The 55,534-nt window shown below is 59.5% G+C and carries 60 protein-coding genes and 4 tRNA genes (1 of these 64 cut by a window edge); 62 read left to right on the forward strand and 2 right to left on the reverse strand.

From position 1 onward, the window contains the following. The first annotated feature begins 365 nt into the window (after window positions 1-365). From birA to bfr, 50 genes are all read left to right on the forward strand, one after another. Window positions 366-1,325, forward strand: coding sequence for a bifunctional biotin--[acetyl-CoA-carboxylase] ligase/biotin operon repressor BirA (gene birA / locus CAG00_RS22305; protein WP_025337485.1), 960 nt, complete (start codon window positions 366-368; stop codon window positions 1,323-1,325). Then, on the forward strand, window positions 1,315-2,064 hold the full coding sequence (locus tag CAG00_RS22310) for a pantothenate kinase (protein WP_085665363.1): 750 nt from the start codon (window positions 1,315-1,317) through the stop codon (window positions 2,062-2,064). Before birA ends, CAG00_RS22310 begins: the two co-directional genes overlap by 11 nt. Window positions 2,065-2,071: 7 nt before the next feature. After that, window positions 2,072-2,497: a hypothetical protein gene (locus CAG00_RS22315; RefSeq protein ID WP_085665364.1), complete on the forward strand. Its 426-nt coding sequence runs from the start codon at window positions 2,072-2,074 to the stop codon at window positions 2,495-2,497. A gap of 152 nt (window positions 2,498-2,649) precedes the next feature. After that, a tRNA-Tyr gene (locus tag CAG00_RS22320) sits at window positions 2,650-2,733 on the forward strand. Between the two features lie 24 nt (window positions 2,734-2,757). After that, a tRNA-Gly gene (locus CAG00_RS22325) sits at window positions 2,758-2,831 on the forward strand. Window positions 2,832-2,860: 29 nt separating this feature from the next. Then, window positions 2,861-2,936 (forward strand) — tRNA-Thr (locus CAG00_RS22330). A gap of 78 nt (window positions 2,937-3,014) precedes the next feature. Further along, entirely contained in the window at window positions 3,015-4,208 is a 1,194-nt protein-coding gene (tuf, locus tag CAG00_RS22335; protein WP_013970626.1) for an elongation factor Tu, read from the forward strand. A 54-nt stretch (window positions 4,209-4,262) separates the two neighbouring features. Next, window positions 4,263-4,338, forward strand: a tRNA-Trp gene (locus CAG00_RS22340). 44 nt (window positions 4,339-4,382) lie between these two features. Further along, a complete protein-coding gene (gene secE / locus CAG00_RS22345) occupies window positions 4,383-4,751 on the forward strand; it encodes a preprotein translocase subunit SecE (protein ID WP_003257081.1) in 369 nt (122 codons plus the stop codon). A 9-nt stretch (window positions 4,752-4,760) separates the two neighbouring features. Beyond that, window positions 4,761-5,294 (forward strand): transcription termination/antitermination protein NusG, encoded by a 534-nt coding sequence (nusG, locus tag CAG00_RS22350; protein ID WP_003255501.1) that lies wholly within the window; start codon window positions 4,761-4,763, stop codon window positions 5,292-5,294. A gap of 119 nt (window positions 5,295-5,413) precedes the next feature. Beyond that, window positions 5,414-5,845 carry a 50S ribosomal protein L11 gene (gene rplK, locus CAG00_RS22355; RefSeq protein WP_003255500.1) on the forward strand — a complete coding sequence of 144 codons (432 nt, stop codon included), beginning with the start codon at window positions 5,414-5,416 and terminating at the stop codon, window positions 5,843-5,845. Next, window positions 5,845-6,540 (forward strand): 50S ribosomal protein L1, encoded by a 696-nt coding sequence (gene rplA / locus CAG00_RS22360; RefSeq protein ID WP_013970629.1) that lies wholly within the window; start codon window positions 5,845-5,847, stop codon window positions 6,538-6,540. The genes rplK and rplA overlap by 1 nt, the downstream gene beginning before the upstream one ends. 197 nt (window positions 6,541-6,737) lie before the next feature. Further along, entirely contained in the window at window positions 6,738-7,238 is a 501-nt protein-coding gene (gene rplJ / locus CAG00_RS22365) for a 50S ribosomal protein L10 (protein ID WP_003257082.1), read from the forward strand. A gap of 78 nt (window positions 7,239-7,316) precedes the next feature. Then, complete coding sequence (rplL, locus tag CAG00_RS22370) at window positions 7,317-7,688, forward strand: 50S ribosomal protein L7/L12 (protein WP_013970630.1); 372 nt, start codon at window positions 7,317-7,319, stop codon at window positions 7,686-7,688. 220 nt (window positions 7,689-7,908) lie between these two features. Further along, complete coding sequence (gene rpoB / locus CAG00_RS22375; RefSeq protein WP_013970631.1) at window positions 7,909-11,982, forward strand: DNA-directed RNA polymerase subunit beta; 4,074 nt, start codon at window positions 7,909-7,911, stop codon at window positions 11,980-11,982. 64 nt (window positions 11,983-12,046) lie between these two features. Further along, window positions 12,047-16,246, forward strand: a complete 4,200-nt coding sequence (rpoC, locus tag CAG00_RS22380) for a DNA-directed RNA polymerase subunit beta' (RefSeq protein WP_075044428.1) — start codon at window positions 12,047-12,049, stop codon at window positions 16,244-16,246. Window positions 16,247-16,457: 211 nt separating this feature from the next. Further along, window positions 16,458-16,829, forward strand: coding sequence for a 30S ribosomal protein S12 (rpsL, locus tag CAG00_RS22385; protein WP_003255492.1), 372 nt, complete (start codon window positions 16,458-16,460; stop codon window positions 16,827-16,829). Between the two features lie 106 nt (window positions 16,830-16,935). Then, window positions 16,936-17,406, forward strand: coding sequence for a 30S ribosomal protein S7 (gene rpsG / locus CAG00_RS22390; protein ID WP_003246741.1), 471 nt, complete (start codon window positions 16,936-16,938; stop codon window positions 17,404-17,406). A gap of 30 nt (window positions 17,407-17,436) precedes the next feature. After that, window positions 17,437-19,584, forward strand: coding sequence for an elongation factor G (gene fusA / locus CAG00_RS22395; RefSeq protein WP_025337489.1), 2,148 nt, complete (start codon window positions 17,437-17,439; stop codon window positions 19,582-19,584). A gap of 27 nt (window positions 19,585-19,611) precedes the next feature. Next, the gene (gene tuf / locus CAG00_RS22400) at window positions 19,612-20,805 is read left to right on the forward strand and encodes an elongation factor Tu (protein ID WP_013970626.1); all 1,194 of its coding nucleotides are present in this window, start codon (window positions 19,612-19,614) and stop codon (window positions 20,803-20,805) included. Between the two features lie 141 nt (window positions 20,806-20,946). Continuing rightward, window positions 20,947-21,258: a 30S ribosomal protein S10 gene (gene rpsJ, locus CAG00_RS22405; RefSeq protein WP_003186070.1), complete on the forward strand. Its 312-nt coding sequence runs from the start codon at window positions 20,947-20,949 to the stop codon at window positions 21,256-21,258. Between the two features lie 80 nt (window positions 21,259-21,338). Next, entirely contained in the window at window positions 21,339-21,974 is a 636-nt protein-coding gene (gene rplC, locus CAG00_RS22410; protein WP_003257089.1) for a 50S ribosomal protein L3, read from the forward strand. A 12-nt stretch (window positions 21,975-21,986) separates the two neighbouring features. Beyond that, window positions 21,987-22,589 carry a 50S ribosomal protein L4 gene (gene rplD / locus CAG00_RS22415; protein ID WP_008089819.1) on the forward strand — a complete coding sequence of 201 codons (603 nt, stop codon included), beginning with the start codon at window positions 21,987-21,989 and terminating at the stop codon, window positions 22,587-22,589. After that, window positions 22,586-22,885, forward strand: coding sequence for a 50S ribosomal protein L23 (rplW, locus tag CAG00_RS22420; protein ID WP_003255484.1), 300 nt, complete (start codon window positions 22,586-22,588; stop codon window positions 22,883-22,885). The genes rplD and rplW overlap by 4 nt, the downstream gene beginning before the upstream one ends. A 14-nt stretch (window positions 22,886-22,899) precedes the next feature. After that, window positions 22,900-23,724 (forward strand): 50S ribosomal protein L2, encoded by an 825-nt coding sequence (rplB, locus tag CAG00_RS22425; protein ID WP_015268750.1) that lies wholly within the window; start codon window positions 22,900-22,902, stop codon window positions 23,722-23,724. A gap of 16 nt (window positions 23,725-23,740) precedes the next feature. Continuing rightward, complete coding sequence (gene rpsS / locus CAG00_RS22430) at window positions 23,741-24,016, forward strand: 30S ribosomal protein S19 (protein ID WP_003255482.1); 276 nt, start codon at window positions 23,741-23,743, stop codon at window positions 24,014-24,016. An 11-nt stretch (window positions 24,017-24,027) separates the two neighbouring features. Further along, a complete protein-coding gene (gene rplV / locus CAG00_RS22435; RefSeq protein ID WP_003103908.1) occupies window positions 24,028-24,360 on the forward strand; it encodes a 50S ribosomal protein L22 in 333 nt (110 codons plus the stop codon). A gap of 13 nt (window positions 24,361-24,373) precedes the next feature. Continuing rightward, window positions 24,374-25,060 carry a 30S ribosomal protein S3 gene (gene rpsC / locus CAG00_RS22440; RefSeq protein WP_003255481.1) on the forward strand — a complete coding sequence of 229 codons (687 nt, stop codon included), beginning with the start codon at window positions 24,374-24,376 and terminating at the stop codon, window positions 25,058-25,060. A 12-nt stretch (window positions 25,061-25,072) separates the two neighbouring features. Continuing rightward, entirely contained in the window at window positions 25,073-25,486 is a 414-nt protein-coding gene (gene rplP / locus CAG00_RS22445; protein ID WP_003255479.1) for a 50S ribosomal protein L16, read from the forward strand. Continuing rightward, window positions 25,486-25,677 carry a 50S ribosomal protein L29 gene (rpmC, locus tag CAG00_RS22450; protein WP_002555481.1) on the forward strand — a complete coding sequence of 64 codons (192 nt, stop codon included), beginning with the start codon at window positions 25,486-25,488 and terminating at the stop codon, window positions 25,675-25,677. Before rplP ends, rpmC begins: the two co-directional genes overlap by 1 nt. Before the next feature lie 2 nt (window positions 25,678-25,679). Then, window positions 25,680-25,946 (forward strand): 30S ribosomal protein S17, encoded by a 267-nt coding sequence (rpsQ, locus tag CAG00_RS22455; RefSeq protein ID WP_003255478.1) that lies wholly within the window; start codon window positions 25,680-25,682, stop codon window positions 25,944-25,946. Window positions 25,947-25,969: 23 nt separating this feature from the next. Continuing rightward, window positions 25,970-26,338, forward strand: coding sequence for a 50S ribosomal protein L14 (rplN, locus tag CAG00_RS22460; protein WP_002555479.1), 369 nt, complete (start codon window positions 25,970-25,972; stop codon window positions 26,336-26,338). An 11-nt stretch (window positions 26,339-26,349) separates the two neighbouring features. Next, a complete protein-coding gene (gene rplX / locus CAG00_RS22465) occupies window positions 26,350-26,664 on the forward strand; it encodes a 50S ribosomal protein L24 (protein ID WP_016715319.1) in 315 nt (104 codons plus the stop codon). Between the two features lie 20 nt (window positions 26,665-26,684). Next, window positions 26,685-27,224, forward strand: a complete 540-nt coding sequence (rplE, locus tag CAG00_RS22470; RefSeq protein WP_003257095.1) for a 50S ribosomal protein L5 — start codon at window positions 26,685-26,687, stop codon at window positions 27,222-27,224. Window positions 27,225-27,237: 13 nt separating this feature from the next. After that, window positions 27,238-27,543, forward strand: coding sequence for a 30S ribosomal protein S14 (rpsN, locus tag CAG00_RS22475; protein WP_013970638.1), 306 nt, complete (start codon window positions 27,238-27,240; stop codon window positions 27,541-27,543). Between the two features lie 209 nt (window positions 27,544-27,752). After that, window positions 27,753-28,145 carry a 30S ribosomal protein S8 gene (rpsH, locus tag CAG00_RS22480; RefSeq protein ID WP_009681971.1) on the forward strand — a complete coding sequence of 131 codons (393 nt, stop codon included), beginning with the start codon at window positions 27,753-27,755 and terminating at the stop codon, window positions 28,143-28,145. Between the two features lie 12 nt (window positions 28,146-28,157). After that, complete coding sequence (gene rplF, locus CAG00_RS22485; protein ID WP_009681972.1) at window positions 28,158-28,691, forward strand: 50S ribosomal protein L6; 534 nt, start codon at window positions 28,158-28,160, stop codon at window positions 28,689-28,691. A gap of 10 nt (window positions 28,692-28,701) precedes the next feature. After that, complete coding sequence (rplR, locus tag CAG00_RS22490) at window positions 28,702-29,052, forward strand: 50S ribosomal protein L18 (protein WP_009397496.1); 351 nt, start codon at window positions 28,702-28,704, stop codon at window positions 29,050-29,052. A gap of 3 nt (window positions 29,053-29,055) precedes the next feature. After that, window positions 29,056-29,556, forward strand: a complete 501-nt coding sequence (rpsE, locus tag CAG00_RS22495; RefSeq protein WP_003255465.1) for a 30S ribosomal protein S5 — start codon at window positions 29,056-29,058, stop codon at window positions 29,554-29,556. Window positions 29,557-29,558: 2 nt separating this feature from the next. Then, window positions 29,559-29,735, forward strand: a complete 177-nt coding sequence (rpmD, locus tag CAG00_RS22500; RefSeq protein ID WP_003255463.1) for a 50S ribosomal protein L30 — start codon at window positions 29,559-29,561, stop codon at window positions 29,733-29,735. A gap of 3 nt (window positions 29,736-29,738) precedes the next feature. Next, window positions 29,739-30,173, forward strand: coding sequence for a 50S ribosomal protein L15 (gene rplO, locus CAG00_RS22505; RefSeq protein WP_003257107.1), 435 nt, complete (start codon window positions 29,739-29,741; stop codon window positions 30,171-30,173). After that, a complete protein-coding gene (gene secY / locus CAG00_RS22510; protein WP_003257108.1) occupies window positions 30,174-31,505 on the forward strand; it encodes a preprotein translocase subunit SecY in 1,332 nt (443 codons plus the stop codon). Window positions 31,506-31,533: 28 nt separating this feature from the next. After that, window positions 31,534-31,650 carry a 50S ribosomal protein L36 gene (rpmJ, locus tag CAG00_RS22515; protein ID WP_002555468.1) on the forward strand — a complete coding sequence of 39 codons (117 nt, stop codon included), beginning with the start codon at window positions 31,534-31,536 and terminating at the stop codon, window positions 31,648-31,650. A gap of 131 nt (window positions 31,651-31,781) precedes the next feature. Beyond that, entirely contained in the window at window positions 31,782-32,138 is a 357-nt protein-coding gene (rpsM, locus tag CAG00_RS22520; protein WP_003257112.1) for a 30S ribosomal protein S13, read from the forward strand. Window positions 32,139-32,156: 18 nt separating this feature from the next. Beyond that, window positions 32,157-32,546, forward strand: coding sequence for a 30S ribosomal protein S11 (gene rpsK, locus CAG00_RS22525; RefSeq protein ID WP_003255454.1), 390 nt, complete (start codon window positions 32,157-32,159; stop codon window positions 32,544-32,546). A 15-nt stretch (window positions 32,547-32,561) separates the two neighbouring features. Then, window positions 32,562-33,182, forward strand: a complete 621-nt coding sequence (gene rpsD, locus CAG00_RS22530) for a 30S ribosomal protein S4 (RefSeq protein ID WP_003257114.1) — start codon at window positions 32,562-32,564, stop codon at window positions 33,180-33,182. 22 nt (window positions 33,183-33,204) lie between these two features. Beyond that, the gene (gene rpoA / locus CAG00_RS22535; protein WP_003255452.1) at window positions 33,205-34,206 is read left to right on the forward strand and encodes a DNA-directed RNA polymerase subunit alpha; all 1,002 of its coding nucleotides are present in this window, start codon (window positions 33,205-33,207) and stop codon (window positions 34,204-34,206) included. A 42-nt stretch (window positions 34,207-34,248) separates the two neighbouring features. After that, on the forward strand, window positions 34,249-34,635 hold the full coding sequence (gene rplQ, locus CAG00_RS22540; RefSeq protein WP_003255451.1) for a 50S ribosomal protein L17: 387 nt from the start codon (window positions 34,249-34,251) through the stop codon (window positions 34,633-34,635). A 172-nt stretch (window positions 34,636-34,807) separates the two neighbouring features. Continuing rightward, window positions 34,808-36,247 (forward strand): catalase, encoded by a 1,440-nt coding sequence (locus tag CAG00_RS22545; RefSeq protein ID WP_085665365.1) that lies wholly within the window; start codon window positions 34,808-34,810, stop codon window positions 36,245-36,247. Window positions 36,248-36,410: 163 nt separating this feature from the next. Beyond that, window positions 36,411-36,875: a bacterioferritin gene (gene bfr, locus CAG00_RS22550; protein ID WP_003257116.1), complete on the forward strand. Its 465-nt coding sequence runs from the start codon at window positions 36,411-36,413 to the stop codon at window positions 36,873-36,875. A gap of 116 nt (window positions 36,876-36,991) precedes the next feature. Here the strand turns inward: bfr and uvrA are convergent, their stop codons facing one another. Then, window positions 36,992-39,826 carry an excinuclease ABC subunit UvrA gene (gene uvrA, locus CAG00_RS22555; protein ID WP_075044431.1) on the reverse strand — a complete coding sequence of 945 codons (2,835 nt, stop codon included), beginning with the start codon at window positions 39,824-39,826 and terminating at the stop codon, window positions 36,992-36,994. A gap of 129 nt (window positions 39,827-39,955) precedes the next feature. Here uvrA and CAG00_RS22560 point away from each other — a divergent pair, with 129 nt between their 5' ends. From CAG00_RS22560 to CAG00_RS22570, 3 genes are all read left to right on the forward strand, one after another. Continuing rightward, window positions 39,956-41,350 (forward strand): MFS transporter, encoded by a 1,395-nt coding sequence (locus CAG00_RS22560; protein ID WP_025337493.1) that lies wholly within the window; start codon window positions 39,956-39,958, stop codon window positions 41,348-41,350. A gap of 9 nt (window positions 41,351-41,359) precedes the next feature. Beyond that, window positions 41,360-41,917 (forward strand): single-stranded DNA-binding protein, encoded by a 558-nt coding sequence (locus CAG00_RS22565; RefSeq protein ID WP_085665366.1) that lies wholly within the window; start codon window positions 41,360-41,362, stop codon window positions 41,915-41,917. Between the two features lie 310 nt (window positions 41,918-42,227). Then, window positions 42,228-42,686, forward strand: a complete 459-nt coding sequence (locus CAG00_RS22570) for a hypothetical protein (RefSeq protein WP_170929319.1) — start codon at window positions 42,228-42,230, stop codon at window positions 42,684-42,686. A gap of 232 nt (window positions 42,687-42,918) precedes the next feature. Here CAG00_RS22570 and CAG00_RS22575 read toward each other — a convergent pair whose 3' ends face one another. Then, the gene (locus tag CAG00_RS22575) at window positions 42,919-44,319 is read right to left on the reverse strand and encodes a PLP-dependent aminotransferase family protein (RefSeq protein ID WP_085665367.1); all 1,401 of its coding nucleotides are present in this window, start codon (window positions 44,317-44,319) and stop codon (window positions 42,919-42,921) included. 443 nt (window positions 44,320-44,762) lie between these two features. Here CAG00_RS22575 and CAG00_RS22580 point away from each other — a divergent pair, with 443 nt between their 5' ends. From CAG00_RS22580 to selB, 9 genes are all read left to right on the forward strand, one after another. Next, window positions 44,763-45,788, forward strand: coding sequence for a TauD/TfdA family dioxygenase (locus CAG00_RS22580; RefSeq protein ID WP_085665368.1), 1,026 nt, complete (start codon window positions 44,763-44,765; stop codon window positions 45,786-45,788). 31 nt (window positions 45,789-45,819) lie between these two features. Next, window positions 45,820-46,605, forward strand: coding sequence for a TSUP family transporter (locus tag CAG00_RS22585; protein ID WP_046615926.1), 786 nt, complete (start codon window positions 45,820-45,822; stop codon window positions 46,603-46,605). Window positions 46,606-46,626: 21 nt separating this feature from the next. After that, window positions 46,627-47,388 carry an SDR family NAD(P)-dependent oxidoreductase gene (locus CAG00_RS22590; protein WP_085665369.1) on the forward strand — a complete coding sequence of 254 codons (762 nt, stop codon included), beginning with the start codon at window positions 46,627-46,629 and terminating at the stop codon, window positions 47,386-47,388. Window positions 47,389-47,654: 266 nt separating this feature from the next. Next, complete coding sequence (gene fdnG / locus CAG00_RS22600; RefSeq protein ID WP_137162867.1) at window positions 47,655-50,723, forward strand: formate dehydrogenase-N subunit alpha; 3,069 nt, start codon at window positions 47,655-47,657, stop codon at window positions 50,721-50,723. After that, window positions 50,723-51,673: a formate dehydrogenase subunit beta gene (gene fdxH / locus CAG00_RS22605; RefSeq protein WP_085665370.1), complete on the forward strand. Its 951-nt coding sequence runs from the start codon at window positions 50,723-50,725 to the stop codon at window positions 51,671-51,673. The genes fdnG and fdxH overlap by 1 nt, the downstream gene beginning before the upstream one ends. After that, on the forward strand, window positions 51,670-52,326 hold the full coding sequence (locus tag CAG00_RS22610; protein WP_075044437.1) for a formate dehydrogenase subunit gamma: 657 nt from the start codon (window positions 51,670-51,672) through the stop codon (window positions 52,324-52,326). The genes fdxH and CAG00_RS22610 overlap by 4 nt, the downstream gene beginning before the upstream one ends. Before the next feature lie 4 nt (window positions 52,327-52,330). Then, window positions 52,331-53,251, forward strand: coding sequence for a formate dehydrogenase accessory protein FdhE (fdhE, locus tag CAG00_RS22615; RefSeq protein WP_085665371.1), 921 nt, complete (start codon window positions 52,331-52,333; stop codon window positions 53,249-53,251). Between the two features lie 159 nt (window positions 53,252-53,410). Next, window positions 53,411-54,838, forward strand: a complete 1,428-nt coding sequence (selA, locus tag CAG00_RS22620; protein WP_085665372.1) for an L-seryl-tRNA(Sec) selenium transferase — start codon at window positions 53,411-53,413, stop codon at window positions 54,836-54,838. After that, window positions 54,835-55,534 carry the start of a selenocysteine-specific translation elongation factor gene (gene selB, locus CAG00_RS22625; RefSeq protein ID WP_075044440.1) on the forward strand. 1,223 nt of this gene lie beyond the right edge of the window, so only the first 700 of its 1,923 coding nucleotides appear in the window; it begins with the start codon at window positions 54,835-54,837; the stop codon falls past the right edge of the window. Before selA ends, selB begins: the two co-directional genes overlap by 4 nt.

A 55,534-nucleotide genomic window follows, 5' to 3' on the forward strand; every position in this document is an offset into this window, starting at 1 on the left:
ACTCAGCAGTGAAACGATGCATCGCCGATGGTAGTGTGGGGTTTCCCCATGTGAGAGTAGGTCATCGTCAAGATTCATTTCGCAAAACCCCTATCTGCGTATGCAGGTAGGGGTTTTGTCTTTCTGGCAAAAAAAATCCCAGGCCTGCACAACCCGCCTCTGTGGGAGCGGGTTCACCCGCAAACACCGGCATAGCCGGTGCCATCCACCGCGTCGCCCGCTTCGCGGCTAAAGCCGCTCCCACAGGTATGGCGCGGGTCCAGGGTATGCTGTGGAAGTGGCCTTCACCCCGCCGGCAGCCCTTTTCCTATGCAAGCCAACAGCCCATAGCTATCATGCCTGCCTTATTCCAAGTCGAGACTGGCATGCTGAAGTTGTTGAATCTCCTCAAGGATGGTCGGTTCCATTCCGGAGAAGCTCTGGGGTCGGCCCTCGGGGTAAGTCGCAGCGCCGTTTGGAAGCAGCTGCAGCACCTGGAGAGCGAACTGAACCTCACCATTCACAAGGTTCGTGGTCGCGGCTATCAGTTGGCGGCGCCACTGGCTTTGCTCGATGCACAAGCGATTGCCGGGTTTGCCGAAGGCGAGCAGTGGCCCGTTTTCATCCACGAAACCATCGACTCGACAAATGCCGAAGGCCTGCGGCTCGCCGGGGAAGGGCAGAACGCTCCATTCCTGGTCCTGGCCGAGCGCCAGAGCGCCGGCCGTGGTCGTCGCGGTCGGCAGTGGGTCAGCCCGTTTGCCGAAAACCTCTATTACAGCCTGGTACTCCGTGTGGATGGCGGCATGCGCCAGCTCGAGGGCTTGAGCCTGGTGGTGGGGTTGGCGGTAATGCGTACCCTGCAGGCGTTTGGGGTTAAGGATGTGGGGCTCAAATGGCCCAACGATGTCCTCGTTCGCGGGCAGAAGATCACCGGTATCCTCCTGGAGTTGGTGGGTGACCCGGCAGATGTCTGTCATGTGGTGCTGGGTATCGGCATCAATGTGAACATGCAGGTCAACGATCAGGTCGACCAGGTGTGGACCTCGATGCGCCGCGAAGTAGGGGCGGCAGTCGACCGTAACCGGCTGGTAGCGTTGCTCAGTCAGCAATTGCAGCACGAATTGGCACGGCATCGTCGCTACGGGTTTGCCGCATTCCAGGAAGAATGGGAGCAGGCGCACCTCTGGCAGGGGCGCAATGTTTCTCTGGTTGCCGGTAGCACGCGTATTGATGGCGTGGTTCTTGGCGTCGACGGGCAGGGCGGCTTGCGCCTTGAGGTGGACGGGGTGGAAAAGAGCTTCAGTGGTGGTGAGCTCAGTTTGAGGTTGCGTGATGATTCTTGAGCTCGATTGCGGTAACAGCTTCATCAAGTGGCGGGTAATCCACGTCGCTGATGCAGCTATTGAAAGCGGCGGTATCGTCGACTCCGATCAGGCGCTGGTGGCCGAAGTGGCTGCACTGGCTTCGGTACGTCTGACCGGCTGCCGTATTGTCAGTGTGCGCAGTGAGGAAGAAACCGATGCGCTTTGCGCGGTGGTTGCCCAGGCATTTGCCGTGCAAGCGCGCGTGGCGCACCCGGCTCAGGAAATGGCGGGTGTGCGCAATGGCTATGACGACCACCAGCGCCTGGGCATGGACCGTTGGTTGGCGGCGCTGGGAGCATTTCACCTGGCCAAGGGCGCTTGCCTGGTCATTGACCTGGGCACCGCTGCCAAAGCGGATTTCGTTGCGGCGGACGGTGAGCACCTGGGTGGCTACATCTGCCCGGGTATGCCATTGATGCGTAGCCAGTTGCGTACTCACACCCGGCGTATCCGTTATGACGATGCCTCGGCCGAGCGTGCATTGGCCAGCCTGGCGCCAGGTCGCTCGACGGTCGAGGCGGTCGAGCGCGGTTGCGTGTTGATGCTCCAGGGTTTTGCGCGTACCCAGCTCGAGCAGGCGCGTGCGTTGTGGGGGGACGATTTCACGGTGTTCCTCACAGGTGGCGATGCGCCGCTGGTTAGGGAGGCCGTGCCCCAGGCGCGTGTCGTGCCTGACCTGGTTTTCGTAGGCCTGGCTATGGCCTGCCCATTGGATTGAGGTGCCTATGCGTTGGTTGTTTCTGCTGTTACTGGTGCTCAACGTCTTCTATTACGTGTGGCACCAGCAGGAAGCCCCGCTGAAGGTCAAGGAAGTCGCGCCCCTATCGCTGTACAAGGGGAATCAGCAAGAAATCCGCCTGTTGCGCGAAACGGGGATGTCGGCGCCACCCAAGCGCCGGGATGAGTGCCTGGTGGTCGGTGGCGTGATGGGGCAGGGCCAGCTCGATGCACTGCGTCAGCGCCTGTTGAGCCTGGATATTGCCACGCTGCCGGTGGTGGGGCAGCTGCCAGGGGCGGATGGTCGTTGGCTCAAGGTTGCCCCGGAAAGCGAGCGTTTGCTGGACCAAACCGTGCTCGCGACTCTTTCCAACGATTTCAAAGACTTAAAACACAAAATTATTTTCTGCCAGGGTATTGCAACTGGCGAATAGCTTGATAGAATGGCGCCCGCTTCACAGGGAACACCACTCAGGTGGCAGAACTGGAAGCGGTGTCAAAGCAGCTAAGTTTCAGATTTGATTGAAAAAATTTGAAAAAACGCTTGACACTAGGGCGGCAGACAAATAGAATGCCGGCCACATCTGGAGGGATTCCCGAGCGGTCAAAGGGGACGGACTGTAAATCCGTTGCGAGAGCTTCGAAGGTTCGAATCCTTCTCCCTCCACCAGTTTTAGCGAGAGCCGCAAGCTCCGCGGGTATAGTTTAGTGGTAGAACCTCAGCCTTCCAAGCTGATGATGCGGGTTCGATTCCCGCTACCCGCTCCAAGTTTGCTGGATTTTGCACAAAGTGTTTCGCTCTTGTAGCTCAGTTGGTAGAGCACACCCTTGGTAAGGGTGAGGTCAGCGGTTCAAGTCCGCTCAAGAGCTCCATATAAACAAGGCAGATATGAAAATATCTGCCTTTGTTTTATCAGCGCAAGACTATTTCTTCTGCGGAGGATTGTATCGATGGCTAAGGAAAAGTTTGATCGTTCCCTTCCCCACGTTAACGTCGGCACTATCGGCCACGTTGACCACGGTAAGACCACTCTGACCGCAGCTCTGACTCGCGTCTGCTCCGAAGTTTTCGGTTCGGCAGTCGTTGAGTTCGACAAGATCGACTCGGCTCCGGAAGAAAAAGCGCGCGGTATCACCATCAACACCGCTCACGTCGAGTACAACTCGAACATTCGTCACTACGCTCACGTTGACTGCCCAGGTCACGCTGACTACGTGAAGAACATGATCACCGGTGCTGCCCAGATGGACGGCGCGATCCTGGTTTGCTCGGCCGCCGATGGTCCGATGCCACAAACCCGTGAGCACATCCTGCTGTCCCGTCAGGTAGGCGTTCCTTACATTGTGGTCTTCCTGAACAAGGCTGACCTGGTAGACGACGCCGAGCTGCTGGAACTGGTCGAGATGGAAGTTCGCGACCTGCTGTCCACCTACGACTTCCCAGGCGACGACACCCCGATCATCATCGGTTCGGCTCGTATGGCCCTGGAAGGCAAAGACGACAACGAAATGGGTACTACCGCTGTCAAGAAGCTGGTAGAAACTCTGGATGCCTACATCCCTGAGCCAGTTCGTGCCGTTGACCAGCCGTTCCTGATGCCGATCGAAGACGTATTCTCGATCTCGGGTCGTGGTACCGTTGTTACCGGTCGTATCGAGCGTGGTATCGTCCGCGTTCAGGATCCGCTGGAAATCGTTGGTCTGCGTGACACCACCACCACCACCTGCACCGGTGTTGAGATGTTCCGCAAGCTGCTGGACGAAGGTCGTGCTGGCGAGAACTGCGGCGTTCTGCTGCGTGGTACCAAGCGTGACGACGTTGAGCGTGGCCAGGTTCTGGTCAAGCCAGGTTCGGTCAAGCCGCACACCAAGTTCACCGCAGAAGTCTACGTTCTGTCGAAGGAAGAAGGCGGTCGTCACACTCCGTTCTTCAAAGGCTACCGTCCTCAGTTCTACTTCCGTACCACTGACGTGACCGGTAACTGCGAACTGCCGGAAGGCGTTGAAATGGTAATGCCAGGTGACAACATTCAGATGACTGTTACCCTGATCAAGACCATCGCAATGGAAGACGGTCTGCGCTTCGCTATCCGTGAAGGCGGTCGTACCGTCGGCGCCGGCGTCGTAGCAAAAATTATTGAATAAGTAGTTGATTTACTTGATCAGGCCGGTATAATGGCCGGCCTGATACAGCGTTACAGGTCAGTAGCTCAATTGGCAGAGCGACGGTCTCCAAAACCGTAGGTTGGGGGTTCGATTCCCTCCTGACCTGCCATTTCACCTCGGTGTGATGGCTTTCTTCTCACAGGATCCTCCTCGATGACTCCCAAAACTGAAGCCCAAGAATCGCGTTTTGATCTGTTCAAGTGGCTGGCTGTAGTGGCTTTGGTGGTTGTCGGTGTAGTGGGTAACCAGTATTACTCCGCCTCCCCGATCCTGTATCGCGTCCTCGCACTTCTCGTCCTGGCTGCTGTCGCGGGCTTTGTAGCTCTGCAGACTGCGAAGGGCAAGTCGTTCTTTGCGCTGGCGAAGGAAGCTCGTACCGAGATTCGTAAAGTCGTGTGGCCGACCCGCCAGGAAACCACCCAGACCACGCTGATTGTCGTGGCTGTCGTGCTGGTTATGGCACTGCTGCTGTGGGGTCTTGATTCCCTGCTCGGCTGGGCGGTCTCCTTGATCGTTGGCTAAAGGTGTCCCGTGGCTAAGCGTTGGTATGTTGTGCATGCTTACTCGGGTTACGAGAAGCATGTAATGCGCTCCCTGATCGAGCGCGTCAAGCTGGCTGGCATGGAAGACGGTTTCGGCGAGATCCTGGTCCCGACCGAAGAAGTCGTCGAAATGCGCAACGGCCAAAAGCGCAAGAGTGAGCGTAAATTCTTCCCTGGCTATGTACTGGTCCAGATGGAGATGAACGAAGGGACTTGGCACTTGGTCAAGGACACCCCTCGTGTGATGGGCTTTATTGGTGGCACCGCAGACAAGCCTGCGCCGATCACCGATAAAGAAGCAGAGGCTATCCTGCGTCGCGTTGCCGACGGTAGCGACAAGCCGAAGCCGAAGACGCTGTTCGAGCCGGGTGAAGTGGTTCGAGTCATTGACGGTCCGTTCGCTGACTTCAATGGTAGTGTCGAAGAGGTTAACTACGAAAAGAGTCGCCTGCAGGTAGCGGTGCTCATTTTCGGTCGCTCTACTCCGGTGGAGCTCGAGTTCAGCCAGGTCGAAAAGGTCTAGGCGGACGAAGCATCCCATACCCCGCAGCCCTGTGTGCTGCGGGGTTTTGTCGTCACTGGGATAAAACGCAAGTCATCCGGGGAGCCAGCAGGCGTTCGTACCCGATTTTGGAGTAGCTCATGGCTAAGAAGATTCAGGCTTACATCAAGCTGCAAGTTAAGGCCGGCCAGGCCAACCCAAGCCCACCCGTTGGTCCAGCACTGGGTCAACACGGTGTGAACATCATGGAATTCTGCAAGGCCTTCAACGCCCGTACCCAGGGTCAAGAAGCCGGCCTGCCGACTCCTGTGATCATCACTGTCTACAGCGACCGTAGCTTCACCTTCGAGACCAAGAGCACCCCTGCCTCGGTTCTGCTGAAGAAAGCTGCTGGCCTGACCAGTGGTTCGGCTCGCCCGAACACCGTTAAAGTCGGTACCGTTACCCGTGCTCAGCTGGAAGACATCGCCAAAGCTAAACAGGCTGATCTGACTGCCGCTGACCTGGACGCTGCTGTACGCACCATCGCTGGCTCTGCCCGCAGCATGGGCCTGAACGTGGAGGGTGTGTAATGGCTAAGCTGACCAAACGCCAAAAGGCAATCGCCGAGAAAATCGAAGCAGGCAAGGCCTACAACTTCGAAGAAGCGGCCACTCTGCTGGCTTCGCTGCCGGCTGCCAAGTTCGTAGAATCCTACGACATCGCCGTTAACCTCGGTGTTGACCCGCGTAAATCCGACCAGGTCGTACGCAGCGCTACCGTGCTGCCGCACGGCACTGGCAAGACCGTTCGCGTTGCTGTCTTCACCCAGGGTCCAGCTGCTGAAGCCGCTCTGGCTGCCGGCGCTGACCGCGTAGGTATGGACGATCTGGCTGCCGAAATGAAAGGCGGCGACCTGAACTATGACGTCGTTATCGCATCGCCTGATGCCATGCGCGTTGTAGGTCAGCTGGGTCAGGTTCTGGGCCCTCGCGGTCTGATGCCTAACCCGAAAGTTGGTACCGTGACCCCAGACGTAGCCGGCGCCGTCAAGAACGCCAAGGCTGGTCAGGTTCGCTACCGTACCGACAAGAACGGTATCATCCACACCTCCGTTGGCAAGGTCGGCTTCGAAGCCGGCAAGCTGAAGGAAAACGTTGAAGCCCTGATCGCTGATCTGAAGCGTATCAAGCCAGCTTCCTCGAAAGGTATCTACGTCAAGCGCGTTACCCTGAGCACCACCATGGGCCCAGGTCTGGTCATCGATCAGAGCTCGCTGAACGTGTAAGAACATGGTGGCGCGACCTGTCGCGCCACCAGCAAAAATTGGGGTCCCTGCCTGGCGGGGGCTATCCAAGACCGTAGGCGGCGCAAGCCTTAAAACACCAGCCCACGCAGATGGTGCTCCCGATTCGTTACCGAATCAGACACCAAAACGACATCCGGCTCCGGCCAGATGAAACGGTAAAAACCAGGAGTAAACCCGTGGCAATTAAACTCGAAGACAAGAAGGCCATCGTCGCTGAAGTCAACGAGGCTGCCAAAGTCGCTCTGTCCGCTGTCGTGGCTGATGCCCGTGGTGTGACTGTAGGCGCAATGACCGGACTCCGTAAAGAGGCCCGCGAAGCTGGCGTTTACGTACGTGTCGTACGTAACACCCTGCTGAAGCGCGCTGTTGAAGGCACCGAATTCTCGATCCTCAACGACGCGTTCAAAGGCCCGACCCTGATTGCTTTCTCCAACGAACACCCGGGCGCTGCTGCTCGTCTGTTCAAAGAGTTCGCCAAGGGTCAGGACAAGTTCGAGATCAAGGCAGCTGCGTTTGACGGCAAGTTCCTTGCCGCTAACCAGATCGACGTGCTGGCAACCCTGCCAACTCGCGACGAGGCTATCGCACAGCTGATGAGCGTAATCCAAGGTGCAACCAGCAAGCTGGCTCGTACCCTGGCAGCTCTGCGCGACCAGAAAGAAGCTGCTGCTGCCTAAGGCACGCGCAACTCTTTCAAAATCATACGTTTAATTTGATGGCTGCGTAGGCTGTCACCCCAATACAGGATTGAAGTCATGTCTCTGACTAACGAGCAAATCATCGAAGCAATCGGCCAGAAAACTGTTCTGGAAATTGTTGAACTGATCAAAGCGATGGAAGAAACCTTCGGCGTTACCGCTGCTGCCGCTGTTGCCGCTGGCCCAGCCGCTGGCGCTGCTGCCGCTGTTGAAGAACAGACCGAGTTCAACGTCGTTCTGACCGAAGCTGGCGACAAGAAAGTAAACGTGATCAAGGCCGTTCGTGAACTGACCGGTCTGGGCCTGAAAGAAGCCAAAGAGAAAGTCGACGGCGCTCCTCAGGTTATCGCTGAAGGCGTTTCGAAAGAAGCCGCTGAAGACGCGAAGAAGAAGCTGGAAGAAGCTGGCGCTAAAGTCGAGCTGAAGTAATCTCGACCTTGCGACTCCAGTCCGAGCGTTGAGCGAAGGGCTGATGGCTGGTGGCTTATGCCACCGGCCTTTTTCCGTTATTGGTGGCCGGTCAGGCCGGCCCCGATAACAAGCTGCAAGACACCCATGTGGGTGGCGCAAACCAAGGGGTTTGCACGATTTTCTGGCTGCTCCCGCCGGGAGAAGCCAAACAAGCAGGTGACCAAGCTGGGGAACGCTGATGGCTTACTCATACACTGAGAAAAAACGTATCCGCAAGGACTTTAGCAAGTTGCCGGACGTCATGGATGTGCCTTACCTCCTGGCCATCCAGCTGGATTCGTATCGCGAATTCCTGCAAGCGGGAGCATCCAAGGATCAGTTCCGCGACGTCGGCCTGCACGCGGCCTTCAAATCGGTATTCCCGATCATCAGCTACTCCGGCAATGCTGCCCTGGAGTACGTAGGCTATCGCCTGGGCGAACCCGCCTTCGATGTGAAGGAATGTGTCCTGCGTGGCGTGACCTTCGCGGTCCCACTGCGGGTCAAAGTGCGCCTGATCATCTTCGACAAGGAATCGTCGAACAAAGCGATCAAGGACATCAAAGAGCAAGAAGTCTACATGGGTGAAATTCCCCTGATGACTGAGAACGGTACCTTCGTTATCAACGGTACCGAGCGTGTGATCGTTTCCCAGCTGCACCGTTCGCCTGGTGTGTTCTTCGACCACGACCGTGGCAAGACTCACAGCTCCGGCAAGCTGCTGTACTCCGCTCGCATCATCCCTTACCGCGGCTCCTGGCTGGACTTCGAGTTCGACCCGAAGGACTGCGTGTTCGTACGTATCGACCGTCGCCGCAAACTGCCGGCCTCGGTGCTGCTGCGTGCCCTGGGTTACAGCACTGAAGAAGTGCTGAACACCTTCTACACCACCAACGTGTTCCACATTTCCGGCGAGAAGCTCAGCCTGGAACTGGTACCTCAGCGTCTGCGTGGTGAGGTTGCAGTCATGGATATCCATGACGAAACCGGCAAAGTCATCGTCGAGCAGGGCCGCCGTATTACCGCGCGCCACATCAACCAGCTCGAGAAGGCCGGCGTCAAGCAGCTGGACGTTCCTATGGAATACGTCCTGGGCCGCACTACCGCCAAGGCCATCGTGCATCCGGCTACCGGCGAGATCCTGGCCGAATGCAACACCGAGATGACCACCGAACTGCTGATCAAGGTCGCCAAGGCACAGGTTGTCCGTATCGAGACCCTGTACACCAACGACATTGATTGCGGTCCGTTCATCTCCGATACCCTGAAGATCGACACCACCAGCAACCAGCTGGAAGCCCTGGTCGAGATCTACCGCATGATGCGTCCTGGCGAGCCGCCAACCAAGGATGCTGCCGAGACCCTGTTCAACAACCTGTTCTTCAGCGCCGAGCGTTACGACCTGTCCGCCGTTGGCCGCATGAAGTTCAACCGTCGTATCGGTCGTACCGAGATCGAAGGTTCGGGCGTGCTGAGCAAGGAAGATATCGTCGAGGTTCTGAAGACCCTGGTCGACATCCGTAACGGCAAAGGCATCGTCGACGACATCGACCACCTGGGTAACCGTCGCGTACGTTGCGTCGGCGAGATGGCCGAGAACCAGTTCCGCGTTGGCCTGGTGCGTGTCGAGCGCGCGGTCAAGGAACGCCTGTCGATGGCGGAAAGCGAAGGCCTGATGCCGCAAGACCTGATCAACGCCAAGCCGGTTGCGGCGGCGGTGAAAGAGTTCTTCGGCTCCAGCCAGCTGTCCCAGTTCATGGACCAGAACAACCCGCTCTCCGAGATTACCCACAAGCGCCGCGTCTCCGCACTCGGCCCAGGTGGTCTGACCCGTGAGCGTGCCGGCTTCGAAGTCCGTGACGTACACCCGACCCACTACGGCCGTGTGTGCCCGATCGAGACCCCTGAAGGTCCGAACATCGGTCTGATCAACTCCCTGGCTGCCTATGCCCGCACCAACCAGTACGGCTTCCTGGAAAGCCCGTACCGCGTGGTGAAGGAAGGCGTGGTCAGCGACGACATCGTGTTCCTGTCGGCCATTGAAGAGGCGGATCACGTCATCGCCCAGGCTTCGGCCGCGATGAACGAGAAGAAGCAGCTGATCGATGAGCTGGTAGCTGTTCGTCACCTGAACGAATTCACCGTCAAGGCGCCGGAAGACGTCACCCTGATGGACGTTTCGCCGAAGCAGGTTGTTTCCGTCGCTGCGTCGCTGATTCCGTTCCTCGAGCACGACGACGCCAACCGTGCATTGATGGGTTCGAACATGCAGCGTCAGGCTGTGCCGACCCTGCGCGCCGACAAGCCGCTGGTAGGTACCGGCATGGAGCGCAACGTTGCCCGTGACTCCGGTGTCTGCGTGGTTGCTCGCCGCGGTGGCGTGATCGACTCGGTCGACGCCAGCCGTATCGTTGTTCGCGTTGCTGACGACGAAGTTGAAACCGGCGAAGCAGGTGTGGATATCTACAACCTGACCAAGTACACCCGTTCGAACCAGAACACCTGCATCAACCAGCGTCCGCTGGTGAGCAAAGGTGACAAGGTTCAGCGTGGCGACATCATGGCCGACGGCCCGTCCACTGACATGGGTGAACTGGCACTGGGTCAGAACATGCGCATCGCGTTCATGGCGTGGAACGGCTTCAACTTCGAAGACTCCATCTGCCTGTCCGAGCGTGTGGTCCAGGAAGACCGCTTCACCACCATCCACATCCAGGAACTGACCTGTGTGGCGCGTGACACCAAGCTTGGCCCAGAGGAAATCACTGCGGACATCCCGAACGTGGGTGAAGCCGCACTGAACAAGCTGGACGAAGCCGGTATCGTCTACGTGGGTGCCGAAGTCGGCGCTGGCGACATCCTGGTCGGCAAGGTAACGCCAAAAGGCGAAACCCAGCTGACTCCGGAAGAAAAACTGCTGCGCGCAATCTTCGGTGAGAAGGCCAGCGACGTTAAGGACACCTCCCTGCGCGTGCCAACCGGCACCAAGGGTACCGTCATCGACGTACAGGTCTTCACCCGTGATGGCGTCGAGCGTGACAGCCGCGCCCTGGCCATCGAGAAGATGCAGCTGGACGAGATCCGCAAGGACCTCAACGAAGAGTTCCGCATCGTCGAAGGTGCAACCTTCGAGCGTCTGCGTTCTGCCCTGAACGGCCAGGTGGTCGACGGTGGCGCGGGCCTGAAGAAAGGTACCGTGATCACTGACGAAGTACTGGACGGTCTGGAGCACGGCCAGTGGTTCAAACTGCGCATGGCCGAAGATGCACTGAACGAGCAGCTGGAAAAGGCTCAGCAGTACATCGTCGATCGTCGCCGTCTGCTGGACGACAAGTTCGAAGACAAGAAGCGCAAGCTGCAGCAGGGTGATGACCTGGCACCGGGCGTACTGAAGATCGTCAAGGTTTACCTGGCAATCCGTCGTCGCATCCAGCCGGGTGACAAGATGGCCGGTCGTCACGGTAACAAGGGTGTCGTCTCGGTAATCATGCCGGTCGAAGACATGCCGCACGACGCCAACGGTACTCCGGTCGATGTCGTACTGAACCCGCTGGGTGTACCTTCGCGTATGAACGTCGGTCAGATCCTCGAAACCCACCTGGGCCTGGCGGCCAAGGGGCTGGGCGAGAAGATCGACCGCATGATCGAAGAGCAGCGCAAGGCCGCTGAGCTGCGCGTGTTCCTGACCGAGGTCTACAACGAGATCGGCGGTCGTCAGGAAAACCTGGACGAGTTCACCGACGAAGAGATCCTGGCCCTGGCCCACAACCTGAAGAAGGGCGTGCCAATGGCTACCCCGGTCTTCGACGGTGCCAAGGAGCGCGAGATCAAGGCCATGCTGAAGCTGGCCGACCTGCCAGAGAGCGGCCAGATGGTGCTGTTCGATGGCCGTACCGGCAACAAGTTCGAGCGTCCTGTGACCGTTGGTTACATGTACATGCTCAAGCTGAACCACTTGGTGGACGACAAGATGCACGCGCGTTCCACTGGTTCCTACAGCCTGGTTACCCAGCAGCCGCTGGGTGGTAAGGCGCAGTTCGGTGGTCAGCGTTTCGGGGAGATGGAAGTGTGGGCGCTGGAAGCATACGGCGCGGCATACACCCTGCAAGAAATGCTCACAGTGAAGTCGGACGACGTGAACGGCCGTACCAAGATGTACAAGAACATCGTGGATGGCGATCACCGTATGGAGCCGGGCATGCCCGAGTCCTTCAACGTGTTGATCAAAGAGATCCGTTCGCTCGGTATCGATATCGATCTGGAAACCGAATAACACGTGACGCGAAGGGGAGTGGGGCAGGTAATGCCCGCTCCCTGCTCCGCCAGGAGGAAAGGCCTTGAAAGACCTACTGAATTTGCTGAAAAACCAGGGTCAAGTCGAAGAGTTCGACGCCATCCGCATCGGTCTGGCGTCGCCTGAAATGATCCGTTCGTGGTCGTTCGGTGAAGTTAAGAAGCCGGAAACCATCAACTACCGTACGTTCAAGCCTGAGCGTGACGGCCTGTTCTGCGCCAAGATCTTTGGCCCAGTCAAGGACTACGAGTGCCTGTGCGGCAAGTACAAGCGCCTCAAGCACCGCGGCGTGATCTGCGAGAAGTGCGGCGTTGAAGTTGCCCTGGCAAAAGTTCGTCGTGAGCGCATGGCGCACATCGAACTGGCCTCGCCGGTTGCCCACATCTGGTTCCTGAAGTCGCTGCCGTCCCGTATCGGCCTGCTGATGGACATGACCCTGCGTGACATCGAGCGCGTGCTCTACTTCGAGAGCTACGTCGTTATCGACCCGGGCATGACCACCCTGGAAAAAGGCCAGCTGCTGAACGACGAGCAGTACTTCGAAGCGCTGGAAGAGTTCGGTGATGACTTCGACGCCCGCATGGGTGCCGAGGCTGTCCGCGAGCTGCTGCACGCTATCGACCTGGAGCACGAGATCGGTCGCCTGCGCGAAGAGATTCCGCAGACCAACTCGGAAACCAAGATCAAGAAGCTGTCCAAGCGCCTGAAGCTGATGGAAGCGTTCCAGGGTTCGGGCAACCTGCCTGAGTGGATGGTCCTGACCGTCCTGCCAGTGCTGCCGCCGGACCTGCGTCCGCTGGTACCGCTGGATGGCGGCCGCTTCGCGACCTCCGACCTGAACGACCTGTATCGTCGGGTGATCAACCGTAACAACCGTCTGAAGCGCCTGCTGGATCTGTCGGCGCCGGACATCATCGTGCGCAACGAAAAGCGCATGCTGCAGGAAGCGGTCGACGCCCTGCTGGACAACGGCCGTCGCGGTCGCGCCATCACTGGCTCGAACAAGCGTCCGCTGAAGTCCCTGGCCGACATGATCAAAGGTAAGCAAGGTCGCTTCCGTCAGAACCTGCTCGGTAAGCGTGTGGACTACTCTGGCCGTTCGGTAATTACCGTAGGCCCGACCCTGCGTCTGCACCAGTGCGGTCTGCCGAAGAAGATGGCCCTCGAGCTGTTCAAGCCGTTCATTTTCGGCAAGCTGGAAATGCGTGGTCTGGCGACCACCATCAAGGCTGCCAAGAAGATGGTCGAGCGCGAGCTGCCAGAGGTGTGGGACGTACTCGCCGAGGTGATCCGCGAACACCCCGTGCTGCTCAACCGTGCACCGACCCTGCACCGTCTGGGTATCCAGGCATTTGAACCGGTTCTGATCGAAGGTAAGGCTATCCAGCTGCACCCGCTGGTCTGCGCCGCGTACAACGCCGACTTCGACGGTGACCAGATGGCCGTTCACGTGCCGCTGACCCTGGAAGCACAGCTCGAAGCGCGCGCGCTGATGATGTCGACCAACAACATCCTGTCGCCAGCCAACGGTGAGCCAATCATCGTTCCGTCGCAGGACGTGGTACTGGGTCTGTACTACATGACCCGTGAGGCCATCAACGCCAAGGGCGAAGGTCGCGTGTTCGCCGACCTGCAGGAAGTCGACCGCGTATTCCGCGCCGGCGAGGCTGCCCTGCACGCGAAAATCAAGGTTCGTATCAACGAAACCGTGAAAGAGCGTGACGGTTCCGTGGTCAAGAACACCCGCATCGTCGACACCACCGTCGGCCGTGCGCTGCTGTTCCAGGTTGTACCGGCAGGCCTGCCGTACGACGTGGTCAACCAGCCGATGAAGAAGAAGGCGATCTCCAAGCTGATCAACCAGTGCTACCGCGTGGTTGGTCTGAAAGAGACCGTAATCTTCGCTGACCAGTTGATGTACACCGGTTTCGCGTACTCGACCATTTCCGGCGTTTCGATCGGTGTTAACGACTTCGTTATCCCGGACGAGAAAGCTCGCATCATCGGTACCGCTACCGACGAAGTGAAGGAAATCGAGAGCCAGTACGCCTCCGGCCTGGTAACCCAGGGCGAGAAGTACAACAAGGTCATCGACTTGTGGTCGAAGGCGAACGACGAAGTGTCCAAGGCGATGATGGCCAACCTCTCGAAAGAGAAGGTCATTGACCGCGAAGGCAAGGAAGTCGAGCAAGAGTCCTTCAACTCGATGTACATGATGGCTGACTCCGGTGCGCGGGGTTCCGCAGCCCAGATCCGTCAGCTGGCCGGTATGCGTGGCCTGATGGCCAAGCCGGACGGCTCCATCATCGAGACGCCGATCACGGCGAACTTCCGTGAAGGTCTGAGCGTTCTGCAGTACTTCATTTCGACCCACGGTGCTCGTAAGGGTCTGGCGGATACCGCACTGAAGACTGCGAACTCCGGTTACCTGACTCGTCGTCTGGTAGACGTTGCCCAGGATCTGGTGGTTACCGAGATCGACTGCGGTACCGACCAGGGTCTGCTGATGACTCCGCACATCGAAGGCGGCGACGTTGTAGAGCCGCTGGGTGAGCGTGTACTGGGTCGTGTCATCGCCCGTGACGTGTTCAAGCCAGGCACCGAGGACGTCATCGTTCCGGCCGGTACCCTGGTCGACGAGAAGTGGGTCGAGTTCATCGAGCTGAACAGCATCGACGAAGTGATCGTGCGTTCGCCGATCAACTGCGAAACCCGCTACGGCATTTGCGCCAAGTGCTACGGCCGTGACCTGGCTCGCGGTCACCAGGTGAACATCGGTGAAGCTGTCGGCGTTATCGCCGCCCAGTCGATCGGTGAGCCGGGTACCCAGCTGACCATGCGTACGTTCCACATCGGTGGTGCTGCAAGCCGTACTTCGGCTGCCGACAGCGTCCAGGTGAAGAACGGCGGTATGGTGCGTCTGCACAACCTCAAGCAGGTTGAGCGTGCCGATGGCAACCTGGTTGCCGTATCGCGTTCGGGTGAGTTGGCCATCGCCGACGAATTTGGCCGCGAGCGTGAGCGTTACAAGCTGCCTTACGGTGCGGTGATTTCGGTCAAGGAAGGTGACAAGGTCGAAGCTGGCGCCATCGTCGCCAAGTGGGACCCGCACACCCACCCGATCGTTACCGAGCTGAAAGGTACCGTGACCTTCGTGGGCATGGAAGAAAACATCACCATCAAGCGTCAGACCGATGAGCTGACCGGCTTGACCAACATTGAAGTACTGGACGTCAAGGATCGCCCTGCCGCAGGCAAGGAAATCCGTCCGGCAATCAAGATGGTCGACGCCGCTGGCAAGGACCTGTACCTGCCAGGTACCGACGTACCTGCCCAGTACTTCCTGCCGGCTAACGCCCTCGTCGGCGTGGCTGACGGTGCTCAGATCGGTGTTGGTGACGTTATCGCGCGTATCCCGCAAGAAACGTCTAAGACCCGTGACATCACCGGTGGTCTGCCGCGTGTTGCCGACCTGTTCGAAGCGCGCCGTCCGAAAGAGGCCTCGATTCTGGCTGAAGTCAGCGGCACCATCGCGTTCGGCAAGGAGACCAAAGGCAAGCGTCGTCTGGTCATCACCCCGACCGACGGTAGCGATCCGTACGAAGAGCTGATTCCGAAGTGGCGCCACCTGAACGTCTTCGAAGGCGAACAGGTAAACCGCGGCGAAGTTATCTCCGACGGCCCGAGCGATCCGCACGACATCCTGCGTCTGCTGGGTGTGAGCGCGCTGGCGAAGTACATCGTCAACGAGATCCAGGACGTTTATCGTCTGCAAGGCGTTAAGATCAACGACAAGCACATCGAGACCATCCTGCGTCAGATGCTGCGCAAGGTCGAGATCTCCGAGTCGGGCGATTCCAGCTTCATCAAGGGCGACCAGATGGAACTGACCCAGGTACTGGTAGAGAACGAGCGTCTCGCCGCCGAGGACAAGTTCATCTCCAAGTTCACCCGCGTGCTGCTGGGTATCACCAAGGCGTCGCTGTCGACCGAGTCGTTCATCTCCGCGGCTTCCTTCCAGGAAACCACCCGCGTACTGACCGAAGCGGCGGTAACCGGCAAGCGCGACTACCTGCGCGGCCTGAAAGAGAACGTGGTCGTGGGTCGTCTGATCCCGGCCGGTACTGGTCTGGCCTACCACAGCGAGCGCAAGCGTCGCCGTGATGCCGACAAGCCGCTGCGTGTGAGCGCCAGTGAGGTGGAAGCCGCACTGACCGAAGCGCTGAACTCCAGCGGTAACTAAGTACAGGGCAGGGCCCCGGCAAGCCCCGAGCGATCAGCGGCGACATGAAATGTTGCCGATGATCGGGCGGGGAGGGCCGGGGCCTCGTCTTGACTGGGTGCAAGATCCTCTTTAGACTTTTGTACCCTTAAATTTGGTGAGGCTCCGTCTCGCCAATTTTTGGCTTTCTTGCAAGACAATAGAGTCGCAAGACAATCAGTGGAGCTAGTAGATGGCAACTATCAACCAGCTGGTACGTCAGCCGCGTAAGCGTTCGGTCGAGAAGTCCGACGTTCCTGCGCTGCAGAACTGCCCGCAGCGTCGTGGCGTGTGCACCCGCGTGTACACCACCACGCCGAAAAAACCTAACTCGGCACTGCGTAAAGTATGCCGTGTGCGTCTGACCAACGGTTTCGAGGTTTCCTCGTACATCGGTGGTGAAGGCCACAACCTGCAAGAGCACAGCGTCGTCCTGATCCGTGGCGGCCGTGTAAAAGACTTGCCAGGTGTTCGTTACCACACCGTTCGCGGCTCTCTGGATACTTCGGGCGTTAAAGGCCGTAACCAGGGTCGTTCGAAGTACGGTACCAAGCGTCCGAAGTAATCGGTCGTTTGCAGACATCCATTTTTTTGAGTCGATAAGAGTAAGGTCGGGCGTAGGTCGAATGACCTGGTCCCGGGCTAACCTGAAGACCGTTTGAGGGCTTATCATGCCAAGACGTCGTGTAGCAGCAAAACGTGAGATCCTTGACGATCCGAAGTACGGATCCCAAATCCTCGCCAAGTTCATGAACCACGTGATGGAAAGCGGCAAGAAGGCCGTAGCCGAGCGCATCGTTTACGGTGCCCTGGATACCGTCAAAGCTCGCAAGAACAGCGACCCCCTGGAAATCTTCGAGAAAGCTCTCGACGCCATCGCTCCGCTGGTCGAAGTTAAGTCCCGCCGTGTCGGCGGTGCCACTTACCAGGTTCCGGTTGAAGTTCGTCCATCCCGTCGTAACGCTCTGGCAATGCGCTGGCTCGTAGACTACGCCCGCAAGCGCGGCGAGAAGTCGATGGCTCTGCGCCTGGCCGGCGAGCTGCTGGATGCTGCTGAAGGCAAGGGTGCTGCAGTCAAGAAGCGTGAAGACGTGCACCGTATGGCCGAGGCCAACAAAGCGTTCTCGCACTACCGCTTCTAATTCAAGCATCAATCATTTTGCGAGGGCTTTATGGCTCGTACTACAGCAATTAACCGCTACCGTAACATCGGTATCTGCGCCCACGTTGACGCGGGCAAGACTACCACTACCGAGCGGATCCTGTTCTACACAGGTCTGAGCCACAAGATGGGCGAGGTGCACGACGGCGCCGCGACCACCGACTGGATGGTGCAGGAGCAGGAGCGCGGTATCACCATTACCTCCGCTGCCGTTACCACCTTCTGGAAAGGTTCCCGTGGTCAGTACGACAACTACCGCGTAAACGTCATCGATACCCCCGGCCACGTTGACTTCACCATTGAAGTAGAGCGTTCGCTGCGTGTACTCGACGGCGCGGTCGTTGTGTTCTGCGGTACCTCCGGCGTTGAGCCGCAGTCCGAAACCGTATGGCGTCAGGCCAACAAGTACGGCGTTCCACGTGTTGTATACGTGAACAAGATGGACCGTGCTGGTGCCAACTTCCTGCGCGTTGTCGGTCAGATCAAGAACCGCCTGGGTCACACCCCGGTTCCGGTCCAGCTGGCTATCGGTGCAGAAGACGACTTCCAGGGTCAGGTCGACCTGATCAAGATGAAAGCCATCTACTGGAACGAAGACGACAAGGGCACCACCTACCGCGAGGAAGAAATTCCTGCGGATATGGTCGAGCTGGCTAACGAGTGGCGCAACAACATGGTTGAAGCCGCCGCCGAAGCCAACGAAGAGCTGATGAACAAGTACCTTGAAGAAGGTGAGCTGACCGTCGAGGAAATCAAGGCAGGCCTGCGCGCGCGCACCCTGGCCAGCGAGATCGTTCCGGCTGTCTGCGGTTCGTCGTTCAAGAACAAGGGCGTTCCCCTGGTTCTCGACGCCGTGATCGACTTCCTGCCTGCTCCGACCGAAATCCCGGCGATCAAGGGTATCCACCCTGACCTGATCGACGTGCCGAAGGACGAAGTCAAGCCAGAGCAGTTCGACGAGCGTCACGCTGACGACAACGAGCCGTTCTCGGCTCTGGCGTTCAAGATTGCCACCGACCCGTTCGTTGGTACTCTGACCTTCGTTCGCGTTTACTCGGGCTTCCTGACCTCCGGTGACTCCGTCATCAACTCGGTCAAGGGCAAGAAAGAGCGCGTTGGTCGTATGGTGCAGATGCACGCCAACCAGCGTGAAGAGATCAAAGAAGTACGTGCGGGCGACATCGCCGCTCTGATCGGCATGAAGGACGTCACCACTGGTGACACCCTGTGCAACGCCGACAAGCCGATCATCCTCGAGCGTATGGACTTCCCAGAGCCTGTGATTTCGCTCTCCGTAGAGCCGAAAACCAAGGCTGACCAGGAGAAGATGGGTATCGCACTGGGCAAGCTGGCCCAGGAAGACCCGTCGTTCCGCGTCAAGACCGACGAAGAAACTGGTCAGACCATCATCTCCGGTATGGGTGAGCTGCACCTGGACATCCTCGTTGACCGCATGAAGCGCGAGTTCAACGTCGAAGCCAACATCGGCAAGCCGCAGGTTTCGTACCGCGAGAAGATCACCAAGTCCAACGTCGAGATCGAAGGCAAGTTCGTTCGTCAGTCGGGCGGTCGTGGTCAGTTCGGTCACTGCTGGATCCGTTTCTCGGAGCCGGATCAGGACGACAAGGGCAACATCACCGAAGGTCTGGTGTTTGCCAACGAAGTCGTTGGTGGTGTGATTCCTAAGGAATACATCCCTGCGATCCAGAAGGGTATCGAAGAGCAGATGAAGAACGGCGTTGTTGCCGGCTATCCTCTGATCGGCCTGAAGGCCGCGGTATTCGACGGTTCGTACCACGACGTCGACTCCAACGAAATGGCGTTCAAGATCGCTGCTTCGATGGCAACCAAGCAACTGGCCCAGAAGGGCGGTGGCGTGGTTCTCGAGCCGATCATGAAGGTCGAAGTTGTAACCCCGGAAGACTACCTGGGTGACGTGATGGGTGACCTGAACCGTCGTCGTGGTCTGGTCCAGGGTATGGATGAGTCGGTCTCTGGCCGTGTCGTCCGCGCTGAAGTTCCGCTCGGAGAAATGTTCGGTTACGCAACCGACGTTCGTTCCATGTCTCAGGGTCGCGCAAGCTACTCCATGGAATTCTCCAAATACGCCGAAGCTCCGTCGAACATCGTCGAAGCACTCGTTAAAAAACAAGGCTAATCCCCTTTAGGCAAGAGGTTCACTGTCGTGGCTAAAGAAAAATTTGATCGTTCCCTTCCCCACGTTAACGTCGGCACCATCGGCCACGTTGACCACGGTAAGACCACTCTGACCGCAGCTCTGACTCGCGTCTGCTCCGAAGTTTTCGGTTCGGCAGTCGTTGAGTTCGACAAGATCGACTCGGCTCCGGAAGAAAAAGCGCGCGGTATCACCATCAACACCGCTCACGTCGAGTACAACTCGAACATTCGTCACTACGCTCACGTTGACTGCCCAGGTCACGCTGACTACGTGAAGAACATGATCACCGGTGCTGCCCAGATGGACGGCGCGATCCTGGTTTGCTCGGCCGCCGATGGTCCGATGCCACAAACCCGTGAGCACATCCTGCTGTCCCGTCAGGTAGGCGTTCCTTACATCGTGGTCTTCCTGAACAAGGCTGACCTGGTAGACGACGCCGAGCTGCTGGAACTGGTCGAGATGGAAGTTCGCGACCTGCTGTCCACCTACGACTTCCCAGGCGACGACACCCCGATCATCATCGGTTCGGCTCGTATGGCCCTGGAAGGCAAAGACGACAACGAAATGGGTACTACCGCTGTCAAGAAGCTGGTAGAAACTCTGGATGCCTACATCCCTGAGCCAGTTCGTGCCGTTGACCAGCCGTTCCTGATGCCGATCGAAGACGTATTCTCGATCTCGGGTCGTGGTACCGTTGTTACCGGTCGTATCGAGCGTGGTATCGTCCGCGTTCAGGATCCGCTGGAAATCGTTGGTCTGCGTGACACCACCACCACCACCTGCACCGGTGTTGAGATGTTCCGCAAGCTGCTGGACGAAGGTCGTGCTGGCGAGAACTGCGGCGTTCTGCTGCGTGGTACCAAGCGTGACGACGTTGAGCGTGGCCAGGTTCTGGTCAAGCCAGGTTCGGTCAAGCCGCACACCAAGTTCACCGCAGAAGTCTACGTTCTGTCGAAGGAAGAAGGCGGTCGTCACACTCCGTTCTTCAAAGGCTACCGTCCTCAGTTCTACTTCCGTACCACTGACGTGACCGGTAACTGCGAACTGCCGGAAGGCGTTGAAATGGTAATGCCAGGTGACAACATTCAGATGACTGTCACCCTGATCAAGACCATCGCAATGGAAGACGGTCTGCGCTTCGCTATCCGTGAAGGCGGTCGTACCGTCGGCGCCGGCGTCGTAGCCAAAATCATCGAGTAATCACTCGACCGATTGAAAAAACCCCCGCTCAGCGGGGGTTTTTTTTATTGGGTTGACACTAAATTGGGGCGTCTATAGAATCACGCCTCCTTTTAGCGGGCGTAGTGCGTCCGTTGGGAACAGCCTGGAGTCTGAAATCCAATGCAAAATCAGCAAATCCGTATCAGGTTGAAGGCTTTCGACCATCGCCTGATCGACCAATCCACCCAGGAAATCGTGGAAACCGCGAAACGTACTGGTGCACAAGTGCGTGGTCCAATTCCACTGCCTACCCGCAAAGAGCGTTTCACCGTTCTGGTCTCCCCGCACGTCAACAAAGACGCGCGTGACCAGTACGAGATTCGCACTCATAAGCGTGTTCTGGACATCGTCCAGCCAACGGATAAAACCGTTGACGCGCTGATGAAGCTTGATCTGGCGGCAGGTGTGGAAGTACAGATCAGCCTCGGCTAAGACTTCGGTCTGGTCGTGTAACGCTCTGAAATGGGCGGCCATAGCGGGTGAAAGCCCCGTACACTCATGAGGTTTACAACATGACTATTGGTGTAATCGGTCGCAAGTGCGGTATGACCCGCATTTTCACCGAAGAAGGTGTCTCCATTCCGGTCACGGTCATCGAGATCGAGCCGAATCGTGTCACCCAGTTCAAAACTGAAGAAACCGATGGCTACCGTGCAGTGCAAGTCACTGTCGGCGAGCGTCGTGCTTCGCGTGTGACTGCCGCTCAGGCAGGTCACTTCGCCAAGGCCAACGTTGCCGCTGGTCGCGGTGTCTGGGAGTTCCGTCTTGAAGAAGGCGATTTCCAGGCTGGCGATCTGATCAAAGCTGAACTCTTCACTGCAGGCCAGCTGGTAGACGTTACTGGTCAGTCCAAAGGTAAAGGCTTCGCCGGTACCATCAAGCGCTGGAACTTCCGTGGCCAGGACAACACCCACGGTAACTCCGTGTCGCACCGTGTCCCAGGTTCCATCGGCCAGTGCCAGACTCCTGGTCGTGTGTTCAAGGGCAAGAAAATGTCCGGTCACATGGGCGCCGAGCGCGTGACTGTTCAGTCCCTGGAAGTAGTTCGCGTAGACGCTGAGCGCAACCTGCTGCTGGTCAAGGGTGCCGTTCCAGGCGCTACTGGCGGCGACGTGGTTGTACGTCCAGCTGTCAAGGCTCGCGGTTAAGGGGAAACTGACATGCAACTCAATGTAAATGACGCTCAGGCGATCGAAGTTTCCGAACTGACTTTCGGTGGCGAATTCAACGAGACGCTGGTACACCAAGCAGTCGTGGCCTATATGGCCGGCGGCCGTCAGGGCACCAAGCAGCAGAAGACCCGTTCCGACGTGGCTGGTGGCGGTAAGCGCCCATGGCGTCAGAAGGGTACTGGCCGTGCTCGTGCTGGTACCACTCGTGGTCCGATCTGGCGTGGCGGTGGTGTAACCTTCGCAGCTCGCCCTCAAGATCACTCGCAGAAGCTCAACAAGAAGATGTATCGCGCAGCCCTGCGCTCCATCCTCGCTGAGCTGGTGCGTAGCGACCGTCTGGTCGTGGTTCAGGACTTCGCTGTTGAAGCACCGAAAACCAAAGATCTGCTGAACAAGCTGAACGGCATGGGTCTGAACGACGTACTGATCGTTTCCGACGCTGTTGATCAGAACCTGTACCTGGCTGCTCGCAACCTGCCGCACGTCGACGTACGTGACGTACAAGGTTCCGACCCGGTCAGTCTGATCGCATACGAGAAAGTGTTGATCACTGTCTCGGCCGTGAAGAAATTCGAGGAGCTGCTGGGATGAACCAGGAACGCGTATTCAAAGTCCTCCTTGGCCCGCACGTTTCCGAGAAGGCTACCGTTCTGGCTGAGAAAAAAGGCCAGTTCGTATTCAAGGTTGCTACCGATGCAACCAAGCTGGAAATCAAGAAAGCTGTCGAAGGCCTGTTCAACGTAAAAGTTGAAAACGTGTCGACTGTTAACGTTCTGGGTAAAACCAAGCGTACCGCACGTGGTCTGGGCAAGCGTAATGACTGGAAGAAGGCGATCGTCTCCCTTCAGCCAGGCCAAGATCTCGATTTCAGCAGCAGTGCTGAGTAAGGAAGGGGTGCATCATGGCAATCGTTAAATGCAAACCGACTTCCCCTGGCCGCCGTTTCGTGGTCAAGGTGGTCAACCAGGAGCTGCACAAAGGCGCTCCTCACGCACCGCTGATCGAGAAGAAATCGAAGTCTGGTGGTCGTAACAACAATGGCCGCATCACCACTCGTCACGTTGGTGGTGGTCATAAGCAGCATTACCGTCTGGTCGACTTCCGTCGCAACGACAAAGATGGCATCCCAGCCACTGTCGAGCGTATCGAATACGACCCGAACCGTACTGCTCACATCGCCCTGCTGTGCTACGCAGACGGTGAGCGTCGCTACATCATCGCCCCTAAAGGCGTGAGCGCTGGCGACCAGCTGATCGCAGGTGCCCTGGCCCCAATCAAGGCCGGTAACTCCCTGCAGCTGCGCAACATCCCAGTAGGTAGCACCATTCACGGCATCGAACTGAAGCCGGGTAAAGGTGCTCAGATCGCTCGTTCCGCTGGTGCTTCGGCTCAGCTGATCGCTCGTGAAGGCGTCTACGTGACTCTGCGTCTGCGTTCCGGTGAGATGCGTAAAGTACTGGCTGAGTGCCGTGCGACCCTGGGCGAAGTCTCGAACTCCGAGCACAGCCTGCGTTCGCTGGGTAAAGCTGGTGCCAAACGCTGGCGCGGCGTTCGCCCAACCGTTCGTGGTGTTGCCATGAACCCGGTTGACCACCCACATGGTGGTGGTGAAGGTCGTACCTCCGGTGGTCGTCATCCGGTATCGCCATGGGGCTTCCCAACCAAGGGTGCGAAGACCCGTGGTAATAAGCGTACCGACAACATGATCGTCCGTCGTCGCAAGTAACTAGAGGGATACGACAGTGCCACGTTCTCTGAAAAAAGGTCCTTTTATCGATCTTCACCTGCTGAAGAAGGTCGAAGTGGCGGTGGAGAAGAACGATCGCAAGCCAGTTAAAACCTGGTCGCGCCGTTCGATGATCCTGCCACAAATGGTCGGTCTGACCATCGCGGTACACAACGGTCGTCAACATGTCCCAGTTCTGGTGAACGAAGACATGGTCGGCCACAAACTGGGCGAGTTCGCCGGTACCCGCACCTATCGCGGGCACGTGGCTGACAAGAAAGCCAAGCGTTAAGGGGTAAGGAAATGGAAGTAGCCGCTAAGTTGTCGGGCGCTCGCATCTCCGCCCAGAAAGCCCGCTTGGTCGCCGACCAGATCCGCGGGAAGAAGGTGGGCGAAGCGCTCAACCTGTTGGCCTTCAGCAGCAAAAAAGCCGCTGAAATCATGAAGAAAGTCCTCGAGTCGGCCGTTGCCAACGCCGAACACAACGAAGGCGCAGACGTTGATGACCTGAAGGTCTCCACCGTCTTCGTCAACGAAGGGCGTTCGCTGAAGCGCATCATGCCACGTGCCAAAGGCCGTGCTGATCGCATCGTCAAGCGGTCTTGCCATATCACTGTCAAGGTTGCGGACAAGTAACGGAGTCGATCAGATGGGTCAGAAAGTACATCCCACTGGCATTCGCCTGGGAATCGTCAAGGAGCACACCTCCGTCTGGTACGCAGACGGTGCTACTTACGCAGATTACCTGTTGAAGGATCTGAAAACGCGTGAGTACCTCCAGGACAAACTAAAAAGCGCGTCCGTAAGCCGTATCGATATTCATCGTCCGGCTCAAACTGCACGCATCACCATCCACACCGCTCGTCCCGGTATCGTTATCGGTAAGAAAGGTGAAGATGTCGAGAAGCTGCGTCAGGACCTGACCAAGCAGATGGGTGTGCCTGTGCACATCAACATCGAAGAGATCCGCAAGCCGGAACTCGACGCTATGCTGGTTGCGCAGAGCGTAGCTCAGCAGCTGGAACGCCGCGTAATGTTCCGTCGCGCCATGAAGCGCGCCGTACAGAACGCCATGCGTATTGGTGCCAAGGGCATCAAGATCCAGGTGAGCGGTCGTCTCGGCGGTGCTGAGATTGCTCGTACCGAGTGGTATCGCGAAGGTCGTGTGCCTCTGCACACCCTGCGTGCCGATATCGACTACAACACCTACGAAGCTCACACCACTTACGGTGTGATCGGTGTGAAGGTTTGGATCTTCAAAGGCGAAGTTATTGGTGGTCGCCAAGAAGAACTGAAACCACAAGCACCAGCGCCTCGTAAAAAAGCTGCTAAGTAAGGGGTACGCCAAATGTTGCAACCAAAGCGTACAAAATTCCGCAAGCAGATGACTGGCCACAACCGTGGTCTGGCACTGCGCGGTAGCAAAGTCAGCTTCGGCGAATTCGCCCTGAAAGCTGTTGCTCGCGGTCGCCTCACCGCTCGCCAGATCGAGTCCGCACGTCGTGCGCTGACCCGTCACGTAAAACGTGGCGGTAAGATCTGGATCCGTGTGTTCCCGGACAAGCCGATCTCCAAGAAGCCTCTCGAGGTTCGTATGGGTAAAGGTAAGGGTTCCGTGGAATACTGGGTTGCCCAGATTCAGCCAGGCAAAGTCCTGTATGAAATCGAGGGTGTTTCTGAAGAGCTGGCGCGCGAAGCTTTCGCCCTGGCTGCTGCAAAGCTGCCTCTCGCCACCTCCTTTGTTAAGCGGACGGTGATGTGATGAAAGCGAATGAACTTCGTGAAAAATCGGCACAGCAACTGAATGAGCAACTGCTCGGCTTGCTGCGCGACCAGTTCAATCTGCGTATGCAGAAAGCAACTGGCCAGTTGGGGCAGTCGCACCTGCTCTCGCAAGTTAAGCGTGACATCGCTCGCGTGAAAACTGTGCTCAACCAGCAGGCAGGTAAGTGATCATGGCTGAAGCTGAAAAAACCGTCCGTACGCTGACTGGCCGTGTCGTCAGCGACAAAATGGACAAGACCATCACCGTTCTGATCGAGCGTCGCGTAAAGCACCCGATCTACGGTAAATACGTTAAGCGTTCGACTAAGCTGCACGCGCACGACGAAGCCAACCAGTGCAAGATCGGCGACAAGGTTTCCATCCGTGAAACCCGTCCGCTGGCCAAGACCAAGTCCTGGGCACTGGTTGAAGTCCTCGAACGCGCTGTTGAAGTCTAAGGGCTAGGGGTCGGAGAAATTTTATGATTCAGACTCAATCCATGCTCGATGTGGCCGATAACAGCGGCGCTCGTCGCGTCATGTGCATCAAGGTGCTCGGCGGTTCGCACCGCCGTTACGCCGGCATCGGTGACATCATCAAGGTAACCGTCAAGGAAGCAATTCCGCGCGGTAAGGTCAAGAAAGGCCAAGTGATGACCGCTGTTGTAGTGCGCACCCGTCACGGTGTTCGTCGCGCTGACGGTTCCATCATTCGTTTCGACGGCAACGCTGCTGTTCTGCTGAACAACAAGCAAGAGCCGATCGGCACTCGCATCTTCGGGCCAGTGACCCGTGAACTTCGTACTGAGAAGTTCATGAAGATCGTCTCGCTCGCCCCTGAAGTGCTGTAAGGAGATCCGACATGCAAAAGATTCGTCGTGACGACGAGATCATCGTGATCGCCGGCAAAGACAAAGGTAAGCGCGGTAAGGTGCTGAAGGTTCTGGCTGATGACCGTCTGGTCGTTGGTGGTGTGAACCTGGTCAAGCGTCATACCAAGCCTAACCCGATGGCGGGCGTACAGGGCGGTATCGTCGAAAAAGAAGCGCCTCTGCACGCTTCCAACGTTGCCATCTTCAACGGCGAAACCAACAAGGCTGACCGCGTTGGTTTCAAAGTAGAAGACGGTAAAAAAATTCGTGTCTTCAAGTCGACCCAAAAAGCGGTTGATGCTTGAACACTGCTAGGTAGAAGACCATGGCACGACTGAAAGAGATTTACCGGAACGAAATCGCTCCTAAGCTTAAGGAAGAACTTAAGCTGTCGAACGTGATGGAAGTTCCGCGCGTTACCAAGATCACCCTGAACATGGGTCTGGGCGAAGCGATCGGCGACAAGAAAGTCATCGAGCACGCTGTTGCCGACCTGGAAAAGATCACCGGTCAAAAGCCGGTCGTGACTTTCGCTCGTAAATCCATCGCGGGCTTCAAAGTCCGTGAAGGCTGGCCGATCGGTGTCAAGGTGACCCTGCGTCGCGACAAGATGTACGAATTCCTGGACCGCCTGCTGGCGATCTCCCTGCCTCGGGTTCGCGACTTCCGCGGCCTGAATGCCAAGTCCTTCGATGGCCGTGGCAACTACAGCATGGGCGTGAAAGAGCAGATCATCTTCCCGGAAATCGACTACGACAAGATCGATGCTCTGCGCGGTTTGGACATCACCCTGACCACCACTGCTCGTTCGGACGACGAAGGCCGCGCTCTGCTGCGTGCTTTCAAGTTCCCGTTCCGCAACTGATTGGAGTAGGAAAATGGCCAAGAAGAGCATGAAAAACCGCGAGCTGAAGCGTCAGCTCACGGTAGCCAAGTACGCCAAAAAGCGTGCCGAGCTGAAAGCGACCATCGTCAACCTGAACGCCTCTCCTGAAGAGCGTTTCGCTGCCGTTGTCGCCCTGCAGAAGCAGCCACGTGATGCCTCCGCTTCGCGTCTGCGCAACCGTTGCCGCCTGACCGGTCGTCCTCACGGTGTATACCGTAAGTTCGGCCTGGGCCGTAACATGCTGCGTCAAGCTGCAATGCGCGGTGACGTACCAGGTCTGGTCAAGGCCTCCTGGTAATCGCTGCAGGCTGGATCCCGGCGGAAGGGGAGCAATCTTCCGACCGCCGGTGACCTCGCCAACAAACAAGCCCCTATATGGGGCTTGTTTCGTTTCTACCTTGTGTCTAGAATGACCGGCTCACCTGAGCCTGGGTTTTTTGCCCTGTCCGCTCGGGTGGTTGTGATAGCCGCAAGGCTAATAATTCTTGTATCAGGAGCATCTAGCCCATGAGTATGCAGGACCCGTTAGCGGACATGCTAACTCGCATCCGTAATGCCCAGATGGCTGAAAAGTCCGTCGTAAGCATGCCTTCCTCCACCCTGAAGGTCGCGGTTGCCAAAGTTCTGAAAGACGAAGGTTACATCGCCGGCTACCAGGTAACTGGTGAGGCCAAGCCTTCCCTGTCGATCGAACTGAAGTACTTCGAAGGCCGTCCGGTCATCGAGGAACTGAAGCGCTCCAGCCGTCCAGGCCTGCGCCAGTACAAGTCCGTCGCAGAGCTGCCGAAAGTACGTGGCGGTCTGGGCGTGTCTATCGTCTCCACCAACAAAGGTGTGATGACTGATCGCGCTGCACGCGCTGCCGGTGTCGGCGGCGAAGTTCTGTGCACAGTGTTCTAAGGGGAGATAGGCATGTCTCGCGTCGCTAAGAACCCCGTTAAGCTGCCAGCAGGCGTCGAAGTCAAATTCGCCGGCCAGCAGCTTTCGGTGAAGGGTGCCAAAGGCACTCTCGAACTGAACGTTCACTCGTCTGTTGAAGTTACCGAAGAGTCTGGCGAGCTGCGTTTCGTCGCTCGCAACGGTGACCAGCAAGCTCGCGCCATGGCCGGTACCACCCGCGCTCTGGTGAACAACATGGTCCAGGGCGTAAGCCAAGGCTTCGAGCGCAAGCTCCAGCTGGTCGGTGTTGGTTACAAGGCACAGGCCAAGGGCACCGTCCTGAACCTGGCCCTGGGCTTCTCGCACCCAGTGGACTACGAACTGCCAGCCGGTATCACCGCTGAAACCCCAAGCCAGACCGACATCCTGATCAAGGGTATCGACAAGCAGCTGGTGGGTCAGGTGGCCGCTGAAATCCGCGACTTCCGTCCGCCAGAGCCTTACAAAGGCAAGGGTGTGCGTTACGCGGACGAAGTAGTCCGTCGTAAAGAAGCCAAGAAGAAGTAGGGCCTAGCAAATGACCGACAAAAAAGTTACTCGACTGCGTCGCGCTCGCAAAGCACGTCTCAAGATGCACGAACTCGAAGTCGTGCGCCTGTGCGTGTTCCGCTCCTCGCAGCACATCTACGCCCAGGTCATTTCGGCCGACGGCAGCAAGGTTCTGGCAAGCGCCTCGACCTTGGACAAAGAACTGCGTGATGGCGCCACTGGCAACATCGACGCGGCCACTAAGGTTGGCAAGCTGGTAGCTGAGCGTGCGAAAGCCGCCGGTGTATCTCAAGTTGCCTTTGACCGTTCCGGCTTCAAGTACCATGGCCGCGTCAAAGCGCTGGCTGATGCTGCTCGTGAAGGCGGGCTGGAGTTCTAAGTTATGGCAAATAACGATCAAAAGCGCGACGAAGGCTACATCGAGAAGCTGGTTCAAGTTAACCGCGTTGCCAAAACCGTAAAAGGCGGCCGTATCTTCACCTTCACCGCGCTGACCGTGGTAGGTGATGGTAAAGGTCGTGTTGGCTTCGGCCGTGGCAAGTCGCGCGAAGTACCTGCCGCGATCCAGAAAGCCATGGAAGCTGCTCGCCGCAACATGATCCAGGTTGACCTGAAGGGCACCACCCTGCAGTACGCCACCAAGGCTGCCCACGGCGCCTCGAAGGTTTACATGCAGCCTGCCTCGGAAGGTACCGGTATCATCGCCGGTGGCGCAATGCGTGCTGTCCTGGAAGTTGCTGGTGTTCAGAACGTTCTGGCCAAGTGCTACGGTTCGACCAACCCAGTGAACGTGGTTTACGCCACCTTCAAGGGTCTGAAAGCCATGCAATCTCCTGAATCCATTGCTGCCAAGCGCGGCAAGAGCGTCGAGGAGATCTTCTGATCATGGCAACCGTAAAAGTAACGCTGATCAAGAGCGTCTCGGGCCGTCTGCCTAACCACAAGCTGTGCGTTAAGGGCCTGGGTCTGCGTCGCATCGGTCACACTGTAGAAGTCCAGGATACTCCCGAAAACCGCGGGATGATCAACAAGGCTTACTACATGCTGAAGGTCGAGGGTTAATCGATGAAACTCAATGATCTGAGTCCAGCGCCGGGTTCCCGTCGCGAGAAGCATCGTCCAGGTCGTGGTATCGGTAGCGGTCTGGGTAAGACCGGCGGCCGTGGCCACAAAGGTCAGACTTCCCGTTCGGGTGGTTCGATCGCTCCTGGCTTCGAAGGCGGTCAACAGCCGCTGCACCGTCGTCTGCCGAAGTTCGGCTTCGTTTCCCTGAAAGCCATGGACCGCGCCGAAGTGCGTCTGTCCGAGCTGGCCAAGGTGGAAGGCGACGTGATCTCCGTGCAATCCCTGAAGGATGCCAATGTGATCGGCCAGAACGTACAGCGCGTGAAAATCATGCTGTCTGGCGAAGTCACTCGCGCAGTCACCATCAAGGGTATCGCAGCCACCAAGGGTGCGCGTGCGGCTATCGAAGCAGCTGGCGGCAAGTTCGAGGAATAAATGGCTAAGCAAGGTGCTCTCTCTTCGCTCGGTAAGGGCGGGATGTCGGAACTCTGGGCTCGTCTGCGCTTTCTGTTCATGGCGATCATCGTCTATCGGATAGGTGCGCATATCCCGGTTCCTGGCATCAATCCAGACCGTCTGGCGGATCTGTTTCGGCAGAATGAGGGGACCATTCTTAGCTTGTTCAACATGTTTTCCGGTGGCGCGCTCGAGCGCATGAGCATCTTTGCACTGGGGATCATGCCGTACATCTCGGCATCGATCATCATGCAGCTGATGACGGCGGTCAGCCCGCAACTGGAGCAGTTGAAGAAGGAAGGTGAAGCTGGCCGTCGCAAGATCAGCCAGTACACCCGCTACGGCACCGTTATCCTGGCACTGGTTCAAGCCATTGGCATGTCCATTGGCCTGGCCAACCAGGGCGTGGCGTTTTCTGTAGGCCTGGGCTTCCATGTCGTCGCCGTCTCCACCTTCGTGGCGGGCGCGATGTTCATGATGTGGCTGGGCGAGCAGATCACCGAGCGCGGTGTGGGCAACGGTATCTCGATGTTGATCTTCGCGGGTATCGTTGCCGGTCTTCCGAGAGCAATCGGGCAGTCTTTCGAGTCTGCACGCACAGGCGATATCAACATTTTCGCCCTGGTCGCTATCGGTTTGCTGGCAGTAGCGATTATCGGCTTCGTGGTGTTCATTGAGCGTGGTCAGCGTCGTATCGCCGTTCACTACGCCAAGCGTCAGCAGGGCCGCAAGGTCTTCGCTGCGCAGACCAGCCACTTGCCGCTGAAGGTGAACATGGCGGGGGTTATCCCGGCCATTTTCGCGAGCAGCATTCTGCTGTTCCCGGCTTCGCTGGGTGCCTGGTTCGGTCAGTCCGAAGGTATGGGCTGGCTGCAGGACATCTCGCAGTCGATCGCTCCTGGTCAGCCGTTGAACATTCTGCTGTTTAGTGCAGGGATCATTTTCTTCTGCTTCTTCTACACAGCGCTGATGTTCAACCCGAAAGACGTAGCGGAAAACCTGAAGAAGTCCGGTGCCTTTATTCCGGGTATCCGTCCTGGTGAGCAGTCGGCACGCTACATTGATGGCGTTCTGACCCGTCTGACCATGTTCGGTGCTCTTTACATGATGGCCGTCTGCCTTCTGCCCCAGTTTCTGGTGGTGGCAGCAAATGTGCCGTTCTACCTTGGCGGGACCTCGTTGCTGATTGTGGTAGTGGTTGTGATGGACTTCATGTCCCAAGTACAATCGCACCTCGTTTCGCACCAGTACGAATCCCTGATGAAGAAAGCCAACCTGAAAGGCTACGGTGGCAGCGGTCTGCTGCGCTGATACGCCCCTAAGGTTCGAGGAGTCGGTAATGAAAGTTCGTGCATCGGTGAAAAAGCTGTGCCGTAACTGCAAGATCATCCGTCGCGAAGGCGTCGTACGAGTGATCTGCAGCGCGGAACCGCGTCACAAACAGCGCCAAGGCTGAGTGTGATCTGCGCTTCAAACCCAGCAGCTAGTGTGCTGCTGGGTTGATTATTCGTTTCTACAGCGATATTATCTCGCGCCCTATTTCTTGGCTTCCGGGGCGTAGGTAGCTGTCAATTGGAGTCCCACTGAATGGCCCGTATTGCAGGCGTCAACATTCCAGATAACAAGCATGCTGTTATCTCGCTGACCTACATCTATGGTGTCGGTCGCACTACTGCGCAGAAGATCTGTGCAGACGCTGGTGTAAACCCAGCCGCTAAGATCAAGGATCTGAGCGACGAGCAAATCGAAACCCTGCGTGGCGAAGTCGCGAAGTTCACCACCGAAGGTGACCTGCGTCGTGACATCAACATGAAGATCAAGCGCTTGATGGACCTGGGTTGCTACCGCGGCCTGCGTCATCGTAAAGGTCTGCCGGTTCGCGGTCAGCGCACCAAGACCAACGCACGCACCCGTAAGGGCCCGCGTAAGCCGATCCGCAAGTAATCGCCCAGGAATATAGACATGGCAAAACCTGCTGCTCGTCCTCGTAAGAAAGTCAAAAAGACAGTGGTTGATGGCATCGCCCACATCCATGCCTCTTTCAACAACACCATCGTGACCATCACCGACCGTCAGGGCAACGCTTTGTCCTGGGCGACCTCCGGTGGTTCGGGTTTCCGTGGTTCGCGCAAATCCACCCCGTTCGCAGCCCAGATCGCTGCTGAGCGTGCTGGTCAAGCTGCGCTGGAATACGGTCTGAAGAACCTCGACGTAAACGTCAAGGGTCCAGGTCCAGGTCGTGAGTCCGCCGTTCGTGCACTGAACAGCTGCGGCTACAAGATCGCCAGCATCACCGACGTGACGCCAATCCCGCACAACGGGTGCCGTCCGCCGAAGAAGCGTCGCGTGTAATCAGGAGACAGATAAATGGCACGTTACATTGGTCCAAAATGCAAACTGTCTCGTCGTGAAGGCACTGACCTGTTCCTGAAGAGCGGCGTTCGCGCTCTGGAATCGAAGTGCAACATCGAAGCAGCCCCAGGTATCCACGGCCAGCGCCGTGGCCGTCAGTCCGACTACGGTACCCAGCTGCGCGAGAAGCAAAAAGTTCGTCGTATCTACGGTGTTCTGGAGCGTCAGTTCCGCGGTTACTACCAGGCTGCAGCCTCGAAAAAAGGCGCAACCGGTGAAAACCTGCTGCAACTGCTCGAGTGCCGTCTGGATAACGTCGTCTACCGTATGGGCTTCGGCTCGACTCGTTCCGAGTCCCGTCAGCTGGTTTCGCACAAAGCGATCAGCGTCAACGGTAAGACTGTAAACATTCCATCCTACCAAGTTCGTCCGGGTGACGTGGTCGCGGTTCGCGAGAAGTCGCTGAACCAGCTGCGCATTGTTCAAGCCCTTGAACTGTGCGCCCAGCGTGGCCGCGTTGAGTGGGTTGACGTGGATGCTGCTAAAAAGTCGGGCGTTTTCAAGAACGTTCCTGCTCGCAGCGACCTGTCTGCCGACATCAACGAGAACCTGATTGTCGAGCTCTACTCCAAGTAAGGGCTAGAAAATAGGTGCATCCATGCAGATTTCGGTAAATGAGTTCCTGACTCCCCGCCACATTGATGTGCAGGTAGTCAGTCCGACCCGCGCCAAGATTACGCTCGAGCCTCTCGAGCGTGGTTTCGGCCATACCCTGGGCAACGCGCTGCGCCGCATCCTGTTGTCCTCCATGCCTGGCTGTGCAGTAGTCGAGGCCGAGATCGACGGCGTACTCCACGAGTACTCCGCGATCGAAGGTGTTCAGGAAGACGTCATTGAAATCCTGTTGAACCTGAAAGGCCTGGCTATCAAACTGCACGGTCGTGACGAAGTTACGCTGACCTTGTCGAAAAAGGGTTCGGGGGTGGTTACCGCTGCCGATATTCAGCTGGATCACGATGTCGAGATCGTCAACCCCGATCACGTAATCGCGAACCTGGCGTCGAACGGCGCCCTGAACATGAAGCTCACTGTAGCTCGTGGTCGTGGTTACGAGCCGGCCGACTCCCGTCAAACCGACGAAGACGAAAGCCGTAGCATTGGCCGTCTGCAGTTGGACGCTTCGTTCAGCCCGGTGCGTCGTATCGCCTATGTGGTCGAGAACGCCCGTGTTGAACAGCGTACCAACCTGGACAAGCTGGTCATTGATCTGGAAACCAACGGCACCCTGGATCCTGAAGAGGCTATCCGCCGCGCTGCGACCATCCTGCAACAGCAGCTGGCCGCGTTCGTCGACCTCAAAGGTGACAGCGAGCCTGTCGTAGTCGAGCAGGAAGACGAGATCGATCCGATCCTGCTGCGTCCGGTTGACGACCTGGAACTGACTGTACGTTCGGCCAACTGCCTCAAGGCGGAGAACATCTACTACATCGGCGACCTGATTCAGCGTACCGAAGTAGAGCTGTTGAAGACTCCTAACCTGGGCAAGAAGTCCTTGACTGAAATCAAGGACGTCCTGGCCTCTCGTGGTCTGTCTCTCGGCATGCGCCTCGACAACTGGCCGCCTGCAAGTCTTAAGAAAGACGACAAGGCGACCGCCTGATCGTCGTAATCACCGAACGTAGTGTTTGGTAAGGAATGAATCATGCGTCATCGTAAAAGTGGACGTCACCTGAGCCGTACCAGCTCTCACCGCAAGGCTATGTTCCAGAACATGGCAGTGTCGCTGATCGAGCACGAGCTGATCAAAACCACCCTGCCGAAAGCCAAGGAACTGCGCCGCGTTGCCGAGCCGCTGATCACCCTGGCCAAGGAAGACAGCGTAGCTAACCGCCGTCTGGCCTTCGATCGTACCCGTTCGAAGTCCGCTGTTGGCAAGCTGTTCAACGACCTGGGCAAGCGTTACGCCACCCGTCAGGGCGGCTACCTGCGCATCCTGAAGTGCGGTTTCCGCGCTGGCGACAACGCTCCTATGGCGTACGTCGAGCTGGTTGATCGTCCGGTCGGCGGTGCTGTAGAAGCTGCTGAGTAAGACGTTCTGTCTGCTACAAAGAACCGGGCCTAGTGCCCGGTTTTTTGTTTCAAGATGTATTGTTTATTTCTATTGATACAAGTCATGTAATGCATTTGTTCTTGTAACCTTGCTCGTCAATACTCTCTCCAGAGCCGATTAGCCGGCGCTTGAAGACCGATAAGGAGAGCCCATGAGCAAGATTCTCACCACCGCCAGCGGTGCACCTGTAGCAGACAACCAGAATTCCCGTTCCGCCGGCCCGCGCGGCCCGCTGCTGCTCGACGACTTCCACCTGATCGAGAAGCTCGCCCACTTCAACCGCGAGAACATTCCTGAGCGCCGCGTACACGCAAAAGGCTCGGGCGCCTACGGCACCTTTACCGTCACCCGCGATATCACCGGTTACACCAGTGCCAAGCTGTTTGAACAGATTGGCAAGCAGACCGAAACTTTCCTGCGCTTTTCCACCGTTGGTGGCGAGCGTGGCTCCGCCGATACCGAACGCGACCCGCGTGGCTTTGCCGTCAAGTTCTACACCGAGGAAGGCAATTGGGACATCGTCGGCAACAACACGCCGGTGTTCTTCATCCGCGACCCACTGAAGTTCCCGGACTTTATCCACACCCAGAAGCGTCACCCACAATCCAACCTGAAGAACGCTCAGATGATGTGGGACTTCTGGTCGCACTCTCCCGAGGCGCTGCATCAGGTCACCATTCTGTTCTCCGATCGCGGCATTCCGGACGGCTACCGCCATATGCACGGCTTTGGTAGCCATACCTACAGCCTGATCAATGCCAAGGGTGAACGCACCTGGGTCAAATGGCACTTCAAGACCCAGCAAGGCATCAAGAACCTCGCACCGGCAGATGCCGCGCGCCTGGCAGGTACTGACCCGGACTACGCCCAGCGCGACCTGTTCGAAGCCATCGAGCGGGGCGATTACCCACGCTGGACCGTATGCATCCAGGTGATGAGCGAAGCCGAGGCTGCCAGCCGCGACGAAAACCCCTTCGACGTGACCAAGACCTGGTCGCAGAAGGACTACCCGCTGATTGAAGTGGGCGTGCTGGAGCTCAACCGTAACCCGCTCAACTACTTTGCCGAGGTCGAGCAAGCTGCGTTTGGCCCGAGCAACATGGTGCCGGGTGTTGGCCTGTCGCCGGACCGCATGCTGCAAGGGCGGGTATTCGCCTACGCCGACGCGCATCGCTACCGGGTGGGTACCAACCACCAGCAGCTGCCGGTGAACGCACCACGTTGCCCGGTCAACAGCTACCAGCGTGATGGTTCCATGGCCGCTGGCAGTTACGGCAGCGCGCCGAACTATGAGCCCAACAGCTACAGCGATGCACCGAAGCAGTCGCCACGCCACGCCGAGCCTGCGCTAGCCCTGAATGGTTCCGCAGACCGTTACGACCACCGCGAAGACACCGACTACTACAGCCACGCCGGCGCGCTGTTCCGCCTGATGAACGATGAGCAGAAAGCCCTGCTGATAAACAACATTGCCGGCACCATGGCAGGCGTCAGCGAAGACGTGATCCAGCGTCAGTTGCAATACTTCTTCAAGGCCGATCCGGCCTATGGCAAAGGGGTTGCCAAGGCCTTGGACATCAATCTCGCCTAAGTCGAAGTGATAAGAAGAACCGCCCTCATTTGGGCGGTTTTTCAATGAATATCACTACTGTTTAACCGATTTTTTGCGTCTAATTGCGCGGTTTTCAGTGACCGCAGGCAAAAGCTGGTTCACACTATGTGGCATAGACGTTTTCACATGGAGAAGCAGGGCGATGCAAGGTCACCCGGACGTAATCAACTACCTCGTTACGCTGCTGAAGGGCGAACTGGCGGCGCGTGACCAGTACTTCATTCACTCGCGTATGTACGAAGACTGGGGCCTGTCCAAGCTCTACGAGCGCATCAACCACGAAATGGAAGAAGAGACGCAGCACGCAGATGCCCTGATGCGTCGCATCCTCATGCTCGAAGGCACCCCTGACATGCGCGCGGACGACCTGGAAGTGGGCAGCACCGTGCCGGAAATGATCGAGGCTGACCTCAAGCTCGAGTACAAGGTACGCGGCGCGCTGTGCAAAGGCATCGAGCTGTGCGAGCTGCACAAGGACTACATCAGCCGCGACATCCTGCGCGCTCAGTTGGCTGATACCGAAGAAGATCACACCTACTGGCTGGAGAAGCAGCAGGGGCTGATCAAGGCCATTGGCCTGGAGAATTACCTGCAGTCGCAGATGTAAAAGCCTGGGCTGCTTTGCAGCCCTATCGCGACACAAGGCCGCTCCCACAGTGAAATGCATTACTCCAGTGGGAGCGGCCTTGTGTCGCGAAAGGGGCGCAAAGCGCCCCCAAGGCCTTACGCCCGATCCCGCTCCAGCAACGGTTTCAGGTAGTGCCCGGTATACGACTGTTTCATCGTACTCAGTTCTTCTGGCGTACCGCAGGCAATGATCTGCCCACCTTTCGAGCCACCCTCCGGCCCCAGATCCACCAGCCAGTCCGCGGTCTTGATCACATCCAGGTTGTGCTCGATCACCACCACGGTATTGCCGTGGTCGCGCAGGCGATGCAGCACGTCCAGCAACTGCTGGATATCGGCAAAGTGCAGACCCGTGGTCGGCTCATCGAGGATGTACAGGGTCTTGCCGGTGTCACGCTTGGACAGTTCGCGCGATAGCTTGACTCGCTGGGCCTCACCACCCGACAGGGTGGTCGCCGACTGCCCCAGCTTGATGTACGACAGCCCCACATCCATCAACGTCTGCAGCTTGCGCGCCAGCGCCGGCACTGCGTCGAAGAACTCGCGGGCATCCTCGATGGTCATCTCCAGCACCTCGTGGATGTTCTTGCCCTTGTACTTGATCTCCAGGGTTTCGCGGTTGTAGCGCTTGCTCTTGCACACGTCGCACGGCACGTAGATGTCCGGCAGGAAGTGCATCTCCACCTTGATCAGGCCATCGCCCTGGCAGGCCTCGCAACGGCCCCCCTTGACGTTGAACGAGAAACGCCCCGGACCATAGCCGCGCGAACGCGATTCCGGCACGCCGGAGAACAGCTCGCGGATCGGTGTGAAGATGCCGGTGTAGGTCGCCGGGTTCGAGCGAGGAGTGCGGCCGATCGGGCTCTGGTCGATATCCACCACCTTGTCCAGGTGCTGCAGGCCATCCATGCTGGCATGCGGCGCCGCTTCCAGGCTGCTTGCGCCATTCAGGGCGGTGGCGGCCAGTGGGAACAGGGTGTTGTTGATCAGCGTCGACTTGCCGGAGCCGGAAACCCCGGTCACGCAGGTCAGCAGGCCGATCGGGACTTCCAGGTCGACGTTTTGCAGGTTGTTGCCACGCGCGCCCTTGAGCTTGAGCTGCAGCTTCTTGTTGCGCGGCGTGCGCTTGGCCGGCACGACGATCTTCTTGCGCCCGGACAGGTACTTGCCGGTCAGCGAGTCGGGGTGGGCCATGACCTCCTGCGGCGAGCCCTCGGCGACGATCTGCCCACCGTGCACGCCGGCCCCCGGGCCGATGTCCACCACGTAGTCTGCCAGGCGGATGGCGTCCTCGTCGTGTTCCACCACGATCACCGTGTTGCCCAGGTCGCGCAGGTGGTTGAGGGTGGCCAGCAGGCGGTCATTGTCACGCTGATGAAGGCCGATGGACGGCTCATCGAGGATGTACATCACCCCCACCAGGCCAGCGCCGATCTGGCTGGCCAGGCGGATACGCTGCGCTTCGCCACCGGACAGGGTATCGGCGCTGCGGTCCAGGGTGAGATAGTCGAGACCGACGTTGACCAGGAACTGCAGGCGCTCGCAGATTTCCTTGAGGATCTTTGCCGCAATCTCGCCACGGCGACCGGTCAGGGTCAGCTCGCCGAAATAGTTGCTGGCTTCACCGATCGGCAGATTGGTCACCGCCGGCAGGGTTTTTTCGCCTACCCACACGTGCCGTGCCTCACGGCGCAGGCGGGTGCCGCGGCAATCCGGGCAGGGCTGGGTGCCGAGGAACTTGGCCAGTTCTTCGCGCACGGTGGCCGACTCGGTCTCGCGGTAGCGGCGCTCCAGGTTCGGCACGATGCCTTCGAACGGGTGCGAGCGCTTGACGATGTCGCCACGGTCGTTGAGGTACTTGAAGTCGACGCTCTGCTTGCCGCTGCCCTGCAGGATCACCTTCTGGTGCTCGGCCGAAAGCTGGCCGAATGGTTCCTCCAGGCTGAAGCCGTAATGCGCGGCCAGCGAGCCGAGCATCTGGAAGTAGTACACGTTGCGCCGGTCCCAGCCGCGGATCGCGCCTTCGGCCAAGGTGAGCTCGGCATTGACCAGGCGCTTGGTGTCGAAGAACTGCTTCACCCCCAGGCCATCGCAGGTCGGGCAGGCGCCGGCGGGGTTGTTGAAGGAGAACAGCTTCGGTTCCAGCTCGCTGATGGCATGACCACAGACCGGGCAGGCGAAACGCGCGGAGAAGATCGTCTCTTCGCCTTGTTCGTCATCCATCGGTGCCACCAGGGCGATGCCGTCGGCCAGCTTTAGCGCGGTCTCGAACGACTCGGCCAGGCGCTGTTGCAGGTCGGCGCGGACCTTGAAACGGTCCACCACCACATCGATGCTGTGTTTTTTCTGCTTGTCCAGCTTGGGCAGTTCGTCGAGTTCGTAGAGCTTGCCGTTTACCCGGGCGCGCACAAAGCCCTGGGCGCGCAGCTCGTCGAACACTGCCAGGTGCTCGCCCTTGCGCTCGCGCACCACCGGCGCCAGCAGCATCAGCTTGCTGCCTTCCGGGCGCTCCAGCACCAGGTCGACCATCTGGCTGATCGTTTGCGCCTCCAGCGGGATATCGTGATCCGGGCAGCGTGGGGTGCCGACGCGGGCGTACAGCAGGCGCAGATAGTCGTAGATTTCGGTGATGGTGCCGACCGTGGAGCGGGGGTTGTGCGAGGTCGATTTCTGCTCGATGGAAATAGCTGGCGACAGGCCTTCGATGGTATCGACGTCGGGCTTTTCCATCATCGACAGGAACTGCCGGGCGTAGGCCGACAGCGATTCCACATAGCGGCGCTGGCCTTCGGCGTACAGGGTGTCGAACGCCAGGGACGACTTGCCGGAACCGGACAGGCCGGTGATCACGATCAGCTTGTCCCGGGGCAGGGTCAGGTCGATGTTCTTCAGGTTGTGGGTGCGTGCCCCACGAATCAGGATCTTGTCCACTGCGGCCTCGCTCGGCGGGCATAAACAAGGAAGTATACGGCGCCCTGCCAGTACGCGGCAAAGCGTCGCGTAGATGCCGTCAAGCTGTCGGACTGATAGAATCGCCGCCGGTTCACACGAGATTAATCCATGCACGACACCCACAACGAGCGCATGAGTGGCAGCGAAACCCGCGCCGCTGGCGGCCTGGCCCTGGTCTTTGCCTTTCGTATGCTGGGCATGTTCATGGTCTTGCCGGTGCTGGCCACCTACGGCATGGACCTGGCCGGTGCCACGCCTGCGCTGATCGGCCTGGCCATTGGTGCCTATGGCCTGACGCAGGCCGTATTGCAGATCCCGTTCGGGATGATTTCCGATCGTATCGGCCGCCGGCCGGTGATTTACCTGGGGCTGGTCATCTTTGCCCTGGGTAGTGTCTTGGCGGCCCAGGCCGACTCCATCTGGGGAGTGATCGCCGGGCGTATCCTGCAGGGCGCCGGGGCGATTTCCGCTGCGGTCATGGCGCTGCTGTCCGACCTCACGCGCGAGCAGCACCGGACCAAGGCCATGGCCATGATCGGCATGAGCATCGGCCTGTCGTTTGCTGTCGCCATGGTCGTTGGCCCATTGCTGACTCGTGCCTTTGGCTTGTCAGGATTGTTCCTCGCCACGGCAGGACTTGCCCTGGTCGGCATCCTGCTGATCGCCTTTGTGGTGCCCAATACCCACAGCATCCTGCAGCACCGTGAGTCGGGTGTGGCGCGCCAGGCCATCGGCCCGACCCTGCGCCATCCGGACCTTCTGCGCCTGGATGTGGGCATCTTCATCCTCCACGCCATCCTCATGGCCAGCTTCGTCGCATTGCCGCTGGCCTTTGTCGAGCGCGGCGGCCTGCCGAAGGAGCAGCACTGGTGGGTGTACCTGACCGCGTTGTTCATCTCATTTTTTGCAATGGTCCCGTTCATCATCTATGGCGAAAAAAAGCGCAAGATGAAACGCGTGCTGGCCGGGGCGGTCAGTGTGTTGCTGCTGGTGGAGGTGTTCTTCTGGCAGTGGGCTGACGGTTTGCGCGGACTGGTGATCGGCACCGTGGTATTCTTTACTGCATTCAACCTGCTGGAGGCGTCGCTGCCTTCGCTGGTGAGCAAGGTGTCGCCTGCAGGTGGCAAGGGGACGGCAATGGGGGTCTATTCCACCAGCCAGTTCCTCGGCGCTGCCTTGGGAGGAATCCTCGGTGGCTGGTTGTTCCAGCACGGCGGGCTGAACATGGTGTTCCTCGGTTGTGCGGTACTGTGTGCCATCTGGTTGGTCGTCGCCTTGCGCATGAACGAGCCGCCCTATGTGACCAGCCTGCGCATGCCGCTGACGCCAGAGGCAGTCCGGGAAGCCGGCCTGACCGAGCGCCTGATGGCTGTGCCAGGTGTGACCGACGCCGTCGTGGTGGCGGAAGAAGCCGCAATCTATATCAAACTGGATACGAAAATTTTGGACCGTACGACCCTCGAGCGCCTGGTGAACCCGGCCTCTTCGGCGTGCGAAGCCTAGGAGAACGTTATGGCCCGTGGGGTTAACAAAGTCATTCTGGTCGGCACCTGTGGCCAGGATCCCGAAGTCCGCTACCTGCCCAACGGTAACGCCGTGACCAACCTGAGCCTGGCTACCAGCGAGCAGTGGACCGACAAGCAGTCGGGCCAGAAGGTCGAGCGTACCGAGTGGCACCGTGTGTCGCTGTTCGGCAAGGTTGCCGAAATCGCCGGCGAATACCTGCGCAAGGGTTCGCAGTGCTACATCGAAGGCAAGCTGCAGACCCGCGAGTGGGAAAAAGACGGCATCAAGCGCTACACCACCGAGATTATCGTCGACATCAACGGCACCATGCAGCTGCTCGGCGGTCGTCCGCAGGGCCAGCAGCAGGGCGTTGACCCGTACAACCAGGGTGGCGGCAACTACGGTGGCGGCCAGCAGCAGTACAACCAGGCCCCGCCACGTCAACAGGCCCAGCGCCCGCAACAGGCCCCTCAGCGCCCGGCACCGCAGCAGCCAGCCCCGCAGCAGCCAGCCCCGCAGCCGGCGGCTGACTTCGACAGCTTCGATGACGATATTCCGTTCTGATCCAAGCCGTTAAGCAGCTGGCAAAAAACCAAAAACCCAAGGCAGATGTCTTGGGTTTTTTTATGAGCAAACAGTGGTAGTGCTGTGCGGGCTTTCCTCTAAAAAGAAAGCGGCGAGGATAGGGCGCCAGCTTCGCGATATCGCGGGAATCTCGGCAGCCCATTGAGTAGGAAAAATGCCATAAGATAATGCAAATTTTATATGGTTATAGGAAACGCTAACCGTAAATGTCAGAGACTTCTGAAGTTCTAGTGGGGCGCATTTTTTCCTATCCTGATCGCTTAGTATTCACTTTTTAAAGGAGTGGATCATGAAAAGTGCTGAGAAGGAATGCCTGTTAGGTCAAATAAACCTGAAATCAGACGCGCGAAACTACGATGTCTCTGGTTTTTCCGAGATGTATGCAGCTCATCTTGAGGGGCCTGCTGGGGACGCTGCGTTTTACGGTCGAGTACTAATAGGCATTGGTTTCGCAATTTCCGCACTGGGCCTTGGCATCTTCCTGTTTGGTCCTGAGGTTATTTATTATGACCGGTTTTCAGGCCCCACTCTGATTCAACACATACAAGCGAACTCCGGCCTCGTTGCAATGGCCGGCGGGTTGATAATGGCGTGGGGCGGGAAGCGGCGGGATGACGGCATTGTTTATCGGGAGGATTTTCTCCTGTCCCATTACAAGTTTGTAACGGAAGATGGGCAAGATGTTAGCGGTCAGGTTTCTGTCCGATACCTGGAAGGAGATAATTTCAGTGTATTCATCGACTTGTAGTCGAGCGAGTATGTTCGGGCCTTGTTAGAGTCATATTTGTCATTGATTCAAGTTATGCCTCTTACTTGACAGTCTGCCCTCAGATCTTTTGGCTGGTACCGTTCTGCTGTACCTGTTTGGTTGCCGGCTACAAATCAAGCCATGTGACACCGAGTGCCGTTTGGAGTGGCCTCGCGTCGCAAAACGGGCGCATAGTGCCCCAATGGCACGACTACACCAATACCAGTCCAGTTCAATAAAACAACCGCGGCTCCGGTGAGTCCAGCAAGCTGACCAGCTTGGTCAGGGCAAAGCCCAGTTCCTGGCGGCTGGGGGCCATCAGGGCGATGCGCACGCCGCAGTTGGCGTGGCTGCGTTCTGGCAGGAACTGGCTGCCACTGACTACCGTGACGCCGTTGTTACGCGCCAGGTTGGCGAATTCGTCGCTGGTCCACGGCTCGGGCAACTCCAGCCAGATGTGGAAGCTGTTGGGCTGGCTGCGGATCTTGTACTTGCCAAGGATCTCCTGGGCCATTTGCTGGCGCGCGGCCGCCTCTTCCTGTTGTTCTCGCACCAACTGGTCGGCCATGCCGCTGTTGATCAGGTTGCTGGCCAGTTGCGCCATCAACGGCGATGGCATCCAGACGCTGCTGCGTACCATCGACGATAGCCGCGAGAGGGTTTGCGGTGGGGCATACAGGTAACCGATACGCAGCGCCGGCAGCACACTTTTGGACAGGCTGGTGAGGTACACCGAACGTTCGGGCGCATACGCCGCCAGTGGCTGGTAATCCGGTGCGGGTTCAAGGAAACCGTAGATATCGTCATCGACGATGAACAGGTCGAACTCGCGGGCGATCTCGGCGATGGCCTGGCGCCGTGCGTGGGGCATGATCGAGTTGGTCGGGTTCTGGTGGGTGGTGACGCACACCAGCAGGGAAGGGCGGTGCTCCAGGCACGCCGCGCGCAATGCCTCGGGAATCAGGCCGTGCTCGTCCATGGCCACGCCGCGCAGGCGGCGGCCCATGCTGTGGGCCAGGGAGATGATGCCTGGGTAGCAGAACGACTCGCACAGCACCACATCGTCGCTCTTCGACAGGCTGCTGATGGCCACAAGCAGGCCGTGCTGGGCCCCTGAGGTGAGCACCACCTGCTGCCAGCGCGCCTCGGGCAGCCAGCGTTGGATCCAGGCGGCACCGGCCTGCTTGTGGGTCGCATGGCCGCCATCGGTGACGTAGTCGAGTACCTGCGCCAGGTCGGGTGACGCGGCCAGCTCGTTTATGGCTCCGCGCAGCCAGTCGGTCATGTGGGCATCGTTGGGTTTGATGATCGACAGGTCGATCTGGCCGCTCTCACGTTCGGCGGCCACGGGCTTCGGCCGTGCGACCGGGGCAGGAGGAGAGCTTTGCAACTGCCGTTGCTGCAGCACGAAGGTGCCGCGGCCGACTTCGCCTACCACCAGGCCGCGCTTGGCAGCTTCGTCGTAAGCGCGCCCGATGGTGCCGGGGGTCACGTTCAGGGACTCGGCCAGGTCCTTGAGTGTCGGCAAACGTTCGCCAGCCACCAGCCGGCCACTGCCAATGTCTTGCTCCAAGGCGTCGGCAATCATCAGGTAGACCGGCTGCGCCAGGTCGCTGTAGTGAGGAACCCACATAGAAATGGCACCAGAATCTGCGAGAACGCGGAAGCCTAGCACGAAAGGTCTGATGGAAGTAATTGTGTTTTCGTACGGGTAAATTACCTCGATTGAGTCGCTTGAGGTTGTCGTGCGTTTGCATCGAATGCCCGCTTTCACAAGGCGATCCCTTCCCCGGCTGTTCTCCGCATTTCGTGGTGTCAGATGGAAACCTTTTGAAATCAATGATTTGATTGAATCGATTCAATCCCGCTGTTTTATGCGATCGAAAATAAATTGAATCGACTCTATTTTTGTAATTACAATGATTGAGTCGATGCAATGTGCGATTGCCCCAGCGGCTTTCATTGCTGGCATCGCACAGCTGTGAACGGCTTCAAAAAATACAACGTCTGCCGCCTCTGCCCGGCTTAGCACGACACCGAACGGCCTCAAGCCAGCTCAATGGAATATCACTCGAAATGGAAAGCGCACAACTGCATCAAGGGGCCGAGCCTCGGACCTCATTGGAGATCCGCCTGCCCTGGGTCACCTCCAGCGCCTGGCAAACCCTGCTGAACAACACCCCGCTCGATTTCGAGACGAGCAAAGAGCTTTACCCACAGATCAAGGATCAAGCGCAGGAAGTGCTGGGCAAGGCGCTGTGCCAGCAGATCCGCGGCTTTGTCGAAAGCCCGCACCTGACCAGCATGATCGTGCGCAACTGCCCCCGCGACCGGGACATCCCGCCCACGCCTTATTCGGGCGTGCTCAGCCCGCGCAGTACGCCCATTGCCTGCCTGGTCAGCCTGACCATGCAGAGCCTGATGGGGATCAACCCGGTGGTTTATGAGGGTGAGAACGATGGCCGCCTGTTCCGCCATGTCATCCCGTCGCGCAGTTCTTCCAGCCACAAGAGCTCCCATGGTTCGCGGCTGCGCTTTTCCTATCATGTGGACAACCCGGACCTGCCGCTGTCCTCCGAGCCGCTTGGCACCGCTTCCTGCTGCCCGGAGTACCTGTCGTTCTTCGGTATGCGCTGTGATCCGCGCATCAGCACCACGCTGGTAAACCTCGATGCAGTGGTCGCAGCGCTACCTGCATCGACCGTGCGCGAACTGTGCCTGCCGCAGTTCGAAATCCGCCGCCCGGACTCGTTCACCGGCAATCGTCGTTGCACCGCCGAGCTGCCAGTCCTGGCGCGTGGTCACGCTGGCGAATGGTTGTGCCGCTTCGACAGTGAAAACACCCACGGCCTGAACCTGCGTGCCGAGCAGGCCCTGGGCAGCCTGCGCAGTGTGCTGGAAACCCGCCGCTTCGATGAGCCGCACCTGCTGCTGCCGGGCGATTTCATGATCTTCAAGAACCAGCGCGTGCTGCATGCCCGCGATGGCTTCGAGCCACAGAACGATGGTGCCGACCGCTGGCTGTTGCGCCTGTTCGCGGTCAACGACCTGAACCGGGTGCACTTCGCCCGGGCCGATCACCTTTACGAAGTTCTCTCCTGATCCCTTTCACTGACTCGATGGACGTACTGTTATGGAACTGTTAGGCGCTTTCTGGGCGGAACACTGGTTGCTGGCGATCCTCATGCTCGGGGCGATTGCCTTCGTTGCTGGCTTCGTCGACAGCATTGCCGGTGGCGGTGGGCTGTTCCTGGTGCCGGGCTTTCTGCTGGTTGGCATGCCACCCCAGGTTGCCCTTGGCCAGGAAAAACTGGTCAGTACCCTCGGCACGCTGGCGGCCATCCGCAACTTCCTGGCCAACAGCAAGATGGTCTGGAAGGTAGCGCTGGTCGGCGTGCCATTCTCGCTGCTCGGTGCCTACCTGGGGGCGCACCTGATCGTGTCTATCTCCCAGGAAACCGTGGGCAAGATCATCCTGGCGCTGATCCCCTTCGGCATCCTCATCTTCCTCACCCCCAAGGACCGCCCGGTCGAGGAGCGCGAACTGTCATCGCGCATGCTGTTCACCGTGGTCCCGCTGACCTGCCTGGCCATCGGTTTCTATGACGGCTTCTTCGGCCCCGGTACCGGCAGCATGTTCATCATTGCTTTCCATTACCTGCTGCGTATGGACCTGGTCTCCAGCTCGGCCAACTCCAAAACCTTCAACTTCGCGTCCAACATCGGCGCCCTGGTGGCCTTCGTCATTGCCGGCAAGGTCGTCTACCTGCTGGCGTTGCCGCTGGTGGCCTGCAACATCCTCGGTAACCACCTGGGCAGCGCACTGGCCCTGCGCAAGGGCAACGAAGTGGTGCGCAAGGCGCTGGTGTTCTCGATGCTCTGCCTGTTCACCAGCCTGGGCGTGAAGTACCTGGCCTGACCCTTCCATAGGAGACAACTGATGAAAACCGCATTCGTAACTGGCGCCTCCTCGGGCTTTGGCCGCGCCATCTGCCGTACCTTGATCGGCAAAGGCTACCGCGTGATCGGTGGCGCCCGGCGCATGGACAAGCTGCAAGCGCTGGAGGCCGAGCTGGGCGTCAATTTCATTCCGCTGGCGCTGGACGTCACCGACCCGGTGTCGCTCGAGGCGGCGGTCGAGCAGATTCGTGATGCTTCGCTGCAGATCGACCTGCTGGTCAACAATGCCGGGCTGGCGCTGGGCGTGGACCGTGCCCAGGCCAGCAGTGCGGAAAACTGGCAGCGGATGATCGACACCAACATCACCGGCCTGGCCATGGTCACCCACAAGATCCTGCCGCAGATGGTGGAAGCCGACAGCGGCATGATCATCAACATCGGCTCGATCGCCGGCACCTACCCCTACCCGGGCGGTAACGTGTATGGCGCCAGCAAGGCCTTTGTCCGCCAGTTCAGCCTCAACCTGCGCGCCGACCTGGCGGGCACCCGCGTGCGAGTGAGCAACATCGAGCCAGGGCTGTGTTCGGGGACCGATTTCTCGGTGGTGCGCCTGAACGGTGACCTGGATGCCGTGCAGGCGCTGTATCGGGATGTGGAGGCCATCCTGCCCGAGGACATCGCGGCCACGGTGGCCTGGATTGCCGAGCAGCCGGCGCATGTGAACATCAATACCATCGAGATCATGCCGGTGGCCCAGAGCAGTGCGGCGCTGAACGTGGTGCGCAACCTTCCGCTTTGCTGATCGGCTGGTGGTGGATGGCACCGGCGTTGCCGGTGTTCGCGGGCACGCCCGCTCCCATAGGAATAGCGGCCTGCTTCGGGCATGTGCAGTACCTGTGGGTTTACCCGCGAATCTGGCAACACAGCGCCCTCAGCTGACCCATGTCATCGCACCTTCTCGATTCTTGGCTAGTCTTAACTGTTGGCGGCCATCAATTGGCCGCCACCGTGACTACCAAGAGGCGCCGGCCATGTTCCGTGCGTCCACCACCTGATCAGGAGTGCACGATGGACCTGAACCGTCGGCAGTTCTTCAAGGTCGCCGCCGTCGGCCTTGGAGGCTCGAGCCTTGCGGCGTTGGGCATGGCCCCGACACCAGCATTCGCCGAGCAGGTGCGTCACTTCAAGCTGGCGCATACCAAAGAAACCCGTAACACATGCCCCTACTGCTCGGTCGGCTGCGGCCTGATCATGTACAGCCAGGGCGATGCGGGCAAGAACGTCAAACAGAACATCATCCATATCGAAGGTGACGCCGACCACCCGGTCAACCGCGGCACCCTCTGCCCGAAAGGCGCTGGCCTGCTGGACTTCATCCACAGCCCGAGCCGCCTGCAGTACCCCGAGGTACGCAAGCCTGGCAGCAAGGAGTGGGTGCGGGTCAGCTGGGACGAGGCGCTCGATCGCGTCGCCGACCTGATGAAGCAGGACCGCGACGCCAACTTCATCGAAAAGAACGCCCAGGGGCAAACGGTCAACCGCTGGCTCACCACCGGTTTTCTCGCTGCTTCCGCCGCCTCCAGCGAGGCTGGCTACCTGACCCACAAGGTCGTCCGCGCAACAGGCATGCTGGGGTTCGATAACCAGGCTCGTGTCTGACATGGCCCGACGGTGGCAAGTCTTGCCCCGACGTACGGCCGTGGCGCCATGACCAACCACTGGTCCGATATCGCCAACGCGAATCTGGTACTGGTGATGGGTGGCAACGCAGCAGAAGCGCATCCGTGCGGCTTCAAGTGGGTGACCGAGGCCAAGGCGCACAACAAGGCGCGGCTGATCGTGGTCGACCCGCGGTTTACCCGTACCGCTTCGGTGGCGGACTACTACGCACCGATCCGTACCGGTACCGACATCGCCTTCATGGGCGGGCTGATCAATTACCTGCTGAGCAACGACAAGATCCAGCACGAGTACGTGCGCAACTACACCGACGTGTCGTTCATCGTCAAAGAGAACTATGGTTTCGAGGATGGCCTGTTCAGCGGCTACGACGAGGCCAAGCGCGTATATGCCGACAAGTCCGGCTGGGGTTACGAGCTGGGTGAGGACGGTTTTGCCAAGGTCGACCCGACCCTGCAGCATCCGCGCTGCGTGTTCCAGCTGATGAAGCAGCACTACAGCCGCTATACCCCGGAACTGGCGAGCATGACCTGTGGCATGCCGCAGGACGCCATGCTGAAGATCTGGGAAGAGATCGCTACCTGCTCGGTACCGGGCAAGACCATGACGATCCTCTACGCGCTGGGCTGGACGCAGCACTCGATCGGTGCGCAGATCATTCGCAGTGCGGCCATGGTGCAGTTGCTGCTGGGTAACGTCGGCATGCCGGGTGGCGGGGTCAACGCCTTGCGCGGGCACTCCAACATCCAGGGCCTGACCGACCTCGGCCTGCTGTCCAACTCGTTGCCGGGTTACCTGACCCTGGCCGGCGATGCCGAGCAGGACTATGCCGCCTATATCGACAAGCGCGCCTCCAAGCCACTGCGCCCTGGCCAACTGTCGTACTGGCAGAACTACGGCAAGTTCCACGTCAGCCTGATGAAAGCTTGGTACGGCGCCAATGCCACCGCAGAGAACAACTGGGGCTACGATTGGCTGCCCAAGCTCGATGTGCCGGCCTACGACGTGCTGCGCATGTTCGAGATGATGGGCCAGGGCAAGGTCAACGGCTACATGTGCCAAGGTTTCAACCCGATAGCCGCGCTGCCGGACAAGAACCGCGTCACCGCGGCCCTTGGCAAGCTCAAGTGGCTGGTGATCATGGACCCGCTGGCCACCGAGACCTCGGAGTTCTGGCGCAACGCCGGGCCGTTCAATGATGTAGACACGGCCAACATCCAGACCGAAGTGATCCGCCTGCCCACCACCTGCTTCGCCGAGGAAGACGGCTCGCTGGTCAACAGCAGCCGCTGGCTGCAGTGGCACTGGAAGGGCGCCGACGGCCCGGGCGAGACCCGCACCGACGTTCACATCATGAGCGAGCTGTTCCTGCGCCTGCGCCAACGCTACCAGGCCGAGGGCGGCGCCTACCCTGATGCGCTGATGAACATCAACTGGCCATACAAGGTCCCTGAAGAGCCATCCCCGGAGGAACTGGCCAAGGAAATGAACGGCTGGGCGGTGGCCGACGTCACCGACCCGACTGGCGCAGTGCTCAAGGCCGGCCAGCAACTGGCGGGCTTTGGCCAGCTCAAGGACGACGGCAGCACCGCGTCCGGCTGCTGGATCTTCGCCGGCAGCTGGACCGAGCAGGGTAACCAGATGGCTCGCCGTGACAACAGCGACCCGTATGGCATGCACCAGGTGCAGAACTGGGCCTGGGCCTGGCCGGCCAACCGCCGCATCCTCTACAACCGTGCCTCCAGCGACCCGCAAGGCAAGCCGTGGGACCCGGAGAAGAAGCGCCTGGTTTGGTGGAACGGCAAGGCCTGGACCGGCACCGACGTGCCCGACTTCAAGGTCGACTCGCCGCCCGAGGCGGGGATGAACCCGTTCATCATGAACCCCGAAGGCGTGGCGCGCTTCTTCGCCATCGACAAGATGGCCGAAGGCCCGTTCCCCGAGCACTACGAGCCGTTCGAGACGCCGATTGGCATCAACCCGCTGCACCCGCAGAACAAGAAGGCCACCAGCAACCCGGCCGGGCGGGTCTTCGACTCGGTGTGGGACAGCCTCGGCAAGCACGACGAGTTCCCGTACGCGGCGACCACGTACCGGCTGACCGAGCACTTCCACTTCTGGAGCAAACATTGCCGGCTCAACGCCATTGCCCAGCCCGAGCAGTTCGTCGAAATCGGCGAGGTGCTGGCCAACGAGAAAGGTATCAAGGCCGGTGACCGGGTGCGGGTGTCGAGCAAGCGCGGGCACATCGAGGCGGTGGCAGTGGTGACCAAGCGGATTCGCCCGCTCCAGGTCAACAACCAGACTGTGCACCAGATCGGTATCCCGCTGCACTGGGGCTTCACCGGGGCTACGCGGCATGGCTACCTGACCAACACCTTGGTGCCTTTCCTGGGTGACGGCAATACCCAGACGCCAGAGTCCAAGTCGTTCCTCGTCAAAGTGGAGAAACTCTGATGGCCAGCCAAGACATCATCGCCCGCTCGGCCACCACCACCGTACCGCCTTCGGTACGCCAGCAGCAGGAAGTCGCCAAGCTGATCGACACCACCAAGTGCATCGGCTGCAAGGCCTGCCAGGTGGCGTGTTCGGAGTGGAACGAACTGCGTGACGAGGTCGGCCACAACCACGGCACCTACGACAACCCCCAGGACCTCACCGCCGAGACCTGGACCCTGATGCGCTTCACCGAGCACGAGCGCGACGACGGCAACCTGGAGTGGCTGATTCGCAAGGACGGCTGCATGCACTGCGCCGAGCCAGGTTGCCTGAAAGCCTGCCCGAGCCCGGGGGCGATCATCAAGCACGCCAACGGCATCGTCGACTTCAACCAGGACCACTGCATTGGTTGTGGCTACTGCATCACCGGTTGCCCGTTCAACATCCCGCGCATCTCGCAGAAGGACCACAAGGCGTACAAGTGCACCCTGTGTTCCGACCGCGTGACCGTGGGCCTGGAGCCGGCCTGCGTGAAAACCTGCCCGACCGGGGCCATCGTGTTCGGCACCAAGGACGAGATGAAGGTGCATGCCGCCGAGCGCATCGTCGACCTCCAGTCGCGGGGCTACGACAAGGCCGGGCTGTACGACCCGGACGGCGTCGGCGGCACCCACGTGATGTATGTGCTGCACCATGCCGACACGCCGAAGCTGTACGCCGGCCTGCCGGACCAGCCGGTGATCAGCCCGCTGGTTGGGTTGTGGAAGGGCTTCACCAAGCCGCTGGCGCTGCTGGCCATGGGCGCGGCGGTGCTGGCCGGGTTCTTCCACTATGTGCGGGTCGGGCCACAGCGGGTGGAGGAGGACGAGCCCCCGGCATCTGCGGATGAAAGCGTGCATCAGGTGGACCCGTCGGTCCATGTCTATGATCCGACCAAGCCCGGCGGGCAAGGGGAGCAGCGACCATGAACGACAACAAACCCATCCTGCGCTACAACGCCAACGAGCGCAGCAACCACTGGGTCGTCGCGATCCTGTTCGTCCTGGCTGGCCTGTCGGGGCTGGCGCTGTTCCATCCGGCGCTGTTCTGGCTCAGCAACCTGTTCGGCGGTGGGCCGTGGACACGCATCCTGCACCCCTTCATCGGGGTGGCGATGTTCGTGTTCTTCCTCGGCCTGGTGTTGCGTTTCTGGCGGGCCAACTTCATCACTGCCAACGACCGCCTGTGGCTGCGTCGCGTGGACCGGGTGATGCTCAACAAGGAGGAGGGTGTGCCACCGATCGGCAAGTACAACGCCGGGCAGAAGCTGTTGTTCTGGACCCTGCTGGTGTGCATGCTGGTTCTGCTGGTCAGCGGCGTGGTGATCTGGCGCGCATACTTCAGCCATTTGTTCGGCATCGAAGTCATTCGCCTGTCCGCGCTGCTCCACGCCCTGGCGGCGTTCGTGCTGATCCTCAGCATCATCGTGCACATCTACGCCGGCATCTGGATCAAGGGCTCGATCGGCGCCATGCTGCATGGCTGGGTCAGCCGCGCCTGGGCGCGCAAGCACCATGAGTTGTGGTACCGCGAAGTGACCGGTGACAAGACGCCGGGCAATCACGGACGAAAAGAAGGATGAGCGCTTGAGCACGATACTCGAACCCGGGCAGATCGAAGCGTCGGCAGTGATGCCACCGTTTCTGCACCTGCCCCCTGCCAACCTGTTCGAACTGCGCGCTGCGCGCCTGGAGCAGCTGGCCGTGGGCAATGCCCTTGGCGAATACCTGAAGCTGGTGGCTCGTTTGTGCCATATCCAGCAGCAGCTTGTGGATAACCCGCCCGCTGGCATGCCGGTGGCCGAGGAGCGTCAGCGCCTGTGCATAAGTCATGGTTTGCCGCCACTGGCGGCGGACAGCCTGGTGCGGGAAGGGTCGTGGCTGGTCTGGTTGCAGGCCTTGCTTGAGCACCTCGACGCGGACATTAGCGGTCCGTTGGGGGAGGCGCTGCAAGCCCTGCGCAGCAGTGACGACCATCAACGCAAGGGTTGGGGCATCGCCTTGCTCGCCGGCCAGTACGACGCAGTGCCCGCGGCACTGGTGCCGTTCATTGGGGCGGCCTTGCAGGCGGCCTGGTCCAGCTGGTTGCTGGCGCTGCCCGCGCCAGAGCTCAAGCCCGCCGACAGCCTGGCCCAGTGCCCGGCCTGCGGTTCGCCGGCGATGGCTGGGGTGGTGCGCAACCGCGGCAAGCACAATGGCCTGCGTTACCTGGCTTGTTCGCTGTGTGCCTGCGAATGGCATGTGGTGCGGGTCAAATGCGTGTACTGCGAGTCGAGCAAGGACCTGCGCTATACCAGCCTTGACGATGACCGCCATGCGCCGGGCAAGGCGCCGCTACGGGCAGAGTGCTGCCCGGAGTGCGAGAGCTACCTGAAGCAGAACTACCTGGAAAACGATGCGGCGGCCGAGCCGCTGGCCGATGACCTGGCCAGCCTGGCACTGGACATTCGCCTGGACGAGGAGGGCTTCCATCGGTTGGCACCGAACCTGATGCTCGCACCTGGGTAATGGAGAGTGTCTACACTGTAAGACCGAGTCGCCTTCTTCGCGGGTAAACCCGCTCCCACAGGGCCCGCGCAGCTTTTGAGGCTTGCGCGGCCCTTGTAGGAGCGGGTTTACCCGCGAAGAGGCCAGTACAGACAACGGATCAGTCCAAGGTAGTACCGCATGTCCTCCAGCCTAGCCAGCGACACCCCACGCCTGCCCTCCATCGACACCCTTTTGCGCCACCCGGCCTGCCTCCCGCTGATCGACCGCCACGGTCGCGACGCGGTCCTGGCCACCCTGCGGCAACTGCTCGACGATTTGCGCGACCCCGCCCGCACCGGCCAACTCAGTGCCGCCGAACTGGCCGCTGAAGTCCTGCTGGGCCGCACTGGCGAACGTTTGGCCACCCAGCAACGCAGCCAGGTCCGCCGTGTGTTCAACCTCACCGGCACCGTGTTGCACACCAACCTCGGCCGCGCCTTGTTGCCAGAGGAGGCCATCGAGGCCATGCAGACCGCCGCCCGCTACCCGCTCAACCTGGAATTCGACCTGGCCACCGGCAAGCGCGGCGACCGTGACGACCTGATCGAAGGCCTGATCCGCGAGCTGACCGGCGCCGAAGCCGTCACCGTGGTCAACAACAACGCCGCCGCCGTGCTGCTGGCGCTCAACAGCCTGGGCGCGCGCAAGGAGGGGATCATCTCCCGCGGTGAACTGATCGAGATCGGCGGTGCCTTCCGCATCCCAGACATCATGGCTCGCGCCGGCGTGAAGCTGCACGAAGTCGGCACCACCAACCGCACCCACGCCCGTGACTACGAGGCCGCCATCAGCCCACGTACCGGCCTGCTGATGCGGGTGCATTGCAGCAACTACAGCATTCAGGGCTTTACTACCCAGGTGCCCACTGCCGAGCTGGCGCGCATCGCCCACCAACATGACTTGCCTCTACTTGAAGACCTTGGCAGCGGCAGCCTGCTTGACCTTACCCGCTGGGGCCTGCCCGCCGAGCCGACCGTGCGCCAGGCCTTGGCTGACGGCGCCGATATCGTCACCTTCAGCGGCGACAAACTGCTGGGCGGGCCGCAAGCCGGAATCATCGTCGGGCGCAAGGAGCTGATCGCCAGGATCAAGAAGAACCCGCTCAAGCGCGCGCTGCGGGTCGACAAGATCACCCTGGCCGCACTCGAAGCGGTGCTGGCGCTGTACCGCAACCCCGACCGCCTGGCCGAGCGCCTGCCCAGTCTGCGCCTGCTGACCCGCAGCCAGGTAGAAATCCAGACCCAGGCCGAGCGCCTGGCGCCAGAGCTCAAGGCCCGCCTCGGCGAACAATGGGCGGTCAGTGTGGAGCCGGCGTTGGGCATGATTGGCAGTGGCAGCCAACCGGTGGCCCGCCTGCCGAGCGCGGCGTTGTGCCTGCGCCCGCAGGTGTCGAAGAAGCTGCGCGGGCGCAGCCTGCATGTGCTGGAGCGGGCCTTGCGTGACTTGCCGGTGCCGGTGCTCGGCCGTATCGCCGATGACGCACTGTGGCTGGACCTGCGCCAGCTGGATGACGAAGCCCAGTGGCTGGCGCAGTTGCCCGCCCTGCAATTGGGGCCGGTACAGTGATCGTTGGTACCGCCGGTCACATCGACCACGGCAAGACCGCATTGCTCCAGGCCCTGACTGGCCAGGCCGGTGACCATCGCCAGGAGGAGCGCGCCCGTGGCATGACCATCGACCTTGGCTACCGCTATGCGGCGTTGACCGAGGGGGCAGCGCTGACCGGCTTCATCGATGTACCGGGCCATGAGCGCTTTATCCACAACATGCTGGCCGGCGCCCACGGCATCGACCTGGTGCTGTTGGTGGTGGCGGCCGACGACGGGGTGATGCCACAAACCCGAGAGCACCTGGCGATCATCGAGCTGCTGGGCATCCCTCAGGCCCTGGTGGCGATCAGCAAATGTGACCGGGTAGAGCCGGCCCGCCTGGTCGAAGTACAGGCACAGGTCAGCGAGCTTCTGGCGCCGGGCCCGTATGCTGGTGCACGGCAGTTTCCGTTGTCGAGTGTGACCGGCGAAGGTATCGATGCCCTGCGCCAGGCCTTGCTGGCCGCGCAACAGCGCGTGCGCCAGCGCAGCGTGCGTGGCGGTTTCCGTCTGGCCGTCGACCGCGCCTTCGCCGTTACCGGTGCGGGTGTTGTGGTCACGGGCACGGCGCTGGCTGGGCGGGTCAGTGCCGGCGACACCTTGTTGCTGGGCAAGGCCGGCAAACCGGTGCGGGTGCGTGGCCTGCATGCGCAGAACCAGGCCGCGCTGGTGG

The organism is Pseudomonas sp. B5(2017), assembly GCF_002112825.1.
Classification (GTDB): Bacteria; Pseudomonadota; Gammaproteobacteria; order Pseudomonadales; family Pseudomonadaceae; genus Aquipseudomonas; species Aquipseudomonas putida_Z.

What these genes read in the sequence shown, in the direction of transcription:
- birA (WP_025337485.1), top strand. Translation starts at nt 366, where the DNA reads ATGCTGAAGTTGTTGAATCTCCTCAAGGATGGTCGGTTCCATTCCGGA.
- rplE (WP_003257095.1), top strand. Translation starts at nt 26,685, where the DNA reads ATGGCACGACTGAAAGAGATTTACCGGAACGAAATCGCTCCTAAGCTT.
- rpoA (WP_003255452.1), top strand. Translation starts at nt 33,205, where the DNA reads ATGCAGATTTCGGTAAATGAGTTCCTGACTCCCCGCCACATTGATGTG.
- rpsK (WP_003255454.1), top strand. Translation starts at nt 32,157, where the DNA reads ATGGCAAAACCTGCTGCTCGTCCTCGTAAGAAAGTCAAAAAGACAGTG.
- rplL (WP_013970630.1), top strand. Translation starts at nt 7,317, where the DNA reads ATGTCTCTGACTAACGAGCAAATCATCGAAGCAATCGGCCAGAAAACT.
- rpsH (WP_009681971.1), top strand. Translation starts at nt 27,753, where the DNA reads ATGAGTATGCAGGACCCGTTAGCGGACATGCTAACTCGCATCCGTAAT.
- CAG00_RS22565 (WP_085665366.1), top strand. Translation starts at nt 41,360, where the DNA reads ATGGCCCGTGGGGTTAACAAAGTCATTCTGGTCGGCACCTGTGGCCAG.
- rplA (WP_013970629.1), top strand. Translation starts at nt 5,845, where the DNA reads ATGGCTAAGCTGACCAAACGCCAAAAGGCAATCGCCGAGAAAATCGAA.
- rplO (WP_003257107.1), top strand. Translation starts at nt 29,739, where the DNA reads ATGAAACTCAATGATCTGAGTCCAGCGCCGGGTTCCCGTCGCGAGAAG.
- rpsM (WP_003257112.1), top strand. Translation starts at nt 31,782, where the DNA reads ATGGCCCGTATTGCAGGCGTCAACATTCCAGATAACAAGCATGCTGTT.
- rplN (WP_002555479.1), top strand. Translation starts at nt 25,970, where the DNA reads ATGATTCAGACTCAATCCATGCTCGATGTGGCCGATAACAGCGGCGCT.
- rplR (WP_009397496.1), top strand. Translation starts at nt 28,702, where the DNA reads ATGACCGACAAAAAAGTTACTCGACTGCGTCGCGCTCGCAAAGCACGT.
- rpsQ (WP_003255478.1), top strand. Translation starts at nt 25,680, where the DNA reads ATGGCTGAAGCTGAAAAAACCGTCCGTACGCTGACTGGCCGTGTCGTC.
- CAG00_RS22585 (WP_046615926.1), top strand. Translation starts at nt 45,820, where the DNA reads ATGGAACTGTTAGGCGCTTTCTGGGCGGAACACTGGTTGCTGGCGATC.
- CAG00_RS22590 (WP_085665369.1), top strand. Translation starts at nt 46,627, where the DNA reads ATGAAAACCGCATTCGTAACTGGCGCCTCCTCGGGCTTTGGCCGCGCC.
- CAG00_RS22315 (WP_085665364.1), top strand. Translation starts at nt 2,072, where the DNA reads ATGCGTTGGTTGTTTCTGCTGTTACTGGTGCTCAACGTCTTCTATTAC.
- rplX (WP_016715319.1), top strand. Translation starts at nt 26,350, where the DNA reads ATGCAAAAGATTCGTCGTGACGACGAGATCATCGTGATCGCCGGCAAA.
- rpsD (WP_003257114.1), top strand. Translation starts at nt 32,562, where the DNA reads ATGGCACGTTACATTGGTCCAAAATGCAAACTGTCTCGTCGTGAAGGC.
- CAG00_RS22575 (WP_085665367.1), bottom strand. Translation starts at nt 44,319, where the DNA reads ATGTGGGTTCCTCACTACAGCGACCTGGCGCAGCCGGTCTACCTGATG.
- rplB (WP_015268750.1), top strand. Translation starts at nt 22,900, where the DNA reads ATGGCAATCGTTAAATGCAAACCGACTTCCCCTGGCCGCCGTTTCGTG.
- rpmD (WP_003255463.1), top strand. Translation starts at nt 29,559, where the DNA reads ATGGCAACCGTAAAAGTAACGCTGATCAAGAGCGTCTCGGGCCGTCTG.
- rpsG (WP_003246741.1), top strand. Translation starts at nt 16,936, where the DNA reads ATGCCAAGACGTCGTGTAGCAGCAAAACGTGAGATCCTTGACGATCCG.
- rplW (WP_003255484.1), top strand. Translation starts at nt 22,586, where the DNA reads ATGAACCAGGAACGCGTATTCAAAGTCCTCCTTGGCCCGCACGTTTCC.
- rpsC (WP_003255481.1), top strand. Translation starts at nt 24,374, where the DNA reads ATGGGTCAGAAAGTACATCCCACTGGCATTCGCCTGGGAATCGTCAAG.
- rpmC (WP_002555481.1), top strand. Translation starts at nt 25,486, where the DNA reads ATGAAAGCGAATGAACTTCGTGAAAAATCGGCACAGCAACTGAATGAG.
- rplQ (WP_003255451.1), top strand. Translation starts at nt 34,249, where the DNA reads ATGCGTCATCGTAAAAGTGGACGTCACCTGAGCCGTACCAGCTCTCAC.
- rpmJ (WP_002555468.1), top strand. Translation starts at nt 31,534, where the DNA reads ATGAAAGTTCGTGCATCGGTGAAAAAGCTGTGCCGTAACTGCAAGATC.
- rpoB (WP_013970631.1), top strand. Translation starts at nt 7,909, where the DNA reads ATGGCTTACTCATACACTGAGAAAAAACGTATCCGCAAGGACTTTAGC.
- bfr (WP_003257116.1), top strand. Translation starts at nt 36,411, where the DNA reads ATGCAAGGTCACCCGGACGTAATCAACTACCTCGTTACGCTGCTGAAG.
- rpsE (WP_003255465.1), top strand. Translation starts at nt 29,056, where the DNA reads ATGGCAAATAACGATCAAAAGCGCGACGAAGGCTACATCGAGAAGCTG.
- rplV (WP_003103908.1), top strand. Translation starts at nt 24,028, where the DNA reads ATGGAAGTAGCCGCTAAGTTGTCGGGCGCTCGCATCTCCGCCCAGAAA.
- tuf (WP_013970626.1), top strand. Translation starts at nt 3,015, where the DNA reads ATGGCTAAGGAAAAGTTTGATCGTTCCCTTCCCCACGTTAACGTCGGC.
- rplC (WP_003257089.1), top strand. Translation starts at nt 21,339, where the DNA reads ATGACTATTGGTGTAATCGGTCGCAAGTGCGGTATGACCCGCATTTTC.
- rplF (WP_009681972.1), top strand. Translation starts at nt 28,158, where the DNA reads ATGTCTCGCGTCGCTAAGAACCCCGTTAAGCTGCCAGCAGGCGTCGAA.
- CAG00_RS22610 (WP_075044437.1), top strand. Translation starts at nt 51,670, where the DNA reads ATGAACGACAACAAACCCATCCTGCGCTACAACGCCAACGAGCGCAGC.
- rplP (WP_003255479.1), top strand. Translation starts at nt 25,073, where the DNA reads ATGTTGCAACCAAAGCGTACAAAATTCCGCAAGCAGATGACTGGCCAC.
- rplD (WP_008089819.1), top strand. Translation starts at nt 21,987, where the DNA reads ATGCAACTCAATGTAAATGACGCTCAGGCGATCGAAGTTTCCGAACTG.
- rpsL (WP_003255492.1), top strand. Translation starts at nt 16,458, where the DNA reads ATGGCAACTATCAACCAGCTGGTACGTCAGCCGCGTAAGCGTTCGGTC.
- rpsJ (WP_003186070.1), top strand. Translation starts at nt 20,947, where the DNA reads ATGCAAAATCAGCAAATCCGTATCAGGTTGAAGGCTTTCGACCATCGC.
- secE (WP_003257081.1), top strand. Translation starts at nt 4,383, where the DNA reads ATGACTCCCAAAACTGAAGCCCAAGAATCGCGTTTTGATCTGTTCAAG.
- CAG00_RS22310 (WP_085665363.1), top strand. Translation starts at nt 1,315, where the DNA reads ATGATTCTTGAGCTCGATTGCGGTAACAGCTTCATCAAGTGGCGGGTA.
- CAG00_RS22560 (WP_025337493.1), top strand. Translation starts at nt 39,956, where the DNA reads ATGCACGACACCCACAACGAGCGCATGAGTGGCAGCGAAACCCGCGCC.
- CAG00_RS22580 (WP_085665368.1), top strand. Translation starts at nt 44,763, where the DNA reads ATGGAAAGCGCACAACTGCATCAAGGGGCCGAGCCTCGGACCTCATTG.
- fdxH (WP_085665370.1), top strand. Translation starts at nt 50,723, where the DNA reads ATGGCCAGCCAAGACATCATCGCCCGCTCGGCCACCACCACCGTACCG.
- CAG00_RS22545 (WP_085665365.1), top strand. Translation starts at nt 34,808, where the DNA reads ATGAGCAAGATTCTCACCACCGCCAGCGGTGCACCTGTAGCAGACAAC.
- rpsN (WP_013970638.1), top strand. Translation starts at nt 27,238, where the DNA reads ATGGCCAAGAAGAGCATGAAAAACCGCGAGCTGAAGCGTCAGCTCACG.
- selA (WP_085665372.1), top strand. Translation starts at nt 53,411, where the DNA reads ATGTCCTCCAGCCTAGCCAGCGACACCCCACGCCTGCCCTCCATCGAC.
- rplK (WP_003255500.1), top strand. Translation starts at nt 5,414, where the DNA reads ATGGCTAAGAAGATTCAGGCTTACATCAAGCTGCAAGTTAAGGCCGGC.
- fusA (WP_025337489.1), top strand. Translation starts at nt 17,437, where the DNA reads ATGGCTCGTACTACAGCAATTAACCGCTACCGTAACATCGGTATCTGC.
- CAG00_RS22570 (WP_170929319.1), top strand. Translation starts at nt 42,228, where the DNA reads ATGAAAAGTGCTGAGAAGGAATGCCTGTTAGGTCAAATAAACCTGAAA.
- secY (WP_003257108.1), top strand. Translation starts at nt 30,174, where the DNA reads ATGGCTAAGCAAGGTGCTCTCTCTTCGCTCGGTAAGGGCGGGATGTCG.